General features: G+C 65.9%; 48 protein-coding genes (1 of these 48 cut by a window edge). 28 read left to right on the top strand and 20 right to left on the bottom strand.

Translation table 11 applies throughout. The annotated features are described in order from the left end of the window. Both NJG22_RS04655 and glnK read right to left on the bottom strand, forming a co-directional pair. Positions 1 to 919, bottom strand: the 5' portion of a protein-coding gene (locus NJG22_RS04655) for an ammonium transporter (protein WP_253092932.1). Its footprint begins 413 nt before the window's first position; only the first 919 of its 1,332 coding nucleotides appear in the window; the start codon lies at positions 917 to 919; its stop codon lies beyond the left edge, outside the window. 45 nt (positions 920 to 964) lie between these two features. After that, on the bottom strand, positions 965 to 1,303 hold the full coding sequence (gene glnK, locus NJG22_RS04650; protein WP_002555808.1) for a P-II family nitrogen regulator: 339 nt from the start codon (positions 1,301 to 1,303) through the stop codon (positions 965 to 967). Positions 1,304 to 1,707: 404 nt separating this feature from the next. Between glnK and NJG22_RS04645 the strand changes: the two genes are divergently transcribed. The 8 genes from NJG22_RS04645 to NJG22_RS04610 all read left to right on the top strand — a co-directional run bounded on the left by NJG22_RS04645 (position 1,708) and on the right by NJG22_RS04610 (position 12,205). Then, positions 1,708 to 1,965 carry an accessory factor UbiK family protein gene (locus NJG22_RS04645; RefSeq protein ID WP_253092930.1) on the top strand — a complete coding sequence of 86 codons (258 nt, stop codon included), beginning with the start codon at positions 1,708 to 1,710 and terminating at the stop codon, positions 1,963 to 1,965. A gap of 800 nt (positions 1,966 to 2,765) precedes the next feature. Then, complete coding sequence (gene mgtA / locus NJG22_RS04640; protein WP_253092928.1) at positions 2,766 to 5,477, top strand: magnesium-translocating P-type ATPase; 2,712 nt, start codon at positions 2,766 to 2,768, stop codon at positions 5,475 to 5,477. 10 nt (positions 5,478 to 5,487) lie between these two features. Continuing rightward, positions 5,488 to 5,922 carry a DUF2493 domain-containing protein gene (locus tag NJG22_RS04635; protein ID WP_253092926.1) on the top strand — a complete coding sequence of 145 codons (435 nt, stop codon included), beginning with the start codon at positions 5,488 to 5,490 and terminating at the stop codon, positions 5,920 to 5,922. Between the two features lie 51 nt (positions 5,923 to 5,973). Next, the gene (locus NJG22_RS04630) at positions 5,974 to 7,461 is read left to right on the top strand and encodes a YifB family Mg chelatase-like AAA ATPase (RefSeq protein WP_253092924.1); all 1,488 of its coding nucleotides are present in this window, start codon (positions 5,974 to 5,976) and stop codon (positions 7,459 to 7,461) included. Positions 7,462 to 7,623: 162 nt separating this feature from the next. After that, positions 7,624 to 7,875: a DUF2790 domain-containing protein gene (locus NJG22_RS04625; protein ID WP_253092922.1), complete on the top strand. Its 252-nt coding sequence runs from the start codon at positions 7,624 to 7,626 to the stop codon at positions 7,873 to 7,875. A gap of 31 nt (positions 7,876 to 7,906) precedes the next feature. Then, positions 7,907 to 8,923 carry an alpha/beta hydrolase gene (locus NJG22_RS04620; RefSeq protein WP_253092920.1) on the top strand — a complete coding sequence of 339 codons (1,017 nt, stop codon included), beginning with the start codon at positions 7,907 to 7,909 and terminating at the stop codon, positions 8,921 to 8,923. Positions 8,924 to 9,123: 200 nt separating this feature from the next. Beyond that, positions 9,124 to 10,911 carry a monovalent cation:proton antiporter-2 (CPA2) family protein gene (locus NJG22_RS04615; RefSeq protein WP_253092918.1) on the top strand — a complete coding sequence of 596 codons (1,788 nt, stop codon included), beginning with the start codon at positions 9,124 to 9,126 and terminating at the stop codon, positions 10,909 to 10,911. 382 nt (positions 10,912 to 11,293) lie between these two features. After that, entirely contained in the window at positions 11,294 to 12,205 is a 912-nt protein-coding gene (locus tag NJG22_RS04610; protein ID WP_253092916.1) for a LysR substrate-binding domain-containing protein, read from the top strand. Positions 12,206 to 12,279: 74 nt separating this feature from the next. Here the strand turns inward: NJG22_RS04610 and NJG22_RS04605 are convergent, their stop codons facing one another. From NJG22_RS04605 to ycaC, 3 genes are all read right to left on the bottom strand, one after another. Next, a complete protein-coding gene (locus tag NJG22_RS04605; protein WP_217851379.1) occupies positions 12,280 to 14,250 on the bottom strand; it encodes an amidohydrolase in 1,971 nt (656 codons plus the stop codon). A gap of 64 nt (positions 14,251 to 14,314) precedes the next feature. Next, complete coding sequence (locus tag NJG22_RS04600) at positions 14,315 to 14,881, bottom strand: antibiotic biosynthesis monooxygenase (protein WP_253092914.1); 567 nt, start codon at positions 14,879 to 14,881, stop codon at positions 14,315 to 14,317. Between the two features lie 118 nt (positions 14,882 to 14,999). Then, on the bottom strand, positions 15,000 to 15,629 hold the full coding sequence (ycaC, locus tag NJG22_RS04595; protein WP_166889905.1) for an isochorismate family cysteine hydrolase YcaC: 630 nt from the start codon (positions 15,627 to 15,629) through the stop codon (positions 15,000 to 15,002). A 255-nt stretch (positions 15,630 to 15,884) separates the two neighbouring features. On the opposite strand from ycaC, the gene NJG22_RS04590 reads away from it, so the two are divergent. Continuing rightward, complete coding sequence (locus NJG22_RS04590; protein ID WP_253093085.1) at positions 15,885 to 17,312, top strand: mechanosensitive ion channel family protein; 1,428 nt, start codon at positions 15,885 to 15,887, stop codon at positions 17,310 to 17,312. Between the two features lie 42 nt (positions 17,313 to 17,354). On the opposite strand, the gene NJG22_RS04585 is transcribed toward NJG22_RS04590, so the two are convergent. Together NJG22_RS04585 and NJG22_RS04580 are read right to left on the bottom strand one after the other, a co-directional pair. After that, positions 17,355 to 18,641 (bottom strand): FAD-binding oxidoreductase, encoded by a 1,287-nt coding sequence (locus NJG22_RS04585; protein WP_253092912.1) that lies wholly within the window; start codon positions 18,639 to 18,641, stop codon positions 17,355 to 17,357. 130 nt (positions 18,642 to 18,771) lie between these two features. Further along, positions 18,772 to 20,262: an aldehyde dehydrogenase family protein gene (locus NJG22_RS04580; protein ID WP_253092911.1), complete on the bottom strand. Its 1,491-nt coding sequence runs from the start codon at positions 20,260 to 20,262 to the stop codon at positions 18,772 to 18,774. A 135-nt stretch (positions 20,263 to 20,397) separates the two neighbouring features. On the opposite strand from NJG22_RS04580, the gene NJG22_RS04575 reads away from it, so the two are divergent. Then, on the top strand, positions 20,398 to 21,288 hold the full coding sequence (locus tag NJG22_RS04575; RefSeq protein ID WP_217851390.1) for a LysR family transcriptional regulator: 891 nt from the start codon (positions 20,398 to 20,400) through the stop codon (positions 21,286 to 21,288). Positions 21,289 to 21,495: 207 nt separating this feature from the next. After that, positions 21,496 to 22,881 carry a VOC family protein gene (locus NJG22_RS04570; RefSeq protein WP_253092909.1) on the top strand — a complete coding sequence of 462 codons (1,386 nt, stop codon included), beginning with the start codon at positions 21,496 to 21,498 and terminating at the stop codon, positions 22,879 to 22,881. A 125-nt stretch (positions 22,882 to 23,006) separates the two neighbouring features. Here NJG22_RS04570 and NJG22_RS04565 read toward each other — a convergent pair whose 3' ends face one another. Both NJG22_RS04565 and NJG22_RS04560 read right to left on the bottom strand, forming a co-directional pair. Continuing rightward, entirely contained in the window at positions 23,007 to 24,914 is a 1,908-nt protein-coding gene (locus NJG22_RS04565; RefSeq protein ID WP_253092907.1) for a methyl-accepting chemotaxis protein, read from the bottom strand. Positions 24,915 to 25,111: 197 nt separating this feature from the next. Continuing rightward, positions 25,112 to 26,041, bottom strand: coding sequence for a LysR substrate-binding domain-containing protein (locus NJG22_RS04560; RefSeq protein WP_253092905.1), 930 nt, complete (start codon positions 26,039 to 26,041; stop codon positions 25,112 to 25,114). A 156-nt stretch (positions 26,042 to 26,197) separates the two neighbouring features. On the opposite strand from NJG22_RS04560, the gene NJG22_RS04555 reads away from it, so the two are divergent. The 6 genes from NJG22_RS04555 to NJG22_RS04530 all read left to right on the top strand — a co-directional run bounded on the left by NJG22_RS04555 (position 26,198) and on the right by NJG22_RS04530 (position 31,721). Continuing rightward, positions 26,198 to 27,586: a NorM family multidrug efflux MATE transporter gene (locus NJG22_RS04555; RefSeq protein ID WP_253092904.1), complete on the top strand. Its 1,389-nt coding sequence runs from the start codon at positions 26,198 to 26,200 to the stop codon at positions 27,584 to 27,586. A 612-nt stretch (positions 27,587 to 28,198) separates the two neighbouring features. Beyond that, positions 28,199 to 28,411: a DUF1127 domain-containing protein gene (locus NJG22_RS04550; protein ID WP_011531561.1), complete on the top strand. Its 213-nt coding sequence runs from the start codon at positions 28,199 to 28,201 to the stop codon at positions 28,409 to 28,411. Between the two features lie 299 nt (positions 28,412 to 28,710). Then, a complete protein-coding gene (locus NJG22_RS04545; RefSeq protein ID WP_134689018.1) occupies positions 28,711 to 29,028 on the top strand; it encodes a DUF2388 domain-containing protein in 318 nt (105 codons plus the stop codon). A gap of 87 nt (positions 29,029 to 29,115) precedes the next feature. Next, on the top strand, positions 29,116 to 29,409 hold the full coding sequence (locus NJG22_RS04540) for a DUF2388 domain-containing protein (RefSeq protein WP_253092902.1): 294 nt from the start codon (positions 29,116 to 29,118) through the stop codon (positions 29,407 to 29,409). A gap of 36 nt (positions 29,410 to 29,445) precedes the next feature. Beyond that, the gene (locus NJG22_RS04535) at positions 29,446 to 29,766 is read left to right on the top strand and encodes a DUF2388 domain-containing protein (RefSeq protein ID WP_253092900.1); all 321 of its coding nucleotides are present in this window, start codon (positions 29,446 to 29,448) and stop codon (positions 29,764 to 29,766) included. Then, on the top strand, positions 29,763 to 31,721 hold the full coding sequence (locus NJG22_RS04530; RefSeq protein WP_253092898.1) for a DUF4105 domain-containing protein: 1,959 nt from the start codon (positions 29,763 to 29,765) through the stop codon (positions 31,719 to 31,721). The genes NJG22_RS04535 and NJG22_RS04530 overlap by 4 nt, the downstream gene beginning before the upstream one ends. 119 nt (positions 31,722 to 31,840) lie before the next feature. Here the strand turns inward: NJG22_RS04530 and NJG22_RS04525 are convergent, their stop codons facing one another. Continuing rightward, positions 31,841 to 32,242, bottom strand: a complete 402-nt coding sequence (locus NJG22_RS04525; protein ID WP_253092896.1) for a GFA family protein — start codon at positions 32,240 to 32,242, stop codon at positions 31,841 to 31,843. Positions 32,243 to 32,510: 268 nt separating this feature from the next. On the opposite strand from NJG22_RS04525, the gene NJG22_RS04520 reads away from it, so the two are divergent. The 9 genes from NJG22_RS04520 (at position 32,511) to NJG22_RS04480 (ending at position 42,882) form a co-directional block, all read left to right on the top strand. Further along, positions 32,511 to 33,818 carry a CitMHS family transporter gene (locus NJG22_RS04520; protein WP_253092894.1) on the top strand — a complete coding sequence of 436 codons (1,308 nt, stop codon included), beginning with the start codon at positions 32,511 to 32,513 and terminating at the stop codon, positions 33,816 to 33,818. 73 nt (positions 33,819 to 33,891) lie between these two features. Continuing rightward, positions 33,892 to 34,662 (top strand): TerC family protein, encoded by a 771-nt coding sequence (locus NJG22_RS04515; protein ID WP_134689024.1) that lies wholly within the window; start codon positions 33,892 to 33,894, stop codon positions 34,660 to 34,662. A 425-nt stretch (positions 34,663 to 35,087) separates the two neighbouring features. Then, positions 35,088 to 36,746, top strand: coding sequence for a Na/Pi cotransporter family protein (locus tag NJG22_RS04510; protein WP_253092892.1), 1,659 nt, complete (start codon positions 35,088 to 35,090; stop codon positions 36,744 to 36,746). Between the two features lie 31 nt (positions 36,747 to 36,777). Then, positions 36,778 to 38,184 (top strand): pitrilysin family protein, encoded by a 1,407-nt coding sequence (locus NJG22_RS04505; RefSeq protein ID WP_253092890.1) that lies wholly within the window; start codon positions 36,778 to 36,780, stop codon positions 38,182 to 38,184. Positions 38,185 to 38,306: 122 nt separating this feature from the next. After that, entirely contained in the window at positions 38,307 to 39,326 is a 1,020-nt protein-coding gene (locus NJG22_RS04500) for a DUF5924 family protein (RefSeq protein ID WP_253092888.1), read from the top strand. Between the two features lie 87 nt (positions 39,327 to 39,413). Further along, a complete protein-coding gene (locus tag NJG22_RS04495; protein ID WP_253092886.1) occupies positions 39,414 to 40,547 on the top strand; it encodes an ABC transporter permease in 1,134 nt (377 codons plus the stop codon). After that, on the top strand, positions 40,544 to 41,329 hold the full coding sequence (locus NJG22_RS04490; RefSeq protein WP_253092884.1) for an ATP-binding cassette domain-containing protein: 786 nt from the start codon (positions 40,544 to 40,546) through the stop codon (positions 41,327 to 41,329). Before NJG22_RS04495 ends, NJG22_RS04490 begins: the two co-directional genes overlap by 4 nt. Positions 41,330 to 41,332: 3 nt before the next feature. Then, a complete protein-coding gene (locus tag NJG22_RS04485; RefSeq protein ID WP_253092882.1) occupies positions 41,333 to 42,271 on the top strand; it encodes an MlaD family protein in 939 nt (312 codons plus the stop codon). Next, positions 42,268 to 42,882, top strand: a complete 615-nt coding sequence (locus NJG22_RS04480) for an ABC-type transport auxiliary lipoprotein family protein (RefSeq protein ID WP_253092880.1) — start codon at positions 42,268 to 42,270, stop codon at positions 42,880 to 42,882. Before NJG22_RS04485 ends, NJG22_RS04480 begins: the two co-directional genes overlap by 4 nt. On the opposite strand, the gene NJG22_RS04475 is transcribed toward NJG22_RS04480, so the two are convergent. The 6 genes from NJG22_RS04475 to NJG22_RS04450 form a co-directional block, all read right to left on the bottom strand. Next, entirely contained in the window at positions 42,864 to 44,093 is a 1,230-nt protein-coding gene (locus NJG22_RS04475; protein ID WP_217851430.1) for a spore maturation protein, read from the bottom strand. The two genes, NJG22_RS04480 and NJG22_RS04475, sit on opposite strands and share 19 nt — an antisense overlap. Before the next feature lie 251 nt (positions 44,094 to 44,344). After that, on the bottom strand, positions 44,345 to 45,679 hold the full coding sequence (gltP, locus tag NJG22_RS04470) for a glutamate/aspartate:proton symporter GltP (protein ID WP_217851432.1): 1,335 nt from the start codon (positions 45,677 to 45,679) through the stop codon (positions 44,345 to 44,347). A 729-nt stretch (positions 45,680 to 46,408) separates the two neighbouring features. After that, a complete protein-coding gene (locus NJG22_RS04465; RefSeq protein WP_253092879.1) occupies positions 46,409 to 46,879 on the bottom strand; it encodes an inhibitor of vertebrate lysozyme family protein in 471 nt (156 codons plus the stop codon). A gap of 5 nt (positions 46,880 to 46,884) precedes the next feature. Then, positions 46,885 to 47,046 (bottom strand): DUF1328 domain-containing protein, encoded by a 162-nt coding sequence (locus NJG22_RS04460; RefSeq protein WP_008092060.1) that lies wholly within the window; start codon positions 47,044 to 47,046, stop codon positions 46,885 to 46,887. 45 nt (positions 47,047 to 47,091) lie between these two features. Further along, a complete protein-coding gene (locus NJG22_RS04455) occupies positions 47,092 to 47,376 on the bottom strand; it encodes a hypothetical protein (RefSeq protein WP_253092877.1) in 285 nt (94 codons plus the stop codon). Between the two features lie 174 nt (positions 47,377 to 47,550). Further along, positions 47,551 to 48,372, bottom strand: coding sequence for a BON domain-containing protein (locus NJG22_RS04450; protein ID WP_253092875.1), 822 nt, complete (start codon positions 48,370 to 48,372; stop codon positions 47,551 to 47,553). Between the two features lie 212 nt (positions 48,373 to 48,584). On the opposite strand from NJG22_RS04450, the gene algB reads away from it, so the two are divergent. Both algB and NJG22_RS04440 read left to right on the top strand, forming a co-directional pair. Next, the gene (algB, locus tag NJG22_RS04445) at positions 48,585 to 49,931 is read left to right on the top strand and encodes a sigma-54-dependent response regulator transcription factor AlgB (RefSeq protein ID WP_253092873.1); all 1,347 of its coding nucleotides are present in this window, start codon (positions 48,585 to 48,587) and stop codon (positions 49,929 to 49,931) included. After that, positions 49,928 to 51,706, top strand: coding sequence for a KinB sensor domain-containing domain (locus NJG22_RS04440; RefSeq protein WP_253092871.1), 1,779 nt, complete (start codon positions 49,928 to 49,930; stop codon positions 51,704 to 51,706). The genes algB and NJG22_RS04440 overlap by 4 nt, the downstream gene beginning before the upstream one ends. Before the next feature lie 38 nt (positions 51,707 to 51,744). On the opposite strand, the gene NJG22_RS04435 is transcribed toward NJG22_RS04440, so the two are convergent. The 4 genes from NJG22_RS04435 to NJG22_RS04420 all read right to left on the bottom strand — a co-directional run bounded on the left by NJG22_RS04435 (position 51,745) and on the right by NJG22_RS04420 (position 56,859). Continuing rightward, a complete protein-coding gene (locus NJG22_RS04435; protein ID WP_253092869.1) occupies positions 51,745 to 53,364 on the bottom strand; it encodes an EAL domain-containing protein in 1,620 nt (539 codons plus the stop codon). A 161-nt stretch (positions 53,365 to 53,525) separates the two neighbouring features. Continuing rightward, positions 53,526 to 54,302, bottom strand: coding sequence for an N-acetylmuramoyl-L-alanine amidase (locus NJG22_RS04430; protein WP_253092867.1), 777 nt, complete (start codon positions 54,300 to 54,302; stop codon positions 53,526 to 53,528). A gap of 83 nt (positions 54,303 to 54,385) precedes the next feature. Beyond that, positions 54,386 to 54,781 carry a hypothetical protein gene (locus NJG22_RS04425; RefSeq protein WP_253092865.1) on the bottom strand — a complete coding sequence of 132 codons (396 nt, stop codon included), beginning with the start codon at positions 54,779 to 54,781 and terminating at the stop codon, positions 54,386 to 54,388. Between the two features lie 98 nt (positions 54,782 to 54,879). Then, complete coding sequence (locus NJG22_RS04420) at positions 54,880 to 56,859, bottom strand: diguanylate cyclase (protein ID WP_253092864.1); 1,980 nt, start codon at positions 56,857 to 56,859, stop codon at positions 54,880 to 54,882. Positions 56,860 to 56,947 lie beyond the last annotated feature (88 nt).

Raw genomic sequence — 56,947 nt, 5'->3', positions numbered from 1 at the left:
CCGCGACCACGCCGGAGGCGATGCCCAGGGCGCTGGGCTTGCCGTGGCCGATCCACTCGGCGAACATCCAGCCCAGCGCGGCGGCGGCGGTGGCGATCTGGGTCACCAGCATGGCCATGCCGGCGGTGCCGTTGGCGGCGGCGGCGGAGCCGGCATTGAAGCCGAACCAGCCGATCCACAGCATGGCCGCGCCCATCAGCGTGTAGCCCAGGTTGTGCGGGGCCATCGGCGTGGTCGGGTAGCCCTTGCGCTTGCCCAGCACCAGGCAGCAGACCAGGCCGGCGATACCGGCGTTGATGTGCACCACGGTGCCGCCGGCGAAGTCCAGCACACCCCAGTCCCACATCAGCGCGCCGTCACCGCTCCAGACCATGTGCGCGATCGGCGCATAGACCAGGGTGAACCACACGGCCATGAAGATCAGCATCGCCGAGAACTTCATGCGTTCGGCGAAGGCGCCGACGATCAGCGCCGGGGTGATGATGGCGAAGGTCATCTGGAAGGTGATGAACACCGCTTCCGGGAACAAGGCGGTGGCCGAGGTCAGGTTGGCCGGGGTGACGCCGCTGAGGAAGGCCTTGGAGAAACCACCGATGAAGGAATTGAGGTTGAGCACGCCCTTTTCCATGCCCGTGGTATCGAACGCCAGGCTGTAGCCGTAGACGACCCACAGGAGGCTCATCAGGCCGGTGATGGCGAAGCACTGCATCATCACCGACAGCACGTTCTTCGAACGCACCATGCCGCCGTAGAACAGGGCCAGGCCAGGGATGGTCATGAACAGCACCAGCGCCGTGGCGGTGAGCATCCAGGCGGTGTCACCGGAGTTCAGCGCCGGGGCAGCTTCCTCGGCCAGGGCCAGCCCTGGCATTACGAGGGACAATAGGGCTCCTAGCCCTGCGATCTTGCGCAGAGTCATGTTGTTTTCTCCTGGGGCGTTGGGTTTGGTGAGGCGGTGTTGCTGTTAGATCGCGTCGGTATCGGTTTCGCCGGTACGGATGCGGATCGCCTGCTCCAGATTGACCACGAAGATCTTGCCGTCGCCGATCTTGCCGGTATTGGCCGCCTTGGTGATGGCTTCGATCACGCGGTCGAGGTCCTTGTCGTCGATGGCAACGTCGATTTTCACCTTGGGCAGGAAATCGACCACGTATTCGGCGCCGCGGTACAGCTCGGTGTGACCCTTCTGCCGGCCGAAGCCTTTGACTTCGGTCACGGTGATGCCCTGCACGCCGATTTCCGACAGCGACTCGCGCACGTCGTCCAGCTTGAACGGCTTGATGATGGCAGTGACTAGCTTCATGAAACTCTCTCCCGATTTGGTGGACTTGCCCCAGGAAAACAAACCCGTCTCAAGTCTAAGCGCAGCGCCTGGCTTTGTAACGCATCGTCGCCACCCTCCCCCGGCTGAAACGCATCACGCGGCTTGAAGAGGGCCTGACGGCGGGCCTGGCACTGCCTGGTCACGACGGCTCGCATCAGTGCATGGCTCGCCAAGGTCTTTGCAGAAACCTTGCCAGCTCAAGCAAAGCGTCCAAAAACAGCGACTTGCGCGAAACAGCCGGGATTGGCCAGTTGCCAGCGGGGAAAAGCTGCACAACTTCGGTGCGCGACCTTTGGCCGCCCTGCGCGAAAAGCGTGCAGCGCAGGCGGGCCCAAGGGGCGTGCTACACTGCAGGCCTTTCACAGATCAGCGGATAGCCACACATGCTCGCCCCCAAAGCCTTTCTCGATGCCCTGAGCGACCAGGCTTCGCGCCTGTTCAGCGGCGACACCGCCCAGCCCCGTGCCGAGCTTGAGAGCCAGTTCAAGGTGCTGATGCAGGGCGCCTTCAGCAAGCTCGACCTGGTCAGCCGCGAGGAATTCGACAGCCAGATGGTCGTACTGGCCCGCACCCGCGCCCGACTGGAAGCCCTGGAAAAACAGGTTGCCGAGCTGGAGGCACGGATGGGCACCAAGCCCTGATCCCAGCAGGCCGGCACCTAAGCTGTAGGCGCCGGCCGCCGGTGAAACCGGCACGCCCTCTTGCGGCATCCAGATATCCCTGAGCCAAACAGATGAAACTTATTTAAGTTACCTCCTCCCGGTTGACTTACCCGCTACGCTTTGCATAAAGTTCATCCGCCCCGAAAGCGGGCCTTTATTTCAACTCACGAAGAATTCAATGGACACAGTATCTCGTCGCTGTCTGGCAGCCCTTGGCCACCAGACACTTGAACCGGAACTCCGGGCCCGCCCCTAGGTCGGGCAAGCCGCGCCAGAGCCTGCTGCTCCGCCGTAGCTTGTCGCCCCGGGTGCCCGCCCGGTCGGAGGCAAGCTCATGAACCTCATCACCACCACCCCTCGCCTGCGCGCCTGTGCGCACACGGCCTCGCACCGTCCTGCCCTCGGCTGGGGCCTGTCCTCGTCCCTGGAACCGCCCAGTCGATAGCGCACCCGTTGCTGCCTGCAGTGACCCGCGCGATGCTGTCCGTTCGCTGAACTGACGCCATTTAAATCGTCAGAAACTTCCGAACTTTAAATAATTAAAGTTCGTTGGATTTCTATTGCCCGCCCTTTAACAAAGGCATTAACCAACCATGGACTCAGCCAGTAGAAAGTTCGCTGCCGATCTTATTTCCGGCATTCGCCAGCGAACACGTAATCGTCGGAAAAACCGCGTTCTTCATTGTTTGAATCATTGCGACACGGGACACATTCACTCACCTTCCCCACCGTGAGTCGACTGTGTGTCGTGCCGCCTCCTGCGGCAGGAGCACAGCCAAATGACCGTAAAAGACCGCAACACCCGCAGCAAAGCCGGCGAAGACGCCCGCCTGTCCATGCGCGCCGCCCGCGAGGCACGCAATGGCCTGGCCGTGACCCTGGCCAACCTCGATGCCAGCGAGCTGGGCCTGACCGAGCACGAAGCCGCCAAGCGCCTGCAGCGCGACGGCGCCAACCAAGTCGCCCATGACCAGCCGCAACCGGCCCTGGTGCAACTGCTCAAGGCCCTGCACAACCCCTTCATCTACGTGCTGCTCACCCTCGCCGGCATCAGCTTCGTCACCGACTACTGGCTGCCGCTACGCGCAGGCGACTTGGACGAAGCGGACCTGACCAAGGTCATCATCATCATGACCATGGTCAGCCTCAGCAGCCTGCTGCGCTTCTGGCAGGAGTACCGTTCGGGCAAGGCCGCCGACGCCCTCAAGGCCATGGTCCGCACCACCGCCAGCGTGCTGCGCCGCGAGCGCCACGACCAGCCGGCGCGCCTGCGCGAAGTGCCGATGCACGAGCTGGTTGCCGGCGATATCGTGCAACTGGCCGCCGGCGACATGATCCCCGCCGACATCCGCCTGATCGAGTCCCGCGACCTGTTCATCAGCCAGGCGGTGCTCACCGGCGAGGCGCTGCCGGTGGAGAAGTACGACACCCTCGGCCACGTCGCCCAGAAGTCCGCCGCAGGCAGCGCCAGTGATGAAAGCGGTCTGCTCGACCTGCCCAATATCGGTTTCATGGGCACCAACGTGGTCAGCGGTCGCGCCCGCGCCGTGGTGGTGGCCACCGGCAAGCGCACCTACTTCGGTTCGCTGGCCAAGGCCATCGTCGGCTCGCGCAGCCAGACCGCCTTCGACCGTGGCGTGAACAGCGTCAGCCGCCTGTTGATCCGCTTCATGCTGGTGATGGTGCCGGTGGTGTTCATGCTCAACGGCGTGGTCAAGGGCGACTGGAGCGACGCCTTCCTGTTCGCCCTGGCCGTGGCCGTGGGCCTGACCCCGGAGATGCTGCCGATGATCGTCAGCGCCAACCTGGCCAAAGGCGCCGTGGCCATGGCCCGGCGCAAGGTGGTGGTCAAGCGCCTGAACGCCATCCAGAACTTCGGCTCGATGGACGTGCTGTGCACCGACAAGACCGGTACCCTGACCCAGGACCGGATCATCCTCGAGCAGCACGTCGGCATCGATGGCCAGCGCGATACACGCCTGCTCGAGCTGGCCTGGCTCAACAGCCACCACCAGAGCGGCGTGAAGAACCTGATGGACCAGGCCGTGCTGCACTTTGCCGGCGAGCACCGCGACTTCCAACCGCCGTATGCCTACGCCAAGGTCGACGAACTGCCCTTCGACTTCATTCGCCGGCGCCTGTCGGTGATCGTCAAGGACGCCCTGGGCGAGCACCTGCTGGTGAGCAAGGGCGCAGTCGAGGAAATGCTCGCCATCGCCAGCCATGTCGAGGTGAACGGGCAGCAACTGCCCCTGGACGCCGATCGCCGCCAGCGCCTGCTGGACCAAGCCGCGGCCTTCAACCAGGACGGCTTTCGCGTGTTGCTGGTTGGCACCCGCGCGATTCCCGCCGCGCAAGGCAAGGCCCAGTACCACAGCGCTGACGAGCGCGAACTGGTGATCCGTGGCTTGCTGACTTTCCTCGACCCGCCCAAGGACAGCGCCGGACCGGCCATCGCCGCCCTGCGCGAGATGGGCGTGAAGGTGAAGGTGCTGACCGGCGACAACCCGGTGGTCACCTGCAAGGTCTGCCGCGAAGTGGGCCTGGTGCCGGGCCAGCCGCTGCTCGGCCAGGACATCGAGCGCCTGGACGACACCCAGCTCAAGGCCCTGGTCGAAGAGCGCACGGTGTTCGCCAAGCTCACTCCGCTGCAGAAGTCACGGGTGCTCAAGGCGCTGCAGGCCAACGGCCACACCGTAGGCTTCCTCGGTGACGGCATCAACGATGCCCCGGCGCTGCGCGATGCCGACGTGGGCATCTCGGTGGACAGTGGCACCGACATCGCCAAGGAATCGGCCGATATCATCCTCCTGGAAAAGAGCCTGATGGTGCTGGAGGAAGGCGTGCTCAAGGGCCGCGAAACCTTCGGCAACATCATGAAGTACCTGTGCATGACCGCCAGCTCCAACTTCGGCAACGTGTTCTCGGTGCTGGTGGCCAGCGCGTTCATCCCGTTCATGCCGATGCTGGCGATCCACCTGCTGCTGCAGAACCTGATGTACGACTTCTCCCAGCTGTCGCTGCCGTGGGATCGCATGGACAAGGAATTCCTGCGCGAGCCACGCAAGTGGGATGCCCGCAATATCGGCCGGTTCATGCTGTGGATCGGCCCGACCTCGTCGATCTTCGACATCACCACCTTCGCCCTGATGTGGTACGTATTCGCCGCCAACAGCGTGCAGATGCAGGCGTTGTTCCAGTCCGGCTGGTTCATCGAGGGGTTGCTGTCGCAGACCCTGGTGGTGCACATGCTGCGCACGCGCAAGGTGCCGTTCTTCCAGAGCACTGCGGCGCTCCCGGTAATCCTGGCCACCGGCCTGGTGATGTGCCTGGGCATCTACATTCCGTTCTCGCCACTGGGGGCGATGGTCGGGCTGGTGCCGCTGCCGTGGGAATACTTCCCGTGGCTGGCCGCCACCCTGCTCGGCTACTGCCTGGTGGCCCAGGGCATGAAGACCCTGTACATCCGCCGCTTCGGCCAGTGGTTCTGAGGGGGTGGGCATGCGCGTACTGATCTGCGCGGGGCGCAATTACGCCGACAGCCAACGCTGCCGCCAGGCGCTGGACGCCCTCCAGCGCCAGCAACCGATCCGCGTGCTGATCCACGGCGGCAGCCAGCACCTGGGCGGCGAAATCGAAGGCTGGGCCCGTGAACAAGGCGCCGACATCGTGCGCTACCCGCCCAACTGGCAGTTGCACGGCAAGCTGGCCGAGCGCCTGCGCAACGCCTTCATGCTGCGCGACAGCCGGCCAGACCTGGTGCTGGCGTTGCCGGGTGGCGACGATACCGAGGAGCTGCTGGCACGGGCGCGGGGTTCGGGGATTGCGGTGATCTGCGCCAGGCAGCCACGGACGGCGAGCGCCCACAGTCCTGGGGGCCAGGCCGGACAAGATTCGACGCACTCTTCTCGTCCTCCCACCCAGGGACACTACTAAGCTCTGCCGGGCCGCAGGACGCGGCCCCTCACACGCAAACACGGAGTGCCCATGTCCCTCGCCCTCGTCCACAGCCGCGCCCAGGTCGGGGTGCAGGCCCCCGCTGTCAGCGTCGAAACCCACCTGGCCAACGGCCTGCCCACGCTCACCCTGGTCGGTCTGCCGGAGACCACGGTCAAGGAGAGCAAGGACCGGGTCCGTAGCGCCATCGTCAACTCCGGGCTGGACTATCCGGCCCGGCGCATCACCCAGAGCCTCGCCCCGGCCGACCTGCCCAAGGACGGCGGCCGCTACGACCTGGCCATCGCCCTGGGGATCCTTGCCGCCAATGGCCAGGTGCCCGTGGCCACCCTTGACGACATCGAATGCCTGGGCGAACTGGCCCTGTCGGGGGCCTTGCGCCCGGTGCAGGGCGTGCTGCCCGCGGCCTTGGCGGCACGGGATGCGGGGCGAGCATTGGTGGTACCACGGGAGAATGCCGAGGAAGCCAGCCTGGCCAGCGGCCTGGTGGTATACGCGGTGGGGCATCTGCGGGAACTGGTCGCCCACCTGAACGCGCAACCTTCGTTACCACCCTACGCCGCGAATGGCCTGTTGCTTGAGCAACGCCCCTACCCGGACCTCAGCGAAGTACAAGGCCAGATCGCCGCCAAGCGGGCGCTGCTGGTCGCTGCGGCTGGTGCGCACAACCTGTTGTTCTCCGGCCCGCCGGGCACCGGCAAGACCCTGCTGGCCAGCCGCCTGCCCGGGCTGCTGCCGCCGCTGGACGAGCGCGAGGCACTGGAGGTGGCGGCGATCCGCTCGGTCAGCGGCCATGCCCCACTCGACTGCTGGCCACAGCGGCCGTTCCGCCATCCTCACCACTCGGCCTCCGGCCCGGCGCTGGTGGGTGGTGGCAGCCGGCCGCAACCCGGCGAGATCACCCTGGCGCACCATGGCGTGCTGTTCCTCGACGAGCTGCCCGAATTCGAACGACGGGTGCTGGAGGTGCTGCGCGAGCCGCTGGAGTCCGGCGAGATCGTGGTGGCCCGGGCCAAGGACCGGGTGCGCTTCCCGGCGCGCTTTCAGCTGGTGGCGGCCATGAATCCCTGTCCCTGCGGCTACCTGGGCGACCCCACTGGCCGTTGTCGGTGCAGCAGCGAGCAGATCCAGCGCTACCGCAACAAATTGTCCGGCCCCTTGCTCGACCGCATCGACCTGCACCTGACAGTGGCCCGGGAAAGCACCGTGCTGACCCACCAGCCCAGCGGCGAGACCAGCGCCAGTGTTGGCCAGCGAGTGGCCGCAGCGCGGGAGCTGCAGCAACGCCGGCAGGGCTGCGCCAACGCCTTCCTCGACCTCAAGGGGCTGCGCCGGCATTGCCCGCTGGAGCCGGTTGATCAGGCCTGGCTGGAGCAGGCCTGCGAACGGCTGACACTGTCGTTGCGGGCAGCGCACCGGCTGCTGAAGGTCGCCCGCACGCTGGCGGACCTGGAGGGCGCGCAATCCATCGCCAGGGCGCACCTGGCGGAAGCGTTGCAGTACCGACCCAGCGCCTGAGGCTGCCTCACAAACGCAGCCCGCTCCCACAGAAGCTAGCCAAGACGCACTCAATCAGCGTCATAGCGGAAATATATTTTGCGCACTAAATATTAGCGAGCATTATTCGCCTCAAGCAGCAAGCAGTCGCCAACCCCACTCAGCAAGACCCGGAGAACGATCATGACCCTTCGCAAAGCCTTCGCCCTCACCGTCACCACCCTGGCCTTCGGCACCAGCGTCAGCAGCTTCGCCAGCGAAGCCACCCCGTACCGCTACGGCATGGACCTGGACATCGCCAAGGTCGTCAGCGTCGATGCCCCCGCCAACGCCCAAGGCCAGGCCAGCACCGCCACCCTGACCTACCGCGACAGCAGCGGCCAGCTGCGCGCCGTGAGCTACGTGCAACCCACCGTCCTCGCCAACCAGAACTGAGCCACGGCTCGAACCCTAAAGGAGCTAGAACATGAAACTGTCCCCCACCCTGACCGCCGGCCTGCTGGCCCTCGCCGTGAACAGCGCCTTCGCCGCCGGCAGCCCCGGCGTCGAACCCACCACCCAAGGCTTCCTCGATGCCCTGGCCGGCGCAGGTGGCAAGCCGCTGGAGACCCTCACGCCCAAGGATGCCCGCGCTGTGCTCAGCGGCGCCCAGGCCGGCGTCAAGGTGGATCTGTCGGGCATCCGCGTCGAGCGCCGGACCATCCAGGCCGACGGCCAGCCGCTGGAAATCCGCGTGGTGCGACCTGCAGGCGCCCAGGGTGAGCTGCCGGTGTTCATGTACTTCCACGGCGGCGGCTGGGTGCTGGGCGACTACCCCACCCACGAACGGCTGATCCGTGACTTGGTGGTGGGCTCCGGCGCCGCGGCGGTCTACGTCGACTACACGCCGTCACCGGAAGCCAGGTTCCCCACCGCGATCAACCAAGCCTACGCCGCCACCCGCTGGGTCGCCGAGCATGGCCAGGAGATCGGCGTGGACGGCAGCCGCCTGGCGGTGGCCGGCAACAGCGTCGGCGGCAACATGGCTGCAGTGGTGGCACTCAAGGCCAAGGAGGCCGGCACGCCGAAGCTGCGCTTCCAGGCGTTGCTGTGGCCGGTGACCGATGCCAACTTCAACAACGCGTCCTATAACCAGTTCGCCGAAGGACACTTCCTGACCCGCAACATGATGCAGTGGTTCTGGGACAACTACACCACCGACCCGCGTCAGCGCGACGACATCCATGCCTCGCCGCTGCGCGCCAGCCTGGCGCAGTTGCAGGGCCTGCCACCGGCGCTGGTGCAGACCGCCGAGATGGACGTGCTGCGCGACGAAGGCGAGGCCTATGCCCGCAAGCTGGGCGCTGCCGGGGTACCGGTGACAGCCGTGCGCTACAACGGCCTGGTCCACGACTATGGCCTGCTCAACGTGCTGGCCACCGTGCCCAGCGTGCGCAGCGCCATGGACCAGGCGGCGCAGGCGCTGAAAGCCCACCTGCAGTAAGCAGTTGATCGCGGGGCAAGGATACGACGGCCCGACTTGCCCCGCGAACGATTCAGCAAAGCGCCTACTTTCAGAACGCTGCTTCCTGTAATGCCAGGATTGTCCTGTTTCCCTCCCTACCCGAAAATGCCCGCCTCTTTCACCGATGGCATTAAGCTGTTGCATCAAACGCTGCCGACGCAGTTCAAGGAGTCCGAGCAATGCCACACGAAGGCAGCCTTCTACAAACCGCCGTCATCTTTCTCCTCGCCGCCGTGGTCGCCGTGCCCCTGGCCAAACGCCTGCAACTGGGCGCCGTGATCGGCTACCTGCTGGCGGGCGTGGCCATCGGCCCGCAGGCCCTGGGCCTGATCCGCGATACCGAGAGCGTCGCGCATATTTCCGAACTGGGCGTGGTCCTGCTGCTGTTCATCATCGGCCTGGAGCTGTCGCCACGGCGCCTGTGGCTGATGCGCAAGTCGGTGTTCGGCGTCGGCACCGCCCAGGTGCTGCTGACCGGCGCGGCACTCGGCGCCATCGCCCTGTTCGGCTTCAGCCAGAGCCTGCCGGCGGCCATCGTGGTAGGCCTGGGCCTGGCCCTGTCGTCCACCGCTCTGGGCCTGCAGAGCCTGGCCGAGAGCAAGCAGCTCAACGCACCCCACGGCCGCCTGGCCTTCGCCATCCTGCTGTTCCAGGACATCGCCGCGATCCCCTTGATCGCCCTGGTGCCGCTGTTGGCCGCCAGCGGCCCGGAGACCAGCCACGGCGACAGCCTCGAGCATGGCCTGCAGGTGTTCGCCAGCATCGCCATCGTCATCGTTGGCGGCCGCTACTTACTGCGCCCGCTGTTTCGCATCGTCGCCCGCACCGGCCTGCCGGAGGTGTCCACCGCCACCGCGCTGCTGGTGGTGATCGGTACCGCCTGGCTGATGGAAGAGGCCGGCATCTCCATGGCCCTGGGTGCCTTCCTTGCCGGCCTGCTGCTGGCCGACTCGGAGTACCGCCACGAACTGGAATCGCAGATCGAGCCGTTCAAGGGCTTGCTGTTGGGCCTGTTCTTCATGAGTGTGGGCATGGGCGCCAACCTGCGCCTGCTGCTGGAAATGCCGCTGGTGCTGCTGGGCCTGACCCTGCTGCTGATCGCGGTGAAGTTGCTGCTGCTGATCGGCGCCGGGCGCCTGGCCGGAGGCCTCAACGGCGCCAGTGCCCTGCGCCTGGGCATGGTGCTGGCGGCCGGCGGCGAGTTCGCCTTCGTGGTGTTCAAGCTGGGCAAGGACCAGGGCCTGTTCGACACCCAGACCTACGACCTGCTGCTGATGACCATCACCCTGTCGATGGCCCTTACGCCACTGCTGATGCTCGGCTGCGCCCGCGCACTCAAACGCCCGCAGCCTGCCCGCGAGGTGCCCGAGCAGTACAAGGCCATCGACGCTGGCACCCCGCGCGTGGTGATCGCCGGCATGGGCCGCATGGGCCAGATCGTCGCGCGGATCCTGCGGGCGCAGAAGATCCCCTTCGTCGCCCTGGAGACCTCGGTGGACGCCATCGAGATGACCCGCATGTTCGAACAGGTGCCGGTGTTCTATGGCGACCCACTGCGCCCTGAAGTGTTGCATGCGGCCAAGGTCGGCGAGGCCGAGTACTTCATCATCACCATCGACGACCCCGAGGTGGCGATCCATACGGCAGAGCGGGCCAAGCGCCTGTACCCGCACCTGAAGGTGATCGCCCGGGCGCGTAACCGCCAGCACGTGCACAAGTTGATGGACGTCGGCGCCGAGCCGATCCGCGAGACCTTCCATTCCAGCCTGGAGATGAGCCGCCGTACCCTGGTCGGGCTGGGGTTGACGCAGGAGCAGGCAGCGTATCGCATCCAGCGCTTCACCGAGCATGACGAGCAGGTGCTCGAAGCCCAGGGCCTGGTACGCGACGACCGCGCCAAGGTGATGCAAACGGCCAAGGAAGCGCGGGTGGAGCTGGAGCGGTTGTTTGCGTCGGATGAGGATTGAGAACCTCATGTGCATGTCTTGAGGGTTATTTCGCCCATGAGATCGAGCGCCGCCCACGCGGCGCATCGCGACGCAAGGCCGCTCCTACATCTGTTTCGGGCCAGTCAATCCTGTGCCATTACCGGGTCCGCCTTGTGGGTACGACGCGGTTTCAGCATGGGCACCACTGCCGCCTCACCTGTCTCAAGGCATGCACCAGGGCGGGCAACCATGGCCTGACAGGTTCGGCACGTTGCAACAAATGTAGGAGCGGCCTTGTGTCGCGATGCGCCGCGCGGGCGGCGCTCGATCTGATAGGCGCCACAAAGCTGTCGCCCTGCACGCCAGCCCCACCACCCGGTAGACTGCGAGCCATTATCCCCGGCGCGCTGCGGAGCCCCCCTTGGAAGACCTCAACTCCCTCTACTACTTCACCCAGGTGGTCGAGCACGGCGGCTTTGCCCCCGCCGGGCGGGCGCTGGACATGCCCAAGTCCAAGCTCAGCCGGCGCATCGCCGACCTCGAAGACCGCCTCGGCGTGCGCCTGCTGCACCGCACCAGCCGGCACTGCTCGCTGACCGAAATCGGCCAGGCCTACTACAACCGCTGCCTGGCCATGCGCGTGGAGGCCGAGGGCGCCGCCGAGATCATCGAACGCAACCGCAGCGAACCCCGTGGGCTGGTGCGTATCAGCTGCCCGACCACCCTGCTCAATTCCTGGGTCGGGCCGATGCTCACCCGCTACATGCTCAAGTACCCGCAGGTGGAGCTTTTCATCGAAAGCACCAACCGCCGCGTCGACCTGCTGCACGAGGGCTTCGACGTGGCGCTGCGGGTGCGCTTCCCGCCGCTGGAGAACACCGACATGGTGATGAAGGTGCTGAGCAACAGCACCCAGTGCCTGGTCGGGCATCCGTCGTTTCTCGAGCAGTTGGCCGAAGGCTTCGACCCGCAGCAGCTCAGTGAGCTGCCCAGCGTGCATTGGGGCGGCGCCCAGCGTGAGTATCAGTGGGAGCTGTTCCAGGGTGAGGACATGAGCCGCAGCCTGGTGATCCCGCACAAACCAAGGATGGTCACCGATGATCTGTTTGCCTTACGCCACTTCGTGGTGGCCGGAATAGGTATCGCCCACCTGCCGCGGGTGGCGGTGCGCGAGGACCTGGCAGCGGGGCGGTTGGTGGAGATGCTGCCGGACTGGCATCCGCGTTGCGGCATCGTGCATGCGATCTTCCCGTCGCGGCGCGGGTTGCTGCCGTCGGTGCGGTCGTTGATCGATCATCTGGCGGAGGAATTCGCCATCAGCGACATGGCGTAGCACGCCAGCGCGGGGCCAGCCCGCTCCCACGTAACCCTAGGGTCTCGGTGGGAGCGGGCCCCGCGGTCAGGCCATCAGAAGGCGAAGCAGGAACAACCCAACGCCCCCCAGAAGCCCTGGTAATCGCTCACCGGCACACTGGAATGCCGCGCCTTCTCATGGCTGTGGGCATGCACCCCGCACGGCCCGACGCACTGGTGCAGCGCCGCCGCCATCGGCGCACCGGCGCGCCAGTGCCCCGGCACCTTGGCCACCGGCGACCACTCGGGCAACACCGGCACCTGAGCCGGGCCCAGCTTGTCGAATTCGGCGGCGCCGTATACCACCTTGCCATCGACGATGGTCAGCACCGACTCGATGCCCTTGATCGCCTCTTCATCGACGCTGAAGAAGTCCAGCGACAGCGCCGCCAGGTCGGCCAGCTGGCCGACCTTGATCTGCCCCTTCTTGCCCTGCTCGCTGGAGAACCAGGCGCTGCCATGGGTGAACAACTGCAACGCGGTCTCGCGGCTCAGGCCTTGCGGATACAGTTCCAGCCCGCCGACGGTCTTGCCGCTGACCATCCAGTACAGCGACGTCCACGGGTTGTAGCTGGACACCCGGGTCGCGTCGGTACCGGCCCCCACCGGCACGCCCATGTCGAGCATGCGCTTGATCGGCGGGGTGTGCTCGGCGGCCTTGGCGCCATAACGGTCGACGAAATACTCACCCTGGAAGGCCATGCGGTCCTGGATGGCGATGCCGCCGCCCAGCGCCCGCACCCGCTCGATGTTCTTCGGGGTGATGGTCTCGGCGTGGTCGAAGAACCACGGCAGGCCGTTGAACGGGATGTCGCGGTTGACCTTCTCGAACACGTCGAGCATGCGCGAGATCGACTCGTCGTAGGTGGCGTGCAGGCGGAACGGCCAGCGCTGTTCGACCAGGTGGCGTACCACCGGCTCCAGCTCCTGCTCCATGGTTTGCGGCAGGTCCGGGCGCGGCTCGAGGAAGTCCTCGAAATCGGCGGCGGAGAACACCAGCATTTCGCCGGCACCGTTGTGGCGGAAGAAGTCGTTGCCGTCGCCCGGCTTGACCTTCTGCGTCCAGTTCTTGAAATCGGTGAGCTCTTCCTTGGGCTTCTGGGTGAACAGGTTGTAGGCGATGCGCACGGTCAACTGGTCGTTGTCGGCCAGCTCCTGGATCACCTGGTAGTCGTCCGGGTAGTTCTGGTAGCCGCCACCGGCATCGATGGCGCTGGTCAGGCCCAGGCGATTGAGCTCGCGCATGAACTGGCGGGTGGAGTTGACCTGGTACTCCAGCGGCAGCTTCGGCCCCTTGGCCAGGGTGGCGTAGAGGATGGTGGCGTTGGGCCGGGCAATCAGCATGCCGGTGGGGTTGCCGAACTTGTCGCGCTGGATCTCGCCGCCCGGCGGGTTGGGCGTGTCCTTGCTGTAGCCCACGGCCTTGAGCGCGGCGCGGTTGAGCAGCGCGCGGTCGTACAGGTGGAGGAGGAACACCGGGGTGTCCGGGGCGGCCTGGTTGATCTCTTCGAGGGTCGGCATGCGCTTTTCGGCGAACTGGAACTCGTTCCAGCCGCCGACCACGCGCACCCACTGCGGGCTCGGCGTGCGCTCGGCCTGGGCCTTGAGCATGCGCAGGGCATCGGCCAGCGACGGCACGCCCTCCCAGCGCAGCTCCAGGTTGTAGTTCAGGCCGCCACGGATCAGGTGCAGGTGCGAGTCGTTCAGGCCCGGGATCACCGTGCGCTGCTTGAGGTCGATGATCTGCGTGGCGCCTCCCTTGTGGGCCATGGCCTCGGCGTCGCTGCCCACGGCGAGGAACTTGCCGTCCTTGATGGCCACGGCGCTGGCGGTGGGCTTTTCGCGGTCAACGGTGTGCAACTTGCCATTGAACAAGATGAGGTCGGCGGTCATGGGATCTCCTGAAAGGGCTGCATGGGCGGAATCGGTGAACGGCAATGCGCTCCACAGTGCGCCAGCGGCACCGAGCACGGTGCTGGTGGCGAGGAACTTGCGGCGGCTCTGGTCGGTAGGGTCCTGGCTCATGGTGCTCTCCGTCCGGATGGTTTCGGCAGGCGGTTGAAGGCTAGCAATGGATCACGGCGGGCGCTCAGCGGCGCAACCAGGCGGCGCACCGGCGGGTCACCCAGGGCATGATGTAGAACACCACCGGCAGGATGACGAACAGGTTGACGATCAGGTTGCCGCTGATCGGGCCGCCCAGGCCTGGGTAACGGGCGAACAAGGGTGCCAGCAACGACGGGATGACCAAGGTCATCGGGCAGATCACCAGGTAGGTCAGCAGCGCCTGCTTCCAGCGCGGCGGTTGCGCCGTGCCCTGGCTAGGCGGGGTGAACCAGAACTCTGGGTCGTCGTGCACCTGGGTGTGGTCGCCATCCTCCAGCAGCGGCAACACTTCGCCGACCAGCGCCTGGCGTTCGGCCGAATTGACCCAGGCCTGCAACTGCGCGGCGTCGGCGAAGCGCACCACGGTGGTGAAGTGGCGGCCGCCGTCTTGCGGGCGAATGACGTTGACGTCCAGGTGCCCAGGCTGCTGGCGCGCGGTGGTCACGGCGCGCTGGAGCCAGGTTTCGTAGTGCGCCAGCGCCTGGGCACGGACCTTGTGCTGGATCACCAGCGTGACGACGTTGCGGTTGCCTTCGGTTGCGGTGTTCATCGCTGACATTCCCTGGAGATGAGCTGGCCTGCATCCACTGTGCAACGGCAGACGAGCGCAGGATTGGACGGGTGTGCTGCCTTGCCTGGCGCCGCTGCGGCGCCAGGCGGGCAACGCCTTATTTACCGGCGGTCAGGGCGTTGTAGCTGGTGATCAGGTTGCGGTAGTCGGGGATGTGGTTGGAGAACAGCGCCGCCAACCCCTCGACGTCGTTGCGCCAGTCGCGGTGCAGCTCACAGGCCACGCCGAACCAGGTCATCAGCTGCGCGCCGGCCTGGCTCATGCGGTTGTGGGCGGCGTCGCGGGTCATTTCATTGAAGGTGCCGGAAGCGTCGGTGACCACGAACACCTCGAATTCCTCTTCCAGGGCCGCCAGCGCCGGGAAGGCCACGCACACCTCGGTGACCACGCCGGCGATGATCAGCTGCTTCTTGCCGGTGGCCTTCACCGCCTTGACGAAATCTTCGTTGTCCCAGGCGTTGATCTGGCCCGGGCGGGCGATGTAGGGAGCGTCCGGGAACAGTGCCTTGAGCTCGGGTACCAGCGGGCCGTTGGGGCCTTGCTCGAAGCTGGTGGTGAGGATGGTCGGCAGGTTGAAGTACTTGGCCAGGTCGGCCAGGGCCAGCACGTTGTTCTTGAAGCGGTCCGGCTCGATGTCGCGGACCAGGGACAGCAGGCCGGCCTGGTGGTCGACCAGCAGTACGGCGGCGTCGTCTTTGTTCAGGCGGTTGTATTTGAAGTTGTTCATTGCCGGTGCTCCTTGAGTTTCGATCTTCCGTGGGGTGGGTGTTTCGCGTTGATGGGAGAAGATTAAAACCAGCACCTTTGTGACGGTAGATAGTGAAATTTGGCTTTAGCGTTCTGTTTTATGAACGATAGATTGGCATTGCCTGTTCTGGCCTTATCGCGGGGGAACCCGCGATTGCGATACCCGCATCCAGTCATTGCCTGGCTCGGTAACCTGCTCTATTACTACCCACAACCCCCCCGCCCCGAGACCACCATGCTGGCGTTCATCCAGTCATACCCGCTGTTGTTCGGTACCCTGCTGATCCTGCTCGACCTGCTGCTCTGGCAGTTGATTCCGCTACACCGTCGGGCCTGGCGCATCGCCACGCGCCTGCTGTTCTTCCTGGCGTTCAGCGCGGTGCTGCTGGCTGCCGGCATGAGCCCGCTGCAACCGCCACCCTGGGCCGACGATGTCACGCGCAACCTGCTGGCCACGGTGCTGGCGATCGGCTGGTGGCTGTTCGCCGCGCGCACGGTGACCGTGGTCTTCGGCCTGCTGCTGGTAGCCCGCGGCAGCCACGGCGGGCGCTTGTTGCAGGATGTGCTCGGGGCGTTGATCTTCCTCGCCGCCATCGTCGCGGCGGCGGCCTATGTGCTGCAGTTGCCGGTCAAGGGCTTGCTGGCCACATCGGGGGTGATGGCCATCGTCATCGGCCTGGCGTTGCAGAGCACCCTCAGTGACGTGTTCTCAGGCATCGTGCTCAACACCACGCGGCCCTACCAGATCGGCGACGCGATCTCCATCGACGGCACCGAGGGCAAGGTGGTGGACATCGACTGGCGCGCCACCCGCTTGATCACCGCCAGCGGCAGCCTGGCGGTGGTTCCCAACTCGGTGGCGGCCAAGGCGCGACTGCTCAACCACAGCCGCCCGGCCGACCGCCATGGGGTGACGGTCAGCGTGGTGGTACCGGCCAAGGTGCGGCCCAAGCGGGTGTTCGATGCCCTGGAGAAGGCCTTGCAAGGCACCAGCGCGTTGCTGCCCTCGCCCGCGCCCAAGGTCACGGTGAAGCTGTCCACCCTCGAATCGGTGGAATACGAGGCCAGCGGCTTCGTCGCCGACATGGCGCACAAGACCGAGGTGCGCAACCAGCTGTTCGACCTGGCCCACCGCCACCTGGAAGCCAGCGGCGTGATGTGGAACGTCGACCTCGCCTTGCCCCCGCGCAGCCGCCAGCGCGAACTGCTGGACGAGGTGCGGGTGTTTCGCTCGCTCAGCGGCGAGGAGCGCGATGCCCTGAGCCAGCGCATGACCGCGGTGGAGTACCTGGCCGACCAGGTGATCCTGGGGATCGGCGACCACTCCGAACACTTGCTGGTCATCGGCAGCGGGGTGATCCAGGCCTCGATCCGCAACGGCGACAAGTTGCTGGAGGCTGGCCGCATGGGGCCGGGCGAGGTGCTGGGGGTGGAGGGCATCGTCGATGAAAACGACTCGCTGGCCGAGTTCCGCACCCTGACCAGCTGCCTGCTGTACCGCATCGAGAAGGACCAGGTGCGCAGCTGCCTGGCGCAGCGTGGCGAGGTGGAGTCGGCACTGGTCAAGTTGCAGCGGTTCCGCCAGCTGAGCCGCGAGTCGCTGCTGCTGCAAAAGCCGCCGCAAGTGAAGAAGGGCGGGTTCCTGAGCTGGTTGCACAAGTAGCCTGGCACGCACTACGCCCCCCTGTGGGCGCGCCAATGCCGACTACAGGACGACCCGCAAGCACTGCCCGGCGTGATACAGCGAGAACCCCGACTCGTAGAACGCCGTGCGCAGCGAGGGCGCGCTCACCGGTTTCATCGGCGAGAACGGAATCGGCAGGTGCTGCGGGTCGTCCTTGAGCAGGAACTCGGCGAACGCCCGGCCGATCACCGTGCCGGTGGTATTGCCCCGGCCGTTGTAGCCGGTCACCGCCACCAGCCCCGGCGCCGGCTCGAACAGGCGCATCAGGTGGTCGGGGGTGAAGTCGATGCAGCCGGTCCAGTGCATCTGCCATTCGACCTTGCCCAATTCAGGGTAGTAATGGCTCTGGATGCGGTCGGCCCAGCTGCGCACGAACCACGCCGGCTTGTTGTCGACCCGTCCCAGGCTGCCCAGCAACAGGCGGCCCTGATCGTCGCGGCGGATGCTGCTGAGCACGGTGCGGGTATCCCACGAGCCCTGGCCATGGGGCAGCACCTTGTCGGCGGCGGCGCCGTGCAAAGGTTTGGAGGCCACCTGGTAGTAGTAGCCGCGGAAGAAGTGCTTCTGCAGGTTGCTCCAGTCGCCTTCGGTGTAGGCGCCGGTGGAGATCACCACCTTGTCGGCGCGCACCGAACCACGCCCGGTCATGACTTGCCAGGCGGCGCCGTCACGGGCCAGGCCTTCGACCGCCGACTGCTGGAACAGTTTGCCGCCGAGTCGCTCCACGGCAGCGGCCAGGCCCTGGGTGTAGGCCATGGGGTTGATGGTGCCGGCGCGGCGGTCGAGCAGCGCCGCGGCAATCTTGTCGGTACCGCAGTATTCCTGGCATTGCGCCCCGGTCAGCAACTCGACGTCGGCGCCTCGGCGCGTCCATTGCTGGTGGCGGGCTTCCAGGTCGGCGATGCCGGTGGCGTTGTGCGCCATGTGCAGGGTGCCCTTGTGCTGGGCCTGGCAGTCGATGCCCAGACGTTCGATCATCGCGAACACCTCGGCCGGAGCGCCGCCGAGCACCGTGTTCAGGCGGCTGCCCTGCTTGTGGCCGAGGGTCGCCTCGACGTCGTCGGGGCGGATCCAGGTGCCGGCGTTGACCAGGCCGACGTTGCGCCCCGAGCCTCCATGGCCGACCTTCCAGGCCTCCAGCAGGATCACCGACTTGCCTTGCTCGAGCAGGTGGATGGCCGCCGACAGCCCGGTGATGCCAGCGCCGATCACGCAGACATCGGCCTTGTGCTCACCGGCCAGGGCCTGGGCGCTGACGCTCGGCTGGGTGATGTGTTCCCACAGACATTCTTGACGCAGTTCGGACATGGCCCGGCTCCAGCGATATTGTTCTTTTTTGTGGCCCTATCGCCGGCAAGCCGGCTCCTACAGGGTGTGCGATCCCCTGTAGGAGCCGGCTTGCCGGCGATCCGGGGGCAAGGCCCCCGGCCATCGTGCATCAATCGAAAACGATACCCTGCGCCAGCGGCAACTCGCGCGAATAGTTCACGGTGTTGGTCTGTCGGCGCATGTAGCCTTTCCAGGCGTCCGAACCCGACTCACGGCCACCACCGGTCTCCTTCTCGCCGCCGAACGCCCCGCCGATCTCCGCACCGCTGGTGCCGATGTTGACGTTGGCGATGCCGCAATCGCTGCCCGCGGCGCTCTGGAAGCGCTCGGCCTCGCGGATGTCGGTGGTGAAGATGCACGACGACAGGCCTTGCGGCACTTCGTTGTTCAGGCGCAGGGCCTCTTCGAAGTCGTCGTAGGCCAGCACGTAGAGGATCGGCGCGAAGGTCTCGTGGCGCACCACCTCGCTCTGGGCCGGCATCTCGACAATGGCTGGCGACACGTAGTAGGCGTTCGGGTACCGCTCGGCCAGCTGGCGCTCGCCACCGAATACCTGCCCGCCTTCGTCGCGGGCCTTGGCCAGCGCGCCCTGCATGGCGTCGAACGACAGCTTGTCGATCAGTGGGCCGACCAGGTTGTCCTGGCGCGGATCGCCGATGCGCACCTTGGCGTAGGCGGCCTTGATCCGGGCCACCACCTCGTCCTTGATCGAACGGTGCACGATCAGTCGGCGCAGGGTGGTGCAGCGCTGGCCGGCGGTGCCAACGGCGGAGAACAGGATGCCGCGCACGGCCAGGTCCAGATCGGCGCTGGGCGCCAGGATCATCGCGTTGTTGCCGCCCAGTTCGAGGATGCTGCGGCCAAAGCGCGCGGCCACGCGGGGGCCCACTTCGCGGCCCATGCGGGTGCTGCCGGTGGCGCTGACCAGCGGCACGCGCGGGTCGTCGACCAGGGCTTCGCCGGCTTCACGGCCGCCGATCACCAGCTGGCTGAGGCCGGCCGGGGCGTCACCAAAGGCTTTCAGGGCCTTCTCGAACAGCGCCTGGCAGGCCAGGGCGGTGAGCGGGGTTTTCTCGGACGGCTTCCACACCACCGCGTTGCCGGCCACCAGCGCCAGGGCGGTGTTCCACGCCCACACCGCCACCGGGAAGTTGAAGGCGCTGATCACCCCGACCACCCCCAGCGGGTGCCAGGTTTCGCGCATGTGGTGGCCCGGGCGCTCGGAGGCGATGGTCAGGCCGTACAGCTGGCGCGACAGACCGACGGCGAAGTCACAGATGTCGATCATCTCCTGCACTTCGCCCAGGCCTTCCTGGGTGATCTTGCCGGCTTCGATGGACACCAGCTCGCCAAGGTCGGCCTTGTGCGCACGCAGCACTTCGCCGAACAGGCGCACCAGCTCGCCGCGACGTGGCGCCGGCACGCTGCGCCAGGCTTCGAAAGCCTGTTGGGCCTGGTCGATGCGGGCTATGGTGTCGGCCTTGCCGAGCAACTTCACCGCGGCGATCTGGCTGCCGTCGATCGGGGTGTGAACAGGGTAGTCGCCCTGGGTGTAAGCCGCGGCGGTAACGCCAAGGCGCTCGAGCAGTCCAGCAACCATTGTGCTTCTCCTTTCATCGGGTGAAGGGTTGGAAAATGACGTGGGTCAGTATTAATCCGATTACACAGGTGCAACAAACGACCTTTATTCCGCATATCATTCCGGCAGGTAATGATTTCAGCCGCCGAGACCCTTATGTCCAAACGCCTGGTTCCCTCCATGACCGCCTTGCAGTGCTTCGAGGCCGCCGCCCGCCACCTGAGCTTCACCCGCGCCGCCGAAGAGCTGCACCTGACCCAGAGCGCGGTGAGCAAGCAGGTGGCGCAGCTCGAAGAGATGCTGCGCCACCACCTGTTCCTGCGCATCCGCCGGCGCCTGCAACTGACCCCCGCCGGCGCCTTGTACCTGGCCGAGGTGAACAAGATCCTCACTCAGGTCGACATGTCCAGCCGCTACGTGCTCACCTACGGCACCCAGACTGAAGTATTGAAAGTCGCCACCCAGCCGAGTTTCGGCGTGCGCTGGTTGATCCCGCACCTCAAGGGCTTCGGCAAGCGCCACCCGAACATCCACCTGGACATCCGCAACGAAATGGAGCCCTTCGCCCTGCTGCAAGGGTCGGCGGACGTGGTGTTCTTCTACGGCCAGGGCACCTGGCCGGGGGCGACATGCGTGGAACTGTTCGGTGAGGAGGTGGTAGCGGTGTGCGCGCCTGAGTTGCTGCAGGGGCGCACGCTGCCGGACGCCGGTGCACTGACGGACCTGGTGCTGCTGCAGAGCGCCTCGCGCCCGCAGGCCTGGCATGAGTGGTTCCTCGAACAGGGGCTGCACACCGACAACAGCTACCACGGGCCGCGTTTCGATACGTTCTATATGGCCCTGAGCGCGGCGCAGTCGGGGTGTGGGGTGGCGCTGGTGCCGCGCTATCTGGTGGCCAGGGAGCTGGCCGAGGGCAGCCTGGTGCTGGCCTGGGACCATGCGATGAAGAGCAATGGCGCGCATTACCTGGCGTATGCCGAGCATGCGGCGGAGGTGCCGAAAGTACGGGCGTTGGTGGAGTGGGTTCGAGAACAACTTACGCCTTGAGATGGCCGGGGCTGCTGCGCAGCCCTTTCGCGAAGTACGCGATCCCCTGTAGGAGCGGCCTTGTGTCGCGAAAGGGCCGCACAGCGGCCCCATGGCCCTGAGGTTCGATCAAAAAAGGAATGAAACCCGCACTTTTTTTCGCTTGTACGGCAAGTCCATTCCCAGCTTTCATGTAAGCCTCCTCCATTCACTGCCAGGAAGCTTGCGATGCCCGCCCACGATTTCGTCAGCCCCGACCACATCCGCGCGCAGTTCTCTGCCGCCATGTCGCTCATGTACAAGCAGGAAGTGCCGCTGTACGGCACCCTGCTCGAGCTGGTGAGCGAGATCAACCAACAGGTCATGGCCGCGCAGCCCAAGGTGGCCGAGGCCCTGCGCTGGACCGGCGAAATCGAGCGCCTCGATCAGGAGCGCCACGGCGCCATCCGCGTCGGCAGCGCCGCGGAGCTGGCGACCATCGCCCGCCTGTTCGCGGTGATGGGCATGCACCCGGTGGGCTACTACGACCTGAGTTCGGCCGGGGTGCCGGTGCATTCCACCGCGTTTCGCGCCGTGCACGAGCAATCGCTGCACATCAGCCCGTTTCGGGTGTTCACCTCGCTGCTGCGCCTGGAACTGATCGACAACCCGCAGTTGCGCGCGCTGGCCCAGGGCATCCTCGACCAGCGGCAGATCTTCAGCCCACGGGCCCTGGCGCTGATCGCCCAAAGCGAGCGCGACGGCGGCCTGAACCAGGCCGATGCCGACACCTTCGTGCAGGAGGCGCTGCACACCTTCCGCTGGCACCAGGACGCCACCGTGACCGCCGCGCAGTACCAGCAACTGCACGACCAGCACCGGCTGATCGCCGATGTGGTGGCGTTCAAGGGCCCGCACATCAACCACCTGACCCCGCGTACCCTGGACATCGACGCGATCCAGCTCGGCATGCCGGCCAAGGGCATTCCGCCCAAAGCCGTGGTCGAGGGGCCGCCCACCCGGCGCCAGCCGATCCTGCTGCGTCAGACCAGCTTCAAGGCGCTGCAGGAAAAGGTCGCCTTTAGCGACGCCCAAGGCAGCCATACCGCGCGTTTCGGCGAAATCGAGCAGCGTGGCGCGGCGCTGACGCCCAAGGGACGCCAGCTATACGACCGGCTGCTGGATGCCACCCGTGAGGCCTTGGGCGGCGCGCCGGCGGAGGCCAATGCCGAGCGATATATGGCGCTGCTCGCGGAGCACTTCGCCGAGTTTCCGGATGACCTGGGGCAGATGCGCGAGCAGGGGCTGGCGTACTTCCGCTACTTCGCCACCGAGAAAGGCCTGGCGGCGCGTGGGCAGCAGGATCGCCCGACCACCCTGCAAGGGTTGATCGCGGCCGGCCACGTGCATTTCGAGGCGCTGGTGTACGAGGACTTCCTCCCGGTGAGCGCGGCGGGGATCTTCCAATCCAACCTGGGGGACGATGGCCAGGCCGACTATGGCAGCAACGCCAATCGCGAGGCCTTCGAGGCGGCGCTGGGGCTCAAGGTGCAGGATGAGTTGGCGCTGTATGCGCAGAGCGAGTGCAGGTCGTTGCAGGCGTGTGCGCAGGCGTTGGGGCTGGGGACCCTGTAGGGTTTGAAACCACTGGGGCCGCGTTGCGGCCCGTTCGCGACACAAGGCCGCTCCTACAGGCGAGCGCGTTCCCAGAGTAGGAGCGGCCTTGTGTCGCGAAAGGGCTGCAAAGCAGCCCCAGTGCACTATCTGTGGGTGCGGAACCGATCCACTTCCTGGCGCAACTGCCCTGCCAGCCCTTCCAGCTCGCGGGCCGTCATGGCCAGCTCATTGGCCACATCGCGCTGTTCGCTGTTGGCCTGGGCGATGCTCTGCAGGTTGCGGCTGAGCACCGTCGCGGTGCTGCTCTGTTCCTGGGTCGCGGTGCTGATCACGGCGAACTGCTCGCCCGCCACCCTGCTCTGCTCGTCGATCCGCGCCAGCGCCTCGGCCACCTTGTCGTTGCGCGCCAGGCCCTCCTGCATCAGCTGGTTGCCCTGCTCCAGGGTGTTGATGGCATGCCCGGTCTGCTGCTGGATGCTGGCGATCATCCCGGAGATCTCGTCGGTGGCCTGGCGGGTACGCGCGGCCAGGCCGCGCACCTCATCGGCGACCACGGCGAAACCACGGCCCTGCTCCCCTGCCCGCGCCGCCTCGATGGCGGCGTTGAGCGCCAGCAGGTTGGTCTGCTCGGCGATGGCGGTGATCACGCCGACAATCCCGCCGATCTCCTGGGACCGCGCACCCAGGGTGTCCATCACCGCGGCGGTGCCGCCCAGCGCGTCGGCGATCTGCTTGAGCGAGGCCGACGCTTCGTCCATGGCACTGCGGCCAATACGGGTCTGCTGGGCATTGTCGCGGGCCATGCGCTCGGTACCGGCCATGTTGTCGGCGATGTTCATCGAGGTGGCGCTGAACTCCTCCACCGCGCCGGCCATGCTGGTGATCTCGCCGGACTGCTGGTCCATGCCCTCGCAGGCCCCGGACGACAACCCGGACAACGACCGGGCGCGGCCACTGACCTGGTCGGAGGCGCTGCGGATATGCTCGACCATGGTCGCCAGGGCCTCGCCCATCTGGTTGAAGCTGCGCGCCAGCTGGCCGATCTCGTCCTGGCTGGTGACACTCAGGCGGGCATTCAGGTCGCCCGCGCCAAGGGCTTCGGCCTGGCGCACCAGGTCGCCCAGCGGGCGCAGCTTGCGGCGCAGCAGCCAGAGCGTGGCGGCGACGGCCAGGAGCATGGCCAGCAGGCTGCCGATGGCCAGGCGCAAACCGACGCTCCAGGTGACTTCGCGGATTTCCGCCTTGGGCATGCTCGCCACCACGGTCCATGGGCCTTCGGCGAACGGCGCGCTGACACTGAACAGGTCCTGGTCGGCATTGGCCGGGGGCACCAGCCATTGGCCCTGGTCGTCACGAATGGCCAGGGAGCCGGTCTGGCCGATGCGAAAGCGCTTGAGGTTGGCGAACTGGGCATTCTGCGCATCGGTGTAGTCGAAGCCGACGAACAGCACGGCGATGACCCGGCCGCTGCCATCGCGCACTGGCACGTAGCGGGTCATGTAGTTGCGCTCGAACAGCACCGCGCGGCCGACGTACATCTGCCCGGCCAGCAACTTGGCATAGGCCGGGTGCTGGCGGTCCAGCTGGGTGCCGATGGCGCGGTTGCCGTCCTGCTTCTTCAGGTTGGTGCTGATGCGCACGAAATCGTCGCCGCTGCGCACGAACAGCGTCGCGATCCCGGCCGTCATCTGCTGGAATTCATCGACCACCTGGAAGTCGTTGTTCAACAGCCGCTCGCCCAGGTACAGGGCCGGCGTGGCCTGGCCTGCCACCTGCACGGTCTCGCCAGCGCGCAGCGCCAGGCCCGAGGCGAAGCGGCGCTCGAACAGGCCGCTCAGGCGTTGGGTGTTGTCCTTGAGCGAACCGTGGAAGGTGTCGAGCTGGTCGGCCAGCAGCCGCGCCTCGCTGGCCAGGTGTTCCTGGCGGGTGGCGAGGTTGGCGTCGTCCAGCGAACGCAGGGCGAACAGGGTACTGCCGGTGATCACCAGCGCCAGCACGATGGCGAGGGCGATGCCGAGCTGCGAGGCGATGCGGGCACGCGGTTGAGACATGGGAAAGCTCCTGGCAAGAGGCCGGGATCATCCTGATCACGCAGACCGTCCGCTTCCAATCGACGGGGAATCGCGCCCTCTTCCGGGACGCTGGTGCAACTGGATCGGCTTGGCGGGGGAATACTTGAGCGTGGAGCCTGGATATTCGCAAACCTTTGCCTGGTGCTCGGCGGCCGGCGCCTACCAGGTCGAACGGCTCAATGCTGGGCCGACAGGATCTGCACCGCCGGCAAGTCCATCGCCGCCGCCTCTTCCTGCAAGAACACACTCAACCGGCGCAGGCGCTCGCCGCCCGGTCGGGTCCGTGGCCATACCAGGTAGTAGTCCATGCCGCTGGCCACCGCCGTCGGCCAGGGCAGGCTCAAGCGCCGCCCGGCCACGTCCTCGGCCACCATCAGCAGGTCGCCCATGGAAATCCCATAACCCCGGGCAGCCGCGATCATGCCCAGCTCCAGGGTGTCGAACACCTGCCCGCCCTTGAGCGACACCTTGTCGGTCAGCCCCATGCGCGCCAGCCAAGCCCGCCAGTCACGCTTGTCGGGGGTGGGGTGCAGCAGCTCGATGCCGCACAAGCGCCGTTCGTCCCACGGCGCGTCATCCAGCAGGTCCGGCGCACCGACCGGAATCAACAGCTCGGAGAACAACCGGCGCACCTCCCAGTCCGCCGGGAAGCTACCGTCGCTGAGCAACACCGCGCAGTCGAACGGCTCCTGGTAGAAATCCACATGGTCGACGTCCATCCAGGCGCTGGTCAGTTGCACTTCGTTGCCTGGCTGCAAATGCCGAAAGCGGCTCAACCGCGCCAGCAGCCAGCGCATGGTCAGGGTCGACGGCGCCTTCATGCGCAGGATGTCGTCTTCGCCGCGCAAGGTGTCGCAGGCCCGCTCCAGCGCGGCAAACCCCTCACGCACCCCAGGCAGCAACATCCGCGCCGCCTCGGTGAGTTGCAGGCTGCGGCCGTTGCGCACGAACAGGCGGCAGGCGAAATGCTCCTCCAGCGTGCGAATATGCCGGCTGACCGCACTCTGGGTGATCGACAGCTCTTCCCCGGCACGGGTGAACGAGCTCAGCCGGGCGGCGGCTTCGAATGCGCGCAGCGCATAGAGCGGAGGAAGCTGGCGGGACATGATGCACCTGTCATACGGGGCCAAAACGCGATACCTGGATCATATATCCATGAGTCAAACTCATGCGAGCAATCGCTTTTATCCTTTTGTGCAAAGTTGACCGAGGCTTCAGAATTGCCTGCTCGCACTTTCGCACCATCCAGAAGGACCGCCACCATGCATGTCGCGCCCACCACCGAACTCAAGGCTTTGCTGCGCTTGGCCGGGCCGCTGATCGCCTCGCAGCTGGCGCACATGCTGATGGTGCTCACCGACACCCTGATGATGGCCCGTATCAGCCCGCAGGCCCTGGCCGGTGGCGGCCTGGGCGCGGCCAGCTACTCGTTCGTGTCGATCTTCTGCCTGGGGGTGATCGCCGCAGTCGGCACCTTGGTGGCCATCCGCAAGGGCGCCGATGACACCGAGGGCGTCACCCGCCTGGCGCAGAGCGGCCTGTGGCTGGCCTGGGGCCTGGCGCTGGTGGCGGCGCTGGTGATGTGGAACCTCAAGCCGGTACTGCTGTTGTTCGGGCAGCAGCCCGAGAACGTCGACTCGGCCATGCAACTGCTGACCCTGTTGCCGCTGGCCCTGCCCGGCTACATGACCTTCATGGCCCTGCGCGGTTTCACCAGCGCCCTTGGCCACTCGACGCCGGTGATGGTCATCAGCCTGGTCGGCACGGTGTTCAACTACCTGTTCAACCACGCGCTGATCGAGGGCATGTTCGGCCTGCCCAAGCTGGGGCTGATGGGGATCGGCCTGGTCACCGCGCTGGTGACCCTGGGCATGGCCATTGCCCTGGCGCTGTACATCCGCTGGCACAAGGCCTATGCCGACTACCCGTTGCGCAAGGGCCTGTCGCGCCCTTCCCTGCCGGCCCTGCGCGAACTGTGGCGGCTGGGCCTGCCGATTGGCGGCACCTACATGGTCGAGGTTGGCTTGTTCGCCTTCGCCGCCCTGTGCATGGGCGTGCTGGGCAGCACCGAGCTTGCGGCGCACCAGATCGCCCTGCAGATCGTCTCCACCGCGTTCATGGTGCCGACTGGGCTGTCCTATGCGGTGACCATGCGCGTCGGCCTCTACTATGGCGCTGGCAACCTGCTGGCGGCGCGCAGTGCCGGGCGCGTGGGCATTGGTTTCGGTGCCTCGCTGATGTTCGCCTTCGCCGCGTTGTTCTGGCTGCTGCCCGATAGCCTGGTGGCGTTGTTCATCGATCGCAACGACCCAGCCTTCGCGGCGATCTTCATGCTGGCAGTACAGTTGTTGATGGTTGCAGCGTGGTTCGAGTTGTTCGATGGCGTGCAGACCATTGCCATGGGCTCTATCCGTGGCTTGAAGGATGCCAAGACCACGTTCCTGATCGGGTTGGTGTGCTATTGGCTGGTGGGCGCGCCGAGCGCATGGTTGTTCGCGTTCACCCTTGGCGGTGGCGCTCCGGGTATCTGGTGGGGGCTGGCGCTGGGCCTGGCTTGTGCGGCGGTGGCGCTGACGCTTGGCTTTGAGTGGCGGATGAAGCGGTTGCTGGGCAAGGCCGAGCGGGCGCGGGGGGTGGCGGTTTCGGTTTGAGGGGGTTGGGGATCGTAATGGCGGACAGGTGCCTGGCGATGGTCTTGCAGGGCCCTTGAGATCGAGCGCCGACCGCGCGGCGCATCGCGACGCAAGGCCGCTCCTCCAATTGTTGCAACGTGCCGAACCTGTCAGGCCATGGTTGCCCGCCTTGGTGCATGTCTTGAGACAGGTGGAGCGGCAGTGGTGCCCACGCTGAGACCGCGCCGTACCCACAAGGCGGCCCCGGTAATGGCACAGGATAAATTGGCCCGAAACAGATGTAGGAGCGGCCTTGCGTCGCGATGCGCCGCGCGGGCGGCGCTCGATCGCATAGGCGCTGCAACTGTATCGTCGAACACCTTGAAGCATAAACCATCTAAAACTGTACTACTGTACCGCCTCAAACATCACTTCCTGCGTTCCATTTCCTTACCAACACCACAAAATCGCACCAAACTAGTGCGAACCAGTACAATTCTCCCAATAACCAGTGCAACAGTCGCTTTCAACAGTTAACTGAGCCATCGCAATACAACTGAACTGTACCTACTGTTCTGGACGAGAGAGGAGGAAGATGGGCACCAGTTAAATCACTACCTAATCCCGCCACAAGCGGAAGGATGACACATCATGGAACGTACCCTCAGTTCCGACCTGGTTTTCGAAAACGCCCAAGCTTCCAACGCTGCCCTGCCGCTGCGCGTTCTGTCCACCCTGGTACTGTGGCAGCGCCGCATGGCCAGCCGCCGCCAACTGGCGCGCCTGGACTCTCGCCTGCTGGCCGACGCCGGTATCAGCGAGTCGCAGCGCTACGAAGAGCTCAGCAAGCCGTTCTGGCGCTAAGCCCCGGCTGCCGGCCTGGCCCGGCACCGCGAATTTCCAAGAACCCGTCGCAGGTTACTGCGACGGGTTTTTTGTTTGTATGCCCCGCGCTAGAGCGCCTTGGCCCCAAACATGTACAGTTTCATTAAATTAAAATACAACCGGTACAGTTACGTTTTGTGATGTTTACCCAAGCCAAGCGTTAGAACCTGCGCGTGTTACGCTTGTCCTACGCGCCTGGCAGATAAAGTACCGTGACGAGCCAAGCGAGCGTCCGATAACCAGAACCACCCAAGACCCTGTGCAGGAGTCCACCGATCATGTCCCGTTATCACCTGTTTGGCGCCGCCTTGTTGCTGTCCCTGGCCGGCGCGGCCAATGCCACCAGCTTCGTCGTCACCACCGATGCCGTGGTCGGCGCGGTGGCCGCTTCCACCGACGCCACCTCCGACATTTCCTCCTCGTTCCGTGACGACAAGATCGTCCAGGCCGCCCGCGACGACGCCGCCAGCTTCGTCGGCAGCCAAGGCGCGATCCGAGGCGCCAAACTGGAGAGCGCGTTCGTGCACATCCGTCAGCAGCTGCCGGCGCTGCAGGCCAGCGACGCGCAACTGGCAAGCGCCATCCTCGCCCTCTGATTCCGCTATCCGTCCCCGGATTCACTGGCCCCGGCCGGTGCATCCGGGGTAGCCTTCGCGCCCGAGACTACTGCGTTCAAGCCAGCCATGCGTTATCTGTTGCCATCATTGCTCGCCCTCACCTGCGTGGGCAGCGCCCATGCCCTGGATGCCACCACCCAGAGCCTGGTCATCACCGGCTATGTCACCAGCCAGGTGACCGCCGCGCCGTTCGATCGCAAGCGTATCGTCGCCGCCCGTGACGATGCCGCCGCGTTCGTCGCCAGTGACGGCCTGATCCGCGGCGCGCGCCTGCAAGCGGCGTTCGACACCCTGCGCCAGGGCTGCACCCGGCACTCTGTCGGCGACCGTGAACTGGCCGAAGCGATTCTCGTCCAATAACTACACCTGCTCCTTTTGCATTTCCGGAGATGCTCCATGCGTAAACCGCTGATCGCCGCCACCCTCGGCATGCTGCTGCTCGCCGACCTGGCCCAGGCGCACACCCTGGTGGCCACCAGCAACATCATCGTCCGTGCCTTTGGCCGTTCGATCGACTTCACCTCGGACACCACCACCTCGATACGCGACTCCAAAGTGGTCCGTGAGGCCCACGACGACGCCGCCAGCTTCGTCGCCAGCAACGGCGATATCCGCGGCGCCCAGCTGGAAGCCGCGTTCGACACCCTGCGCGCCCGCCTGCCAGAGGCCCGTGACGCCAGCGACCAGGTGCTGGCCGAAGCTATCCTCGCCCTGTGAAGCGCGTGCGTGCCTGGCTGCTGGGCTGCGCCCTGACGCTGCTCGGCACGCCCGCCCTGGCCGACCTGCAACTGCTGTTGCAACGCGACGGCCTCGATTCGGCCCAACAGCAGGCCAGCCAGGCGCTGCTCGACGAGGCCATGGCCAAGCTGCCCCCGCGCTTCAAGCAGCAACTCGACCGGCAGATCCTGGTCAGCTGGAGTACGCGCATGCCCGAGGACGCCTACGGGCAGGCCTCGCCGGTGGCCACCCTCGACCTCAACCGCCGCCTGCTGCCAGGCCTGGTCGATGGCAGCGCCGCCCGTGAACGGACCAACCGCCCCCACGGCACGGTCCGCCAGGAATTGCTGGCCACCGTGCTGCACGAATTGACCCATATCTACGACCGCGCGCGCCTGTGGCCCAGCGCCGAGCGCCGGCTGATCAGCCGCTGCGCGCGCCAGCAGGGCGCCCTGGGCAAGGTCGGCCTGCCGCAGGACTGCCGCGGCCAGGCCGAGCGCCGCTTCACCCTCAGCGACGACCCGCGGCTGCTCGACCTGGCCGGCTGGCCGCAATACGTCGGCCGCCGGGGCGAGCGCGAGCAGCACAACGGCCAGGGCGTGCGCAGCCCGGACAGCTACGAGCTGAGCAGCCCGAAGGAGTTCGTCGCGGTCAACATGGAGTACTTCCTCCTCGACCCAAGCTACGGCTGCCGACGCCCGGCGCTGAACCAGTACCTGCGCGAGCACTTTGCCTGGGCGCCCGAACAGGCCACCTGCGCCAAGGGCCTGCCGTTCCTCAACGCCGGCAACGACTTCGCCCGCCAGCCTTTGGGCGAGATCGACCCGGAGCGGGTGTACGAGGTGGACTACCTGCTGGCCGAGGCCAACCAGAACTGGGTCAGCCGCTGGGGCCACAGCATGCTGCGCCTGGTGATCTGCGCCCCGGGCCGCCCGCGCGGCCCGGCCTGCCGGCTGGACCTGGACCAGAGCCTGGTGCTGTCGTACCGCGCCTTCGTCAACGACGTGCAGTTGTCCAGCTGGGACGGCCTGGTCGGCGCCTACCCGTCACGACTGTTCGTGCTGCCGCTGGGGCAGGTGATCGACGAGTACACCAAGACCGAGCTGCGCAGCCTGGCCTCGGTACCGCTCAAGCTCAGCCGCAACGAGATCGAGAACCTGGTGCGCCAGGCCGCCGAAATGCACTGGAGCTACGACGGCAACTACTACTTCCTGTCCAACAACTGCGCCGTGGAGTCGCTCAAGCTGCTGCGCAGCGGCACGGCCAATCCGCGCCTGAACGACCTCGACAACATCATGCCCAACGGCCTGCTGGAGGTGCTCAAGGGCAGGGGGCTGGCCGATACCAGCGTGCTCGACGACCCACGCGAGGCGTTGCGCCTGGGCTATCGCTTCGATTCCTACCGCGAACGCTACCAGGCCATGTTCGACGTGCTACGCAAGCAGTTGCCGATCAAGCAGACGGCAGTGGAAGACTGGTTGGCGCTGGATGCCGAACAACGCCGCCCGTGGTTCGAGCGAGCCGACCTGCGCACCAGCGCGGCCTTGCTGCTGCTCGAACAGGCCGGCCTGCGCCGCCAGTTGCTGCTGGCCCAGGATGAGGTCAAGCAGCGCTACCTCAATGGCCGCGCGCTCAAGGACGGCAGTTTCGACAAGGCCAATGAAACCTTGCAGGCGATGCTGGCCAACAGCGGCTTCCTCAGCCGCCCGGCGGAATTGCTCGGGGCAGGGGGCTACGGCCTGCCGCAACCGCAGGAGCGCAAACAGCTGGAGCAGGTGAGCAGCGAGCGCCAGGCCCAGCTATTGCGCCTGAGCACCGACTTGGACCAGCAGGTGAGGGCGCTGCTGGGGCCCGAGCGGGGCAGGCAGATCAAGGCGGTGGAGGCCAACATCAAGCAGATCGGCGAACGCCTGCGGGCACTGCACAAGGCCGCCGGGGGGTTGCAGTTGCCCTGAGGCCTGCCAGGTGCACCCTCATCGCTGTAGGAGCGGCCTTGCCGAGGCGTCGGACCGGTCGGAAAGGGCCGCGAAGCGGCCCCAGACACCGGCAAATGCCAGCCGCGCAGCCCGTCATCTCAAAGGCTCTCCTCATCCTCCTCCGGCAACCCTTGATCCACCTGCAACCACGGCAAGCGGCTCCCCACCCAGATATGCCGATTGGCCGGCACCCGCTCGGGGTGATCCAAGGTCGCCACCGTCACGTCTATCGTGTCAGGGCTATGCGCGGTCACCAGCGCCACGTGCGCCCCGCAGTTGCCACAGAAATACCGGCTGCAGCTCTGCGGCGCCATATAGCGCTGGGGCGAGCCGGCCAGCCACTGGAAACCCGCCAGCGCCAGGGTGACCCAGGTCACCAGCGTAGCGCCGCTGACCCGCCGGCAGATCGAGCAATGACAATGGGCGACATCGCCCAGGTCGGCCTGCAGCCGATAGCGCAACGCCCCGCAATGACACCCGCCTTCCACGACATCCACCATCGAAACGACCTCCCGTCGCCTGGCGCCAGCCGAAAGCTGGCTGAAAGCTTGCCCACCTAGGATAGCGCCACCACCGGCAAAGACCGGTCAGCCAGGGCACCCGGAATCTTCCGTGCCCGGCCCAATCAACAACAACAATGGTGATTCCCGATGTTTTCCTGTGCCCGCCTCCCCGCCGTACCTCCGCGCCTACTCCCCGCGCAGCGCCTGACGCGCTGATCCGCCCGAAGCGTCCTTCCTTTCGCCGCGCCACGCCTGGAGTACTGCCATGCTGACCTTCCTCGGCTTCGCCATGGTCATCACTTTCATGTACCTGATCATGACCAAGCGCCTGTCGGCCTTGATCGCCCTGATCCTGGTACCGATCCTGTTCGCCCTGTTCGGGGGCTTCTACAGCGACATCGGCCCGATGATGCTGCAAGGCATCAGCAAGCTCGCGCCCACTGGCGTGATGCTCATGTTCGCCATTCTCTACTTCGCCCTGATGATCGACTCCGGCCTGTTCGACCCGGCCGTGCGCAAGATCCTCAGGCTGGTCAAGGGCGACCCGCTGAAGGTCTCGGTAGGCACCGCGGTGCTGGCCCTGGTGGTGTCGCTGGACGGTGACGGCGCCACCACCTACATGATCTGCTGCGCGGCCATGCTGCCGATGTACAGCCGCCTGGGCATGAGCCCACGGATCATGGCCGGCCTGATCATCCTCGCCGGCGGGGTGATGAACATGACCCCCTGGGGTGGCCCCACCGCCCGCGCTGCCAGCGCCCTGCACGTCGATCCGTCGGACATCTTCGTACCGATGATCCCGGCCATGGCCTTCGGCGTGGCGGCGATCCTGGCCATCGCCTACTGGTACGGCAAGCGCGAGCGGGCCCGCCTGGGCGAGCTGCACCTGCCTACCGACGACATCGACCACAGCGAAATCAGCGTGTCGCAGTTCCCGGAAGCGCGCCGGCCAAAGCTGATCTGGTTCAACGGCGCCCTGACCGCCGCGCTGATGGTGGCGCTGATCGCCGGCGTGCTGCCGCTGCCGGTGCTGTTCATGATCGCCTTCAGCATCGCCATGATCGTCAACTACCCATGCCTGCAGCAGCAGAAGGACCGCATCGCCGCCCACGCCTCCAGCGTGCTGGCAGTGAGCGGGCTGATTTTCGCCGCCGGCATCTTCACCGGCATCCTGTCGGGCACCGGCATGGTCGACGCCATGTCCAAGAGCCTGCTGGCGGTGATTCCGGAGGCGTTCGGTCCGTACATGGCGGTGATCACCGCCATCATCAGCATGCCATTCACCTTCTTCATGTCCAACGACGCCTTCTACTACGGCGTGCTGCCGGTGCTGTCGGAGTTCGCCAGCCACTACGGCGTCACCCCGGTGGAAATGGCCCGCGCGTCGATCGTCGGCCAGCCGGTACACCTGCTCAGCCCGCTGGTACCCTCCACCTACCTGCTGGTGGCCCTGGCCGGCATCGAGTTCGGCGATCATCAGCGCTTCACCCTCAAGTGGGCAGTGCTGGTGTGCCTGTGCATAATGCTCGGCGCGCTGGCCTTGGGGACTTTCCCGCTGTTCAGCAGTCTGTAACAACAAGCGCATCATCCAACCGCGAAGCGCCCGTGATCCGGGCGTTTCGCCTTTACCGCTCGAAGGAATACACATGGAATGGCTGACCAGCCCGGAAATCTGGGTTGCCTTTTTCACCCTCACCGCGCTTGAGATCGTGCTCGGGATCGACAACATCATCATGATCTCGATCCTGGTCAGCCGCATGCCCAAGCACATGCAGCCACGCACGCGGATCTTCGGCCTGGCGTTGGCCATGGTCACGCGGATCATGCTGCTGCTGTCGATCACCTGGGTCATGCGCCTGACCGACGACCTGTTCCATGTGCTCGGCCAGGGTATTTCCGGCCGCGACCTGATCCTGTTCTTCGGCGGCCTGTTCCTCTTGTGGAAAAGCTCCCAGGAGATCTACCACGGCCTGGAAGGCGAGGACGAAAGCGCCGAGGAGCCAAAAGGGGCGGGCGGCAAGTTCTTCTACACCATCATCCAGATCGCCATCATCGATATCGTGTTCTCGCTGGACTCGGTGATCACCGCGGTGGGCATGGTCTCCCACGTGCCGGTGATGATCGCCGCGATCATCGTCGCGGTGCTGGTGATGATGCTCTGCGCCGGCACCATCAGCGACTTCATCGACAAGCACCCTTCGCTGAAGATGCTTGCACTTTCGTTCCTGATCGTCGTCGGTACCGTGCTGATCGCCGAATCTTTCGATGTGCATGTGCCCAAGGGCTACGTGTACTTCGCCATGGCCTTCTCGCTGGCGGTGGAGGCGATCAACATCCGCATGCGCACCGCCCTGGCGCGCAAGAAGGGCAAGGAGCACGACCCGGTGAAACTGCGCAAGGACATTCCGGGTCAGTAAGATCAGGAGCGCGGTACAAAAGGGCCCTTCGCAGGGCCCTTTTTGCATCCACGTCCCCTGTAGGAGCGGCCTTGTGTCGCGAGGCCGCTCCTACAGGTTTGGTTGGGCCGGTCGGAAAGTGTACGCGAGCCGCGGGTGATCGCACTGTAGGAGCGGCCTTGTGTCGCGAAAGGGCCGCGAAGCGGCCCCGGCGATCGATGCGCCGCTGCTGAAACCTGGGGCCGCTGCGCGCCCCATCGCGACGCGAGGCCGCTCCTACAGGCACCCATGTTTCAAATAGGTTTCACCCATGCCAAGCTGGCACCCATTGCGCAAAACAACTAAAGCTTCAGTGAGCACTGGAAAAAACCAGCCCACCCCCGGGCCAGGCTCACCGCCGCACCATTGGCCCCGACCAGGGGCATAGAAGAAAAGGGGGCCCGACCATGTTGACCCTGCTCAACCTGCTCTCCGCCGTCGCTTTGCTGGTATGGGGCACGCATATCGTGCGTACCGGCATCCTGCGGGTGTACGGCTCGAACCTGCGCCGCGTGCTCGGGCAGAACATGAACAAGCGCCCGCTGGCGTTCGTCGCCGGCATCCTGGTCACCGCCATGGTGCAAAGCAGCAACGCCACCGCCATGCTGGTCACCTCGTTCGTCGGCCAAGGCCTGATGGCCATGACCCCGGCCCTGGCAATCATGCTCGGCGCCGACGTCGGTACCGCGCTGATGGCAAGGGTGCTGACCTTCGACCTGTCGTGGCTGTCCCCGCTGCTGATCTTCCTCGGGGTGATCTTCTTTCTTTCGCGCAAGCAGACCCGCGCCGGGCAACTGGGCCGGGTGGGTATCGGCCTGGGCCTGATCATCCTGGCCTTGCAGTTGATCGTCCACGCCGCCGCGCCGATCACCCATGCCCAAGGGGTGAAGGTGCTGTTCGCCTCGCTGACCGGCGACATCCTCCTCGACGCGCTGATCGGCGCGCTGTTCGCCATGATTTCCTATTCCAGCCTGGCCGCCGTGCTGCTCACAGCCACCCTGGCCGGTGCCGAGGTGATCAGCCTGCCGGTGGCCATCGGCCTGGTGATCGGCGCCAACATCGGCAGCGGCCTGCTCGCCTTCCTCACCACCAGCCTGCAGAACAGCGCCGGGCGCCGCGTGGCGCTGGGCAGCCTGTTGTACAAAGTCATCGGCCTGCTGTTGATCATCCCGGTGCTGCACCCGCTGGTGGCGTGGATGGACAGCCTGAGCTTCAGCCCGCAGGAGCTGGTGATCGGCTTCCACCTGCTCTACAACACCTTGCGCTGCCTGCTGATGCTGCCGACGGTCAAGCCCATGGGGCGGTTGTGCAATTACCTGCTGCCTGAGCGCGACCATGGCAACGGCCATACCCAGCCACGCCACCTCGACCCGACCGCGCTGAACACCCCCAGCCTGGCCCTGGCCAACGCCGTGCGCGAAACTTTGCGCCTGGGCGACATCGTCGACAGCCTGCTCGAGGCCATGCTCGGCGCCCTGCGCGGCACCCAGACCGCCATGCCGCAACAGGTGCGCAGCCTGGGCGAGGACGCCGAGGCGCTGTACAACGCCATCAAGCTGTACCTGGCACAGATGCCCCGCGAAGACCTTGGCGAGCAGGACAACCGGCGTTGGGCGGAAATCATCGAGCTGGCGATCAACCTCAAGCTGGCCAGCGACCTGATCGAGCGCATGCTGCGCAAGGTCCAGCAGCAGAAGACCTCGCAACGCCGGGAGTTTTCCCAGGTCGGCCTGGAGGAGTTGACCGGCTTGCAGGAGCAATTGCTGGCCAACCTGCGCCTGGGCCTGTCGGTATTCCTCAGCGCCGACCCGCACAGCGCGCGCCAACTGCTGCGTGAAAAACGTCGCTTCCGCGCCCAGGAGCGGCGCCTGGCCCACGCCCATGTCAGCCGCCTGCAACGTAAAGTGGTGCAAAGTATCGAAACCAGTTCGCTACACTTGGAGCTCATTGCCGACATGAAACGGTTGAACTCTTTGTTCTGCAGCAGTGCCTATGTGGTACTGGGCGGCACCGACACCGGCGGGCTGATGCTCGACAGCGTGCCGGACGAGGCCCGCCAGCCCTGAACCGACACACCCCGGAGACCGAAGCTCGCCCATGCGTTGCCTGATGTTCGTTTGCCTGCTGATCTGCAGCCTGCCGACCCTCGCCCTCGACCGCTCGCGGGTGGAGGGCTACCTGTTGCCCAACGGCTTGCAGGTGATCCTCAAGTCGGGCTACGAGCGCGACCATGTGTCGATCCGTCTGGTGGTCGGTGTTGGCCTGGACGACTTCGCCTGCGACCAGCGCGAGCTGCCGCACCTGCTCGAGCACCTGCTGTTCAGCGGTATCGACGACACCGGCGAAGGCGGCCTGGAGGAGCGCATGCAGGCCCTGGGCGGGGAGTGGAACGCCTACACCAGCAGCGCCGACACCACCTTCGTCATCGAAGCGCCGGCGCGCAACCAGCGCAAGGTGCTCGACCTGCTGCTGGCGGTGATCCGCGACACGCGCATCGACGCCAAGGCCCTGGCCACCGCCAAGACCATCATCGAGCGCGAGGATGGCGGCCATTACGGGCGCCTGCAACGCTGGCTCGACCGCCAGGACATCGGCCACCCGGCCAGCGACCAGCTGGCCACCGAGCTGGGCCTGAAATGCCCGGAACGCGCCGACCTCGACGCCATGACCCTGGAGCAGGTGCAGCATCTGCGCGAGCACTGGTACGCGGCCAACAACATGTCGCTGATCGTCGTCGGCGGCCTCGACCGCCTGCTGCCGGCCTATCTGGAACGCACTTTTGGCGAGTTGCCGGCAACCGAGCCGGAAGAACGCCGCAGCCTCGAGAGCATCAGCCAGCAGGCCGAGCAACGGCGCAGCCTGACCCGCGGCTGGCTGGGCGACAACGTCAAGCTGCACTGGCTGTTCCTCGAGCCGACCCTGGAGGAGGGCCACGACCAGACCCTCGAGCTGCTGTCGCGCTACCTGGACTGGGCCTTGTACGACCAGCTGCGCCTACGCCATGGCTTGTCCTACGGGCCGTCGGTGCAGCGCGAGAGCTTCGGCGACAGCGGCCTGTTCAGCCTCAACGCCGACCTCGAGCGCCAGGACCTCGACGCGGCGGTGAAGGTGCTCGAGCAGCTGTTCGAGCACCTGCGCAAGCACGGCCTGGACCCGGACACCTTCGCCCGCATCAAGGAGGCGGCGATCGCCCGGGAAAGCTGGACCACCCAGGGCAACGCGGCGTTGGCCGACTACTACTGGGGCGCGCTCAACGCCTATGAGGACGGGCGCTTCGCCGACCCGATCGGCAAACTGCGCCAGGTCAGCCTGAAGCAGGCCGACGCGGCGCTGCGCGAATTGCTCAAGGACCCGGGTTACCTGCGCATCGAGAAGCCGCTGCTGGGCTATGACGAGCTGTACGGCCTGGTGGCGCTGGGGCTGGCGCTGCTCCTCGCGGTCGGGCTGGTACGCCAGCGCCGCCAGGCAGCGGCCAAGCCCAGCGGCGCTACACGGGCGCCGTGATTCGGCGGTATCCTGTCGGCCAACAGCGTCTGCATGGAAGCGGGCTTGCCCCGCGATGAGCCCATCGCGGGGCAAGCCCGCTTCCATGACGCCTCGCACACGCCCCTTGCTGTTGTAGACCCATGCTCCCAATCCCCAGCTTCATCCTGCGCCTCATCGAGCTGCTCAAGCGCTACCCCGGCATCATCGCGCTCTATGGTTTCCTCTCTGGTATCGGCAGCTTCATCCTGGTCGACCGCCAGGCCGGCCTGGCCAGCTGGATCGCCATCCTGATGCTGGTCAGCTGGGTCTGGCTGATGCTGGAAAACACCCTTACCGAGCTGTTCGCCCGCACCTTCAAGCGCGAGATCCCGCAGCCACTGCTGCGCTACGCCACCCAGCTGATCCACCAGGAGAGCCTGTTCTTCGTCCTGCCGTTCTTCTTCATCACCACCACCTGGAACAGCGGCCAGCTGATCTTCACCGGGCTGCTCGGCGCCGCCGGGCTGATCTCCATCGTCGACCCGCTGTACTACAAATGGCTGGCGCCACGGCGCTGGCTGTTCCTCGCACTGCATACCCTGACGCTGTTCGCGGCGATGCTCACGGCGCTGCCGATCATCCTGCACCTGACCACCGCGCAAAGCTTCAAGCTGGCGCTGGGGGCCGCCATGCTGCTGTCGTTCCCGAGCCTGGCCAGCAGCTTCCCGATCAACAACTGGCGCCGCGGCGTGGCCCTGGTGCTGTTGACCCTGGCGGTGGGCGGGGGCGGGTGGCTGATGCGCTCCTGGGTGCCACCGGCGACCCTGTGGATGACCGATGTGGCGGTGAGCACCGAGGTGATCAACCGCCAGCCGGGGGCCTCGCTGGAGCAAGTGCCCGCCAGCCGCATCCGCAATGGCGGGCTGTACGCCTACACCGCGATCAACGCCCCACGGGGCCTGGACGAGCGCATCTACCATGTGTGGCAGCTCGACGGCAAAGAGGTCGACCGTATCGCCCTGGATATCCACGGTGGGCGCAAGGAAGGCTACCGGGCCTGGACCCACAAGCAGAACTTCCCGCCGAACCCGGTGGGCAAGTGGCAGGTGCGGGTGCTGACCGAAGATGGCCAGGTGATCGGGGTGTTGCGCTTCAAGGTGGTCGACGACACCGCTCGCTGAGCAACCCTGTAGGCGCGACACAAGGCCGCGCCTATAGGAATGCAGCCTGCTGCGCTATGATCTGACTCGCCGCCCATTGTCTGAAGCATGGAGCCCATGACCGTCCCCAGCGCCACCCTGGACACCAGCCAGCAGCCGTCGCGCCTGCGTATCGTCGGCGACTGGACCCTGGCCCACTACAGCAGCCTCAAGCGCGAGTGCGAGCGCCTGGGCAGCCAATACGCCGACGACACCCTCGCCGACCTCAGCCAGCTTGGCCGCCTGGACACCGCCGGCGCCTCGCTGCTGGCCGAACTGCTCGGTGCCAAGCGCCTGGCCCACTGCACCGACGAGCTCCCCGAAGCCAGCCGCGCGCTACTGAAGAACGTGTACTGCTCGGTGCAGGACTACTGCATCCCGGTCAAGCAACCCGAACGACCGGTGCTGATCCTGCTGCTGGCTCGCATCGGTTGCGCCGTCGATCAGCTCTGGCAGGACTCCCTCCAGGTGCTGGGCTTCATCGGCCTGATCCTGCAGACCCTGTTCCTGCGCCTGTTCCAGCCGCACCGCTGGCGCGTCACCCCGGTGGTCGCCCATCTCGAGCAGACCGGCCTGGACGCCGCGCCGATCGTCGCCCTGTTGACCTTTCTGGTGGGCGCGGTGGTGGCCTTCCTCGGCGCCACGGTGCTGGCCGACTTTGGCGCGACCATCTTCACCGTCGACCTGGTGGCGTTCTCCTTCCTGCGCGAGTTCGCCGTGCTGCTGACCGCCATCCTCATGGCCGGGCGCACCGCCAGCGCCTTCACCGCGCAGATCGGCTCGATGAAGGCCAACGAAGAGATCGACGCCATCCGCACCCTGGGCCTGAACCCCATCGAGCTGCTGGTGGTGCCGCGGGTGCTGGCGTTGCTGATCGCGCTGCCGCTGCTGACCTTCGTCGCGATGCTCTGCGGCATGGTCGGCGGCGCGGTGGTCTGCGCCCTGACCCTGGACATCTCGCCGGCCATGTTCCTCTCGCTGCTGCAAAGCGACATCGGCGTGCAGCACTTCCTGGTGGGCCTGGCCAAGGCGCCGTTCTTCGCCTTCCTGATCGCCGCCATCGGCTGCCTGGAAGGCTTCAAGGTCAGTGGCAGCGCCGAGTCGGTCGGCGCCCACACCACCTCGGCGGTGGTGCAATCGATCTTCGTGGTCATCGTCCTGGACGCCGTGGCCGCGCTGTTCTTCATGGAGATGGGCTGGTGAGCGAAGCGGTGATCGAAGCCCGGGGCCTGTGCAACCGCTTTGGCAGCCAGAGCGTGCACGAGAACCTCGACCTGGACCTGTACCGCGGCGAGATCCTCGCCGTGGTCGGTGGCTCGGGCAGCGGCAAGTCGGTGCTGCTGCGCAGCATCGTCGGCCTGCGCCGGCCCAACGAGGGCAGGGTGAAGGTGTTCGGCGAGGACCTGGCCACGGCCAGCGAGGCGCAACGCTCGCTGATCGAGCGGCGCTTCGGCGTGTTGTTCCAGAAGGGCGCGCTGTTCTCGTCGCTGACCGTGACCGAGAACGTCGCCCTGCCGCTGATCGAGCATGCCGGGCTGTCGCGGGCCGACGCCGAGCACCTGGCCGGGGTCAAGCTGGCCCTGGCCGGGCTGCCGATCAGCGCCGCCGACAAGTACCCGGCGGCGCTGTCCGGCGGCATGATCAAGCGCGCCGCGCTGGCCCGCGCCCTGGCCCTTGACCCGGACATCCTGTTCCTCGACGAACCCACCGCCGGCCTCGACCCGATCGGCGCCGCCGCCTTCGACCAGTTGATCCTGACCCTGCGCGACGCCCTGGGCCTGTCGGTGTTCCTCATCACCCACGACCTCGACACCCTGTACACCATCACCGACCGCATCGCCGTGCTGTCGCAGAAGAAGGTGCTGGTGGCCGGCCCGCTGGCCGAGGTCGAGCAGACCATTGATCCCTGGATCCACGAATACTTTCACGGCCCGCGCGGCCGGGCGGCCGAAGATGCCGCCCTGCGCGCCCGCCAGGAGCGCTGAACGATGGAAACCCGAGCTCATCATGTCCTGATCGGCCTGGTCACCGTATTGGTGGTGGCCGGCGCCATGCTGTTCGGCCTGTGGTTGACCAAGGCCAGCGTCGACGACACCTTCAAGGACTACGAAGTGGTGTTCAACGAGGCGGTGTCCGGCCTGTCGCGCGGCAGCCCGGTGCAGTACAACGGCATCAAGGTGGGCGACGTCAGCACCCTGCGCCTGGACCCCAAGGATCCGCGCCGGGTGCTGGCACGGATACGCCTGAGCGCCGACACGCCAGTCAAGCAGGACACCCAGGCCAAGCTGACCCTGGCCGGGGTGACCGGCAACTCGTTCATCCAGCTCAGCGGCGGCACCCCGCAAAGCCCCGAGCTCAAGGGCAAGGATGGCAAGCTGCCGGTGATCGTCGCCTCGCCATCGCCGATTTCACGCCTGCTCAACGACAGCAGCGACCTGGTGACCAATATCAACCTGCTGCTGCACAACGCCAACCAGATGTTCTCGCAAAGCAACGTCGAGCACCTGAGCAACACCCTGGCCAACCTCGACCAGACCACCGGCGCCTTCGCCAGCAAGCGCGGCGGCATCGCCGACGCCCTGGCGCAACTGGCCGAAGTCGGCCGCCAGGCCAATGCCACCCTGGCCGAGACCCAGGCGCTGATGCGCAACGCCAACGGCCTGCTCGGCAACCAGGGCAAGCAGGCCATCGGCAGCGCCGAGCAGGCCATGCAGGCGCTGGCCGAGAGCACCGCGACCATCAACAGCCTGCTCAAGGACAACCGCCAGTCCCTCGACGACGGCGCCCAGGGCCTCAATCAGCTGGCCCCGGCCATCCGTGAACTGCGCGAGACCCTCAACGCCCTCAAGGGCATTTCCCGGCGCCTGGAGGCCGACCCCAGCGGCTACCTGCTGGGCCGCGACAACAACAAGGAGTTCCAGCCATGATCCCGTCGCTGCGCCTGGCCGCGCTGGCCGCCACCTTGGGCCTGGTCTCGGCCTGCTCGATCCTGCCGCACAGCGAGCCTGTGGATATCTACCGCCTGCCGGTGAGCCAGGCCACGGCCAACGCCGCGCCGCTGGACTGGTCGCTGCGCCTGAACAAACCGTTGACCAGCGAAGCCCTGGCCGGCCCGCGCATCGCGGTGATCCCCCAAGGCGACGTGATCAGCAGCTACAAGGGCGCGCGCTGGAGCGACCCGGTGCCGATGCTGCTGCGCAATCGTCTGCTCGACGGTTTCCAGCGTGACGGCCGGGTGCAGCGCCTGAGCGCCGACGACAGCAACCTGCAAGCCGACTACGAGTTGGCCGGTGAGCTGCAGGCGTTCCAGAGCGAGTACCGTGCCGGCGCGCAGCTGGAGGTGGTGATCCGCTATGACGCACGCCTGGTGCAGGGGCGCACCCAGCGCATCCTCGCCAGCAAACGTTTCGAGGTGCGCCAGCCGCTCAACGATGGGAAAGTGCCGGCAGTGGTTGCCGGCTTCGGCGCGGCCAGCGATGTGCTGGCGCGCCAGCTGATCGCCTGGACGGTCGCCCAGGCTCAGGCGAAGAACCAGTAGCAGACGAAGATCGCCGCGATCACCCCGGACAACTCGGCCAGCAGGGCACAGCCAACGGCATGGCGCACCCGCTGGATACCCACCGCGCCGAAGTAGACCGCCAGCACGTAGAAGGTGGTCTCGGTGCTGCCCTGGATGGTTGCCGCCACCAGCGCCGGGAAGCTGTCGACGCCATGGGCCTGCATGGTCTCGATCAACATGGCCCGCGCCGCGCTGCCGGAGAACGGCTTGACCAGCGCGGTGGGCAGGCCTTCGACGAAGCGGGTATCCAGGCCCATCCAGTTCACTGCATGGCGAATGCCATCCAGGGCCAGCTCCAGGGCGCCCGAGGCGCGCAGCACACCGACCGCCACCAGCATCGCCACCAGGTAGGGCAACAGCCCCTTGGCCACATCGAAGCCTTCCTTGGCGCCTTCGACGAAGGCTTCGTACACCTGCACCCGCTTCAACGCGCCGATCACCAGGAACAGGATGATCACGCCGAACAGCGTGAGGTTGCCGAGGATCGACGACAGGCCGGCCAGGGCGGCGGCCGACAAGGTGCCCAGGAACGCCATGAAACCGCCCAACAGCAAGGCGCCGGGGATCAGGTATGCCAGCACCACGGGGTCCCACAGGCGCAGGCGCTGCATCACGGCCACCGACAGCAGGCCGACCAGGGTCGAACAGCTGGTGGCCAGCAGGATCGGCAGGAACACCAGGGTCGGGTCGGTGGCGCCTTGCTGGGCGCGATACATGAAGATGGTCACCGGCAGCAAGGTCAGCGACGAGGCGTTGAGCACCAGGAACAAGATCTGCGCGTTGCTCGCCGTGGTGCTGCTGGGGTTGAGCTCCTGCAACGCGCGCATGGCCTTCAGGCCGATCGGCGTGGCGGCGTTGTCCAGGCCCAGGCCGTTGGCGGCGAAGTTCATGGTGATCAAGCCCAGGGCCGGGTGGCCGGGCGGTACTTCCGGCATCAGCCGGGCAAACAGCGGGCCGAGGACCTTGGCCAGCCATTCGACGATGCCGGCCTTCTCGGCGATCTTGAGAAAGCCCAGCCACAAGGTCAGGGTGCCGAACAGCAGGACCATGACTTCCACCGACAACTTCGCCATGGCGAAGATGCTCTCGACCATGGCGGCGAAGATGCCGGCATTGCCGCCTACCAGCCACTGGGCCAGGGCGGAGATGGCCGCCACCAGGAAAAAGCCGAGCCACAGGCCGTTGAGCATCCGTGTATTCCCCCGTGAAAAATGCCCGAATGATAGCGCATGCCGGCGCCTGGCTGGGGGCCGCGTACCTGTAGGAGCGGCCTTGTGTCGCGAAAGGGGCGCGCAGCGGCCCCAGAGTCTCGGCATCATGCAAAATCGCCGGGGCCGCTGCGCAGCCCTTTCGCGACACAAGGCCGCTCCTACAGGGGGGAGTGGTCGCCTATAAAACAAAAAGCCCCGACTAGTCGGGGCTTTTCGTTCAGCTCAGCGGCTTACTGGTTGACGGTCTTGCCCGCCACCGAAGCTGGCTGGGTGCCTTTGGCCAGCACCAGCGACTGGTAGTACGCCTCGCCCTTCTCGGCGTCGTACATGCCCTGCCACTTGGCGATGACCACCGCGGCCAGGGCGTTGCCCACCACGTTCAGCGCGGTACGGGCCATGTCCATGATGCGGTCGACACCGGCGATGAAGGCCAGGCCTTCCAGCGGAATGCCCACGCTGCCCAGGGTGGCCAGCAGCACCACGAAGGAGACGCCCGGCACGCCGGCGATGCCCTTGGAGGTGACCATCAGGGTCAGCACCAGCAGCAGCTGCTGGCTCCACGACAGGTCGATGCCGTACAGCTGGGCGATGAAGATCGCCGCGATGCTCTGGTACAGGGTCGAGCCGTCGAGGTTGAACGAGTAGCCGGTCGGCACCACGAACGAGCAGATCGACTTCGGCGCACCGAACTTCTCCATCTTCTCGATCACGCGCGGCAGCACGGTCTCGGAGCTGGAGGTGGAGTAGGCGAGGATCAGCTCGTCTTTCATGATGCGCATGATGCGGATGATCGAGAAACCGAACACGCGCGCCACCAGGCCCAGGACCATGAAGGCGAAGAAGGCGATGGCGAAGTACACCAGCAGCACCAGCTTGGCCAGCGGCAGCAGCGAGGCGAAGCCGAAGTTGGCGACGGTGGCGGCGATCAGGGCGAACACGCCGATCGGGGCGTAGTTCATGATCATGTGGGTGACCTTGAACATGGTCTCCGACACGCCCTGGAAGGTACGCACCAGCGGCTCGCGCAGGTCGGCATTGAGGCTCGACAAGCCCATGCCGAACATGACCGAGAAGAAGATGATCGGCAGCATCTCGCCACGCATCAGCGCCGCGAAGATGTTCGACGGGATCAGGTTGAGCAGGGTCTCGATGAACGCGTGCTCATGCTGCACCTCGGCCGCGGTGGCCTGGTACTTGGAGATGTCGACAGTGCCCAGGGTGCTCATGTCGATGCCCGCGCCCGGATGGAACACGTTGGCCAGGACCAGGCCGACGACGATGGCGATGGTGGTCACCACCTCGAAGTAGATGATGGTCTTCAGGCCGATGCTGCCCAGTTTCTTCGCGTCGCCAACCCCGGCGATGCCCACGATCAGCGACGAAATCACGATCGGGACGACGATCATCTTGATCAGGCGAATGAAGATGTCGCCGGCAGGTTGGAGGACGTTGCTGATCCACCATGCCTTTTCTGCACTGAAATGATTCAGTAGCGCGCCGACTGCAACGCCCAGCAACAGACCGATGACGATCTGCCAGGCGAGGCTCAGTTTTGCCTTCTTCATGTCATTACCCTTTGTTGTAGTGGTCACGAGCATCGGCCTGAAAAGCGCACCCCAGAGCCTTGGAAAGGCTCGTGGAGGACAACTTTGCGGGCCGCTGCCCCTCTGTAAGGACACCGCGAGCGAGCTTGGCTGGCGCTCGGGCCGAGGAAAAAGGCGGCAACTATTGCGATGCGGGCAGGGGGCAGTCTAATGCCGGAAACGACTACCCCATGCCGAATCGGCATGAGACCGAAAGACGAAATCGGCCATCGCCAAACCCTTGATTTTCAACGTTCGGATTTCCGAACAAGACCAAAACGCCATTTTCCGGCAGATTTGGCGGGGTAGCGATATGGGTGGACGTGGCGTGTTCGACAATCCGAATGGCTGAAATGCCACTCAAACTGACGTGTCGGACAGGTAAAAAAATTTCGATGTACGGTAGCGACAAAATGTGTCTGAGAAAAAAGTCGCCCGTATATAAGGAAGGATTCCTACATAAGGCGCTTCGGAAGCCAGATCAGTCACACACAAATATGCGCCAACCGACCTGCAACTTCCGATGCCACCTTCTCCTGACCCGGCCCATGACGGAGGCACTCCCTGTGCCCCTAGGCCACTCCGATCCTGCAACAATCAGAACAGCCCGGCCCCCTGGTCATGCGCTACCCCTCCTCGGGGCGGCGCATCATAGAAGCCAGAAAGATAAAAAGGTTCAGCTTCTATAGCGTTACAGCGCGCGACCGTTGGTCAGTACCAGTTCGGGTCGCGCTTGAGTTGCTCTTGCAGCAAGGCCTTCATGCCGTCGTCCGGCTTGCCCAGCCAACGGTAGTCCGCATGGCGGGTAGGCGACTTGTCCGTGGGCAGGCCTTCGGGCACCTCCACGAGCATCCCGTAGGCCTCGTCCTTGTCCCAGCTGAAGGCGACGATCAGGCGCTTGTAGGTGCACTTGTCCTCAGCCTCGCACAGCGGGCCGACCAGGTAGCGATCGCCATCCTCGGTCACCGCCGACATTTGTTGCGCCGAGCTGCCGCTGAGGTTGATCACCCACTCGGGCAAGCGTTCTTCATCCTTAATGGTCTTCTGCCAGGTCTGGCGGTATTCCGGGTCGCTGCCCAGCAGCTGGTTGACCCGGGCCTGGCCGTCGTTGGCGGCCATCGCCGCCGTGCCACCGCCCAGCAACAGGGCGGTGACCAGCAGCTTGGGGAGCATCCTGCCCATGGTCGTCAACCTCTGCCGCGGCCAAAGAAGAAGGACGCCACGAACAGCACCAGGAAGACGATGAACAGGATCTTCGCGATGCCGGTCGCGGCGCCGGCGATACCACCAAAGCCCAGGACGGCGGCGATGATGGCGATGATCAGGAAGGTGATAGCCCAACTCAGCATGATGTTTCTCCTTTTCTTGTGCGAAATCGGTATGCGCTAGCAGAATCAGAACACCCAGCGTTCCTGGGGCTCGACCCGTTCAAGCACCGCCGGTGCGGCGTCGGCCTGGGGCAGCGGTTCGGCGGCCCGGACCAAGGTGTTGCCGGTAGTGGCCCGCAGCTGCGTCAACAGGGCGGTCTGCGCCGCCACCTGCTCGGCCAGCCGCGCGGTCTGCCAGCTGTAGTACGCCTGGCCGGCCGCCAGGGTGAGCACTACGGCCAGGCCAAGGAACAGCAGCTGGCGCAGTGACCAGTCGGTGACCTGTGCGCGGTTGACGTTGGGGCGATTCATGCCGGCTCCTCCTGCTGTACTTGTTATCCATGCTGGAAGGACTGTTGCAGGCTGCATGCCAGGATTTTCTATCCAATAAAATACTTATAAATCAGATAGTTAACTATTAATCGCGAAAACTGAAAGGACGTATCCTGCACGATGCCGGCTGGCGCACCGTGCGAATTGCACGATTCAGCCCTCCACCTTGGTGGCCACCTTCAGCAGGTCGGCGTCCACCCCACGCACGCCCACTATCTGCCGCGCCACCTCGACGGCGATGGTTTTCTGCTCGCTGCTGACCACCTCGCCGGCCAGCCTGACCAGCCCCTGTTCGCTGGCGACCTTGAGGTTCAGGCCGTCGAGGTTGCGGCTGAAGCGATAGCTGGCCTGGATCTTGTCCACTATCCAGCTGTCGCTGGGCTGCGGGCCATCCGCTGCATCCACCGGCGTCTGCCGGGCCTTGGCCAGCGCGGTGCTGTCCAGGCTGACCAGGTTGTTGACCAGGTGCACGCCGGTACTGGTGCGCGCCAGCACGCCAGCCAGCTCCTTGGCCTGCGGGCTGTCCACCTTGCCGCGCAAGGTAATCACGCCGTCGCGGCTTTGTACCTCGATGGGCGCCTTTTGCGTGACCCGGCTCCACAGCAAACGGGCACGAATCACCGCGGCCAAGGTGGCGTCCTCCAGGCGCTGGGCATAAGCGCGCAGCTCCAGTGGCCGCTCCACCAGTTGCGGATTGACCCGCAGTTGGTTGTCGACCTGTTCCACGCCGCGGGTGGCCAACGCCACCTGCTCGGCCAGGGCGCGCTCTACCGGGTTCTCGACCTCGCCGGACAGCCGTGCCCGCGGGCCATCGACCTGCACCTTTATAGAGAAGGGATTGAGCATGCGATTGAGTGACAACGCCGTCTGCAGGGCGCCTTCCAGGCGGGCGTCCTGCACCGGGTCGGCCAGCGCCGGGGCAATCATCGGCAGCAGGCAGGCAGCCAACGCGGTGATTCGCAGGGAACGAAACATGAACAGATCTCCTTGCCAATAGCTCAACCCAAGGCAGGCGCAAGCGGCGTGCCAGTGCAAAACAGGGAACCATCCTGCGGTTTATCAATCACTTAGCCATCATGAAGGCACTCAGCTAGCATGCATGGCGCGGAATCAATCAGAATCAACCATGCAACTTGCCCGATTTTTCCGACACTAATTGAGACCAACCCCAAAGGAGCGCAGGAAAAATGGAATCAGCCCAGGACAACCAAGGCCGCATTCTGCTGGTGGACGACGAGTCCGCCATCCTGCGTACCTTCCGCTACTGCCTCGAAGACGAAGGCTATAGCGTGGCCACCGCCAACAGCGCCGCACAGGCTGAGACCCTGCTGCAACGCCAGGTGTTCGACCTGTGCTTCCTCGATTTGCGCCTGGGCGAGGACAACGGCCTGGATGTACTGGCACAGATGCGTATCCAGGCGCCGTGGATGCGGGTGGTGATCGTCACCGCCCACTCGGCCATCGACACCGCGGTGGACGCGATCCAGGCCGGCGCCGCCGACTACCTGGTCAAGCCGTGCAGCCCCGACCAGTTGCGCCTGGCGACCGCCAAGCAGTTGGAGGTGCGCCAGCTGTCGGCGCGCCTGGAGGCCCTCGAAGGCGAGGTGCGCAAGCCCAAGGACGGCCTGGACTCCCACAGCCCAGCGATGATGGCGGTACTGGAGACCGCCCGGCAGGTAGCGACCACCGACGCCAACATCCTCATCCTTGGCGAATCCGGCACCGGCAAGGGCGAACTGGCCCGGGCCATCCATGGCTGGAGCAAACGGGCGCGCAAGGCCTGCGTGACCATCAACTGCCCGTCGCTGAACGCCGAACTGATGGAAAGCGAACTGTTCGGCCATACCCGCGGCGCCTTCACCGGTGCCAGCGAGAGCACCCTGGGGCGGGTCAGCCAGGCCGACGGCGGCACCTTGTTCCTCGACGAGATCGGTGATTTCCCCCTCACCTTGCAGCCAAAACTGCTGCGTTTCATCCAGGACAAGGAATACGAGCGGGTCGGCGACCCCGTCACCCGTCGCGCGGATGTACGCATCCTCGCCGCGACCAACCTCAACCTCGATGAGATGGTGCGCGAAAACCGCTTCCGCGAAGACCTGCTCTATCGCCTGAATGTCATCACCTTGCACCTGCCGCCCCTGCGCGAGCGCAGCGAGGACATCCTGACCCTGGCCGACCGTTTCCTGGCGCGCTTCGTCAAGGAATACTCGCGCCCCGCCCGGGGCTTCAGCGACGAAGCCCGCAGCGCGCTGCTGAACTACCGCTGGCCGGGCAACATCCGCGAACTGCGCAACGTGGTCGAGCGCGCCAGCATCATCTGCCCGCAGGAGCGCGTGGAAATCAGCCACCTGGGCATGGCCGAGGCGCCCGCCAGCAACGCCCCGCGGGTCGGCGCCGCGCTGAGCCTGGATGAGCTTGAACGGGCCCATATCGGCGCGGTGCTGGCGGCCAGCGATACCCTCGACCAGGCCGCCAAGACCCTCGGCATCGACGCCTCCACCCTGTACCGCAAGCGCAAGCAGTACAACCTATGAAATGGCCGATGAAGCTGCGCACACGGCTGTTCCTCAGCATCTCGGCGCTGGTGACCGTGGCGCTGCTGGGCTTGCTGCTGGGTCTGGTCAGCGTGCTGCAGATGGCGACCCTGCAACAGCGCCTCGTGCAGGACACCACCCACACCCTGTCCCTGGGCCTGCAACTGCGACAGAACCTCGGTGAGCAGCTGAATCTGATGCTCGATCCGGACACCGATCCGAAAAACCTGGTCACCTTGCAGACTCAGTTCCAGCACCTGCTCAACCAGGGCCTGGAGCAGGGCGGCGAGCGCACCGGCTTCAGCAAGGCCAGCAGCAACTACCAGGCGTTCCTCCAGGCCTACCGCGACAGCCCGGTACCGGCCCACAGCATGGGCCTCGAGCAGCCGCTGGGCGCGGCGTTCAACCAGGTGCGCAACGACCTGATCGACTCGCACAAGCAGGCCCTGGAGCACATCACCCGCAGCGAGGAACAGTCCCGCGACCACGCCCTGCTGGTTGGCGGCGTCCTCGGCCTGATGGGCCTGACCGTGCTGGTCCTGGGTTTCATTACCGCGCACAACATCGCCCGGCGCTTCGGCCAGCCAATCGAGGCCCTGGCCAAGGCCGCCGACCAGGTCGGCCAGGGCAACTTCGACGTGACCCTGCCGGTCACCCAAGCCACCGAGCTCAACCAGCTGACCCGTCGCTTCGGGCTGATGGCCGATGCCCTGCGCAAGCACCAGGCCACCAATATCGACGAGTTGCTGGCCGGTCAGCAGCGCTTGCAAGCAGTGCTCGACAGCATCGACGACGGGCTGTTGATCATCGACCGCCAGGGGCGCCTGGAACACCTCAACCCAGTGGCCCAGCGCCAGCTCGGCTGGGACCCCAGCCGCCTGGGCGTGAGCCTGGCCGAAGCCCTGCAACGCCCGGAGCTGGAACAGCAACTGCGCCAGGTGCTGCGCGGCGGCAGCCTGGATCGCCCACCCGACGACCTGAGCCTGGAGGTGGACGAGGAAAGCCGCCTGCTGACCTACAGCCTGACGCCGGTCAGCCACCCCCAGGGGCCGATTCTCGGTGCGGTGATGGTGCTGCACGATGTCACCGAGCAACGCGCCTTCGAACGGGTACGCAGCGAATTCGTGCTGCGCGCCTCCCACGAACTGCGCACCCCGGTCACCGGCATGCACATGGCCTTCGGCCTGCTGCGCGAACGCATCAGCTTCCCGCCCGAGGCGCGCGAGACCGACCTGCTGGAGACCATCGGCGAGGAAATGCAGCGCCTGACCCAGTTGATCAACGACCTGCTGAACTTCTCCCGCTACCAGAGCGGCCTGCAGAAACTGGAGCTGCAACCGTGCAACCTCGGCGAGCTGTTCGAGCGCGCCCAGGCGCGCTTCGCCGAACAGGCCATGGCCAAGCAGGTCGAACTGGTGGCCGAACTGGAGCCGCCGCTGCCGCGAATCCAGGCCGACATCGCCCAGCTCGACCGGGTGCTGGACAACCTGCTGCACAACGCGATCCGCCACACCGGCAGCGGCGGGCGCATTCGCCTGCATGCGCGCCGGCACGCCGAACGGGTGATCATCAGTGTCGAGGACAGTGGCGAGGGTATCGCCTATGGCCAGCAGGGGCGGATTTTCGAGCCCTTCGTGCAGGTTGGCCGCAAGAAAGGCGGGGCAGGCTTGGGCCTGGCGCTGTGCAAGGAAATCGTGCAACTGCATGGCGGGCGCATGGGGGTGTTCTCCCGGCCGGGGCAGGGCACGCAGTTCTACATGGCCTTGCCGGTCTGACGATCCCCGCCGGGTGCTGCTGACAGGCAAAGGCAGCCTCAAGGCTCATCGTCGATGCGCCGGCCCGCCACCCGCCGGCCGCGGGTGATCAACTCGGCGAACTGGCGGGCATTTAACGGGTGGGCGAACAGCCAGCCCTGGCCATAGTGAACCCCCTCGGCGTTGAGCAGCAGCGCCTGGTCCTCGCACTCGATGCCCTCGGCGATTACCCGCAGGTGCAGGTCGTGGGCCATGCGGATGATGTGCGGGGCGACGCCGCTGCTGGCAGCGTCATGGCCCAGGGCATCGATGAACGACTTGTCGATTTTCAGGCAATCCACCGGCAGGGTCTGCAGGTAGGCCAGGCTGCAATAGCCGGTGCCGAAGTCGTCGATCAGCACCTGGTGCCCCACCGCGCGCAGGGCCTGCAGGTTGTCCCGCGCCACCACCACATCGATCAGGCCGCGCTCGGTCACCTCGAAGGCGATCTGGCTGGCGGTCACCCGATGCTGCGCCAGCAAGCGCGCCGCCACCCGGCCGATACGCGGCACCATCACATCGCACGCGGCCAGGTTCACCGAGATGTACAACTGCCGGTTGGCCCGCAGCAACTGCCCCAGCTGTTCCAGCACCCGCTGCAGGACGAAGTCGGTGATCTGGCGAATCTGCCCGGTGTTCTCCGCCAGCGGGATGAACAGCTCCGGGCTGGTCAGGCTGCCGTCCGGGCGACGCCAGCGCACCAGCGCCTCGGCGCCCACGCAGCGGCGGCTGTCGAGTTCGAAGATAGGCTGGTACAGCACCTGCAGCTCCCCCCGCCGCAAGGCCTGTTGCAGCTCGGCACTCATCGAACGCCGTTGCAGGATCAGTTGCAGCACCAGCCAGCCGATACAGCACGCCAGGACCAGGCTACCGGGGAACAGCAGCCAGAGCATGCCATTGAGCTTCAGCGGCAAGCTGGCCCTGGGCGCGATCAGCACCAGCTGGTAGTCCGGCGACTTGGTCGCCATGCGGTACACCAGCCGGTCGGGCAGCTCGACCAGCGACTTGTTCGCCGGTGGGGGCCAGTCGGCAATCGGCGGCCAGTGCTGTGTCGGGCCGAGCACCGGAATGGCGCGGGTGCTGTGGTCCAGCACCACCAGCAGGCTACCGCCGGCTGGCAAGTCGACCACGTCGGTGAGATGGCCGCGGGAGGTGGACACCAGGAAGTTGCCACGCCCGAGCATCAGCGCGGCGAGGTTCTCGTTGGGTTCGGTGGTGGTGTTGAGCCAGTAGCTGTAGGTCGGGCCCTGGATATCCGGGGTACGCAGCGGTTCGATGTTGCGCTCGCCACCGCGGTTGGAGCAGGCCTGGGTGCCGTTTACGTACGCCGCCTCATAGATGAAGCGCGACTTCAGCGCCACCTGCTGCAACTGCGCCAGCATGGCCGCATCGCAACCGCGCAGGGGCTGCGCCTGCAATTGGTCGACCGCCTCGCGCAACTGGCCGAACACTTGCTCGAGGCGCTCGAGAAAGCGCTCGCCCTGGGCATACATCTGGGCGCTTTCGCTCTGCTTCATCTGTTGCAGGGTCAAGCCGACACTGGCGGCCAGCAGCAGCGCGGCGCTGGCCAGGGCCGCGAGAGCGGCCAGCAGCCAGGGCCGGTGGAAAAATTGACGCACCACGGCGAACAGGGCAGGCATGCGCGGCATCCAGTTGAATACCAAAGGTATAGCAACTGAATCGAAGCTTGGCGTGGCCGCTGGGCATGTGGAGCATCCCCAGCGAAGATTACCCAGCGATTCAGGTTGCGCTGTTACGCAAGAAGAAAAGCTACTGAGGCTATCAGGCTCAAAAAAACCTATTAGCGCTTGCGGTTGAGCACCTGCAACATCGCGGCGGTCTGCGCATCCGGCATGCCGTCGAAACGCTGCGGGCGAAAGCGCATCTGGAAAGCCGCGATCACATGGCGGGTGGCTACATCCAGCTCGCCGGTCTGGTCGATGGCATAGCCGAAGCGCGCCAACTGTTGCTGGTACCAGGTGAGGGTCGGTGGATTGGCCTCGAAATAGGCCTGCTGGCGCGCCACCGCGGCGGCATCCGGCCAGATGCCCAGGCCAGCGTCTGCCAGGCGTTTCCAGGGGAACAGCGGGCCTGGGTCGAGCTTGCGCAGCGGGGCGATGTCGCTGTGGCCGATGATGTGCCGGGGGTCGATGTTGTTGCGCTTGACGATGTCCTTGAGCAAGGCGATCAGCGCCTGCACCTGTGCTTCGCTGTACGGGTGCCAGACCCGCCCGGACGGGGTGTCGGTGTAGCCCGGGTTGACGATCTCGATGCCGATCGAGCTTGAGTTGAGCCAAGTGCGGCCCTGCCATTGGCTGTCACCGGCGTGCCAGGCACGGCGATTTTCGTCCACCAGCTGGTAGACCGTGGCCGGGCCATCGCCGATCAGGTAGTGGCTGCTGACCTCGCCATGGGTGAGCAGGGCAAGCGAGCGCTGCAACGACGCATTGGTGTAATGCAGGACGACGAACTGGATGCGGCTGTCCTGGTTCGCCGAAGGGTGGCTGCGGTCGATGCGCAGGCCGCTGGAACAACCGGCCAGGGCCAGCAGGAGCAGGGCGGTGAAGAGTCTTTTCATTGCAGGAACACGTCATCAAGTAGGCGGCAATAGCGCTACAGTATAACGTGCTCCACGCATCGGGTTACCAGGTTCGTCAGGCCTCAGCGCACGCACAGCACCTGGAACTCCAGCGAGTTGTCGCCGCTGGCGCCGGGTACATCCACCAGTTGGGTCTGCACCGTCAGCTTGTCGGCCAGCGGCGTGCCGACCACCTTGGCCGCCCCATGCAGCTGGCGCTGGTAGCTGCTGGCGTCGAGCGGGGAAACCGAGCAGAAGCCTGGGGCCTGGCGCAGTTGGTCATTGTCCAGGCTCAGCTTGTATTGGGTGAAGTAGTTGGCCTGGGGTTGCACCTGCACCTGGCTGATCCAGTGCGGCGACTGGCTCAAGATACGGCCATCGGCGGCGATATGGGCGGTGAGTGCCACTTCGTGGGCCATGGCCGAACCCTGGAAGATCAGGGCCAGCAGCACGGGCAGGCAGCAACGGGTCATGTTCATGTTCGACTCCTTGTGTCGATCGATTACGGGCAAGGCGCTGGGATTCCAGCGCAGGCCAGCAGTGTCGAGGACAGTGGCGTCGCCAGTGCGGTAACTATTTATGCCTGTTCGACCCGATTGCGGCCGTGGTCCTTGGCCCGGTACAGCGCCTCGTCCGCACGCTTGAGCACCTGGTCGCCACGTTCACCCGAGCGGAAGGCGCTCAGGCCGATGGAGGTGGTGATCACCACCCGCTCGCCCTTGAAATGGAACGGACAGGCCTCGATCGCCGCGCGCAAGGCTTCGGCCACCTGCGCCGCGGCCGGCGGCGTGGTCTGCGGCAGCAACAGGACGAATTCCTCGCCGCCAAAACGGGCGATGAAATCGCGGCCACGCAGGCGCTTGCGCAACTGCTCGGCGACGATCTTCAGCACCTTGTCGCCAGCCAGGTGACCGTAGCCATCGTTGATGCGCTTGAAGTGATCGAGGTCGAGGATGGCCATGGCCAGGTGGCCACCGTGCTCCTGCCAGTCGAGTACCTCGCGCTCGACCCGTTCGGACCAGGCGGCGCGGTTGGGCAGGCCGGTCAGTGGGTCGATCATCGCCTTCTGCCGTTGTTCCTCGAGGTGCTCGCGGTAACCTTGGGCCTCTTGCTCCATGCTTGCCACCCGCTCGGCCAGGCCTTGCAGGCGACCCGCCAGTTCCTGTTCGCGCCGGTCGCGCTCATGCTGGTGCTCGTCCATGGTTACCAGCAGGCCTTCGAGGCGACTCTCGAGGATGTGCTTGAGGCTATCGACATCGGCGGCGCCCTGCACGCTGCTTTGCAGGCCATCGACCTGCTCACGCAGCTGGCTGTCCAGCTCGCGGGCGGCAGAACTGTTGTCGGCATGGCCGGCGCTGGCTTCGTGCAAGTGGCTCTGGAAGCTCTCCAGGCGCCCGTTGAGCTCTTGCAGGTAAGCCTCGAACTCGTGCTGGCCGCTGTCGGTGATCGCCAGCATGAGCACGGCCAGGTCATCCAGCACCGGAATCAACTCGTACCAGTTCAGGCCTCGCGAGACCCGCTCGCGCATCTGCAGGGCCTGGGCCTTGTGGCGCTCGGGCAGGCTGAGGTCGTCGAGCAGGCCGATCAGGGTCTGCTCGATATGCGCGGCGACCTGGCTGTAGGGCGGCTCGACGGCATCCGGCAAGGCGTAGGGGCCATCCTCGCCGAGGCTGTCCGCGGGCGCTTGCGCCTCACCCTCCAGCAGGCTTTCCGGAGCCGCGTCGGGGGGCAGGGGTTCAGGCTCGACTTGGCTGAGTTCAGGCTCGGCCTCGATCGGCGCGGGGGCCGCCTGCACCTCAGGCTCGGCGGCCATCACCGGCGTAGTCTCGACCAGCGCCGGGCCTGGCAGCTCGGCTGCGGCGACCGGGGCCGTTGCCTCGGGGGCGGGCGCCGCCTGCGGGACTTGTGGCAGCGGGGCCAAGGCATGCAGTTCATCGGCATCCTGCGCCGCGGTAACCGGCGCCATGACCTCAGGTGGCGCAGGTGGCGCCTCGCCAGCAACGGGCAGCGGCGCCAGATCGGCCGGCGCCTCGTCACGGCCACCGAACAGGCGCTGCAAGAAGCCGGGCCTGGCTTCTTCGTCCGGCCTTTGCACGGCATTCAGGGCACGCCCCTGCAAACCGCTGAGCTCGCCCAACAGCGGCGGTAGCTCGCGGGACTGGCTGACGCCACCGTCGAGCTTCTTGGCGAGTTTTTTCAAGGGGCGGGCGACTTCGCCCGGCAACGGCAGGCTCTGCAGTTGGCTGACCAGCGCCGTCAGCGCTTCGCTGACCTGGTTCATGCGCGTCTCGCGACGCTGCTCGGAGTCGAGCACGGCTTTTTCCAGGCGCGGAATCAGCCCGGCCAGCCCCGCGTCCATGTTGTCGCCACGGATGACCTCGCGCATTTCCTTCATGCACTGGTCAACCGTCTTGTCGCTACCCTCTGCCGCCAGGGTGCTGCGCACCAGGCCACGGCGCAGCAGGTCGAGGCGGGCTTCCCAGCGCCGCTCGAGCTTTTCCTGCTGCTCGATGCTCTTGAGGTATTTTTCTTTCCAGCGCTCGGCTTCTTCGGTCATGCCTGGTTCCGCAACGGGTGGTGGCATCTAGTCCTGCAATCACTGGATTTCGGCGGAAAAGCCCAACACTTGAGTGCAGGATTCACCC

The organism is Pseudomonas sp. VA159-2 (assembly GCF_024126635.1).
GTDB classification, from domain to species: Bacteria; Pseudomonadota; Gammaproteobacteria; order Pseudomonadales; family Pseudomonadaceae; genus Aquipseudomonas; species Aquipseudomonas muyukensis.
This window is presented reverse-complemented; position numbering and strand designations above follow the sequence as displayed.

Excerpts from the sequence above, each read along its gene's own strand:
- mgtA (WP_253092928.1), top strand. The coding sequence starts at position 2,766 with ATGACCGTAAAAGACCGCAACACCCGCAGCAAAGCCGGCGAAGACGCC.
- NJG22_RS04600 (WP_253092914.1), bottom strand. The coding sequence starts at position 14,881 with ATGAACACCGCAACCGAAGGCAACCGCAACGTCGTCACGCTGGTGATC.
- gltP (WP_217851432.1), bottom strand. The coding sequence starts at position 45,679 with ATGAAGAAGGCAAAACTGAGCCTCGCCTGGCAGATCGTCATCGGTCTG.
- NJG22_RS04560 (WP_253092905.1), bottom strand. The coding sequence starts at position 26,041 with ATGTCCCGCCAGCTTCCTCCGCTCTATGCGCTGCGCGCATTCGAAGCC.
- NJG22_RS04435 (WP_253092869.1), bottom strand. The coding sequence starts at position 53,364 with ATGCCTGCCCTGTTCGCCGTGGTGCGTCAATTTTTCCACCGGCCCTGG.
- NJG22_RS04460 (WP_008092060.1), bottom strand. The coding sequence starts at position 47,046 with ATGCTGAGTTGGGCTATCACCTTCCTGATCATCGCCATCATCGCCGCC.
- NJG22_RS04420 (WP_253092864.1), bottom strand. The coding sequence starts at position 56,859 with ATGACCGAAGAAGCCGAGCGCTGGAAAGAAAAATACCTCAAGAGCATC.
- NJG22_RS04635 (WP_253092926.1), top strand. The coding sequence starts at position 5,488 with ATGCGCGTACTGATCTGCGCGGGGCGCAATTACGCCGACAGCCAACGC.
- NJG22_RS04605 (WP_217851379.1), bottom strand. The coding sequence starts at position 14,250 with ATGAGCCAGGACCCTACCGACCAGAGCCGCCGCAAGTTCCTCGCCACC.
- NJG22_RS04520 (WP_253092894.1), top strand. The coding sequence starts at position 32,511 with ATGCTGACCTTCCTCGGCTTCGCCATGGTCATCACTTTCATGTACCTG.
- NJG22_RS04580 (WP_253092911.1), bottom strand. The coding sequence starts at position 20,262 with ATGGTTGCTGGACTGCTCGAGCGCCTTGGCGTTACCGCCGCGGCTTAC.
- NJG22_RS04625 (WP_253092922.1), top strand. The coding sequence starts at position 7,624 with ATGACCCTTCGCAAAGCCTTCGCCCTCACCGTCACCACCCTGGCCTTC.
- NJG22_RS04465 (WP_253092879.1), bottom strand. The coding sequence starts at position 46,879 with ATGGGCAGGATGCTCCCCAAGCTGCTGGTCACCGCCCTGTTGCTGGGC.
- NJG22_RS04550 (WP_011531561.1), top strand. The coding sequence starts at position 28,199 with ATGGAACGTACCCTCAGTTCCGACCTGGTTTTCGAAAACGCCCAAGCT.
- NJG22_RS04525 (WP_253092896.1), bottom strand. The coding sequence starts at position 32,242 with ATGGTGGATGTCGTGGAAGGCGGGTGTCATTGCGGGGCGTTGCGCTAT.
- NJG22_RS04515 (WP_134689024.1), top strand. The coding sequence starts at position 33,892 with ATGGAATGGCTGACCAGCCCGGAAATCTGGGTTGCCTTTTTCACCCTC.
- NJG22_RS04455 (WP_253092877.1), bottom strand. The coding sequence starts at position 47,376 with ATGAATCGCCCCAACGTCAACCGCGCACAGGTCACCGACTGGTCACTG.
- NJG22_RS04615 (WP_253092918.1), top strand. The coding sequence starts at position 9,124 with ATGCCACACGAAGGCAGCCTTCTACAAACCGCCGTCATCTTTCTCCTC.
- algB (WP_253092873.1), top strand. The coding sequence starts at position 48,585 with ATGGAATCAGCCCAGGACAACCAAGGCCGCATTCTGCTGGTGGACGAC.
- NJG22_RS04430 (WP_253092867.1), bottom strand. The coding sequence starts at position 54,302 with ATGAAAAGACTCTTCACCGCCCTGCTCCTGCTGGCCCTGGCCGGTTGT.
- NJG22_RS04510 (WP_253092892.1), top strand. The coding sequence starts at position 35,088 with ATGTTGACCCTGCTCAACCTGCTCTCCGCCGTCGCTTTGCTGGTATGG.
- NJG22_RS04475 (WP_217851430.1), bottom strand. The coding sequence starts at position 44,093 with ATGCTCAACGGCCTGTGGCTCGGCTTTTTCCTGGTGGCGGCCATCTCC.
- NJG22_RS04540 (WP_253092902.1), top strand. The coding sequence starts at position 29,116 with ATGCGTTATCTGTTGCCATCATTGCTCGCCCTCACCTGCGTGGGCAGC.
- NJG22_RS04495 (WP_253092886.1), top strand. The coding sequence starts at position 39,414 with ATGGAGCCCATGACCGTCCCCAGCGCCACCCTGGACACCAGCCAGCAG.
- ycaC (WP_166889905.1), bottom strand. The coding sequence starts at position 15,629 with ATGAACAACTTCAAATACAACCGCCTGAACAAAGACGACGCCGCCGTA.
- NJG22_RS04590 (WP_253093085.1), top strand. The coding sequence starts at position 15,885 with ATGCTGGCGTTCATCCAGTCATACCCGCTGTTGTTCGGTACCCTGCTG.
- NJG22_RS04630 (WP_253092924.1), top strand. The coding sequence starts at position 5,974 with ATGTCCCTCGCCCTCGTCCACAGCCGCGCCCAGGTCGGGGTGCAGGCC.
- NJG22_RS04500 (WP_253092888.1), top strand. The coding sequence starts at position 38,307 with ATGCTCCCAATCCCCAGCTTCATCCTGCGCCTCATCGAGCTGCTCAAG.
- NJG22_RS04545 (WP_134689018.1), top strand. The coding sequence starts at position 28,711 with ATGTCCCGTTATCACCTGTTTGGCGCCGCCTTGTTGCTGTCCCTGGCC.
- NJG22_RS04585 (WP_253092912.1), bottom strand. The coding sequence starts at position 18,641 with ATGTCCGAACTGCGTCAAGAATGTCTGTGGGAACACATCACCCAGCCG.
- NJG22_RS04485 (WP_253092882.1), top strand. The coding sequence starts at position 41,333 with ATGGAAACCCGAGCTCATCATGTCCTGATCGGCCTGGTCACCGTATTG.
- NJG22_RS04565 (WP_253092907.1), bottom strand. The coding sequence starts at position 24,914 with ATGTCTCAACCGCGTGCCCGCATCGCCTCGCAGCTCGGCATCGCCCTC.
- NJG22_RS04620 (WP_253092920.1), top strand. The coding sequence starts at position 7,907 with ATGAAACTGTCCCCCACCCTGACCGCCGGCCTGCTGGCCCTCGCCGTG.
- NJG22_RS04505 (WP_253092890.1), top strand. The coding sequence starts at position 36,778 with ATGCGTTGCCTGATGTTCGTTTGCCTGCTGATCTGCAGCCTGCCGACC.
- NJG22_RS04645 (WP_253092930.1), top strand. The coding sequence starts at position 1,708 with ATGCTCGCCCCCAAAGCCTTTCTCGATGCCCTGAGCGACCAGGCTTCG.
- NJG22_RS04425 (WP_253092865.1), bottom strand. The coding sequence starts at position 54,781 with ATGAACATGACCCGTTGCTGCCTGCCCGTGCTGCTGGCCCTGATCTTC.
- NJG22_RS04450 (WP_253092875.1), bottom strand. The coding sequence starts at position 48,372 with ATGTTTCGTTCCCTGCGAATCACCGCGTTGGCTGCCTGCCTGCTGCCG.
- NJG22_RS04535 (WP_253092900.1), top strand. The coding sequence starts at position 29,446 with ATGCGTAAACCGCTGATCGCCGCCACCCTCGGCATGCTGCTGCTCGCC.
- glnK (WP_002555808.1), bottom strand. The coding sequence starts at position 1,303 with ATGAAGCTAGTCACTGCCATCATCAAGCCGTTCAAGCTGGACGACGTG.
- NJG22_RS04555 (WP_253092904.1), top strand. The coding sequence starts at position 26,198 with ATGCATGTCGCGCCCACCACCGAACTCAAGGCTTTGCTGCGCTTGGCC.
- NJG22_RS04570 (WP_253092909.1), top strand. The coding sequence starts at position 21,496 with ATGCCCGCCCACGATTTCGTCAGCCCCGACCACATCCGCGCGCAGTTC.
- NJG22_RS04440 (WP_253092871.1), top strand. The coding sequence starts at position 49,928 with ATGAAATGGCCGATGAAGCTGCGCACACGGCTGTTCCTCAGCATCTCG.
- NJG22_RS04575 (WP_217851390.1), top strand. The coding sequence starts at position 20,398 with ATGTCCAAACGCCTGGTTCCCTCCATGACCGCCTTGCAGTGCTTCGAG.
- NJG22_RS04480 (WP_253092880.1), top strand. The coding sequence starts at position 42,268 with ATGATCCCGTCGCTGCGCCTGGCCGCGCTGGCCGCCACCTTGGGCCTG.